Here is a 57,671-nt window from a genome sequence, read left to right as displayed (position 1 = left end):
AACTGTCATAAGTGTCAGTCATTTCATATACAAATGATGTTAATAGAAATTCTTTAATATGCTGATTAGTGCTTTCGTTACTACGACTATCTACAAACAAGAACCACGCAAGGTAGTTGTCAAGATACTTTGTAGCCACACCTTTAAAGCGGTCTATCCATTGTTTCATACGAGAATGGAGACCATTTACATTCTGGATGTGATACAAGCCTTTAATAACGTGCTTACCGTCATTTGATTTAATTCGGTAATGCTCTAAACCTTTTTCTTTTGCATAGGTTTTGTAAGCTCTCCAAGCATCAGTAACGAGTACATTATGCTTGGATTTACCGCCACGTTTGCGAGGTTTACGGTCAGTAATGCCACGTTGCCCCTTTTGAGAGTACAGGAAATAGGTCTCGTCAATTTCAACGATACCTTCAAAATGGTCAAAATCCATTTGTTTCAAGGCGTTTAACAGTTTGTGTCTCCAATAAAAAGTGTAACCCAAGTAACTCCTACGACTTCAGCCGATTTTCGCAGGGAATATCCTTTGAACATACAATCAACAAATGTAATCCATTCGTTGCCTTTTCGGGTACGGTACAAGACGGTATTGGTTGTGTCAGTGAAGGTTTTGCCACAACATTTACAGCGATACCGTTGTCGACCATTATATTTTCCGAACCGAACAACGTGTTCTGATGAACAATGAGGACATTCAAATCCTTCCTTGAAGCGAGTTTCTCTTATTTCATTGATTAAACGACCACCAGCAGAGGAAGAAGGCTCGACATAGCGTTTAACCCATTGATAGACTTGCTCTTTTTGGGTGTGTGGTAATTTGTCGATATATTTTAACAAGTTTCTAAACGCTTTGCTCACCTATAACCCCCCCGAATACTTGTTCCTATGTTAATTATATAAAGATTTGGGCAGGTATCAAATATCAACATGTACCTTTAACAGAGCCTTTGTTTTACAAAAATGAAAAAGGGGTACCCCCGTCACCTCGGTGACTTATGGGACACCCCCTTGCATTTTAATTATTTATCCAAGGAGACGCCTTTCTCACTGTTTCCGTTTTCCGTGTTCTTCGGTTATGGCGTTTGATCAGACTGCTGATCGAAACGCGCGGCGATTTCCGTTTCGTAGAGGCTTTGGACTGCCTGGGAACCGGCTGAGGTCCCGTTTGAGAAACCTCCGCCTTCTCCTCCCGGGATTTTTCCTTATCCCCTTTGGATTGGTCATGGTAACCGTAAGCCTCCTGCCCGCCCCAGTCCTGCCCGCCCCAGGGATAGGGTACATTAAGGGGAGATCCCGGACCGGCCGTGTCCGCGTACGGCGAAATTCCCGGATAAGCGTTGACTGCCGCTAACGGCTCGAATGAAGAATAACCACCGGTTCCGTAAGGCGCTATCGGCACGCCATAAGGATGAATCGGATACGATAAGAACGGATCTCCCGCCGTAGGAATACCGGGATAGCCTGCCGCCAAAGGCAACGCGTAGGGAAGTTGAGGCTGACCCTTGCCGCATCCGCAACCTCCTCCCAAATGCGGTCCTTCCACGTAAGGAAATGAAGGAAGAGGCGCATGGGGAGTATAATACGGGATCTCCGCGCTTGAAGGCAGATTCGGCAGCGCAGGAAGCGATTCGGCCGTCGGCATTGTATGCACGGGCGGCAACGGCAGGTGCTCCGGCTGCTTCCATTCTTCTTCTTTTCCTTTGCTTTTGGACGATTCCGTATCGTGAGCCATGACTTCCGTCGCCGGCACATGATATTGCTGAAACAAATCGGAAGAAGGCGGCAGGTTCCCCGCTCCCGAATGAATCCCCGTCTGCCAATCCGATTGCGGCACCGTGTAATGAGGCAAGACAGCCTCATGTAACCCGAACGGCTCATTGCTCTCCACTGCCGTCAGTGCATGCGCCGTATTCGGCCACTGCGGAACCCCAAAGAGGGCGAGATATTGGAAAGCTCTATGGCTGGCGCTTGCTGGACGCCCAAGTAGGGATTTGCGGAATGGCGTCAAATGGAGAAACATTCGGCTGCTCGTTTGAAGACTCCTGCTGTATGCCTACGTTCGGCCACTGCGGGGCCGACTGGATATACGGCACATTCGGCTGCTCCTTGGAAGACTCCTGCTGTATACCTACGTTCGGCCACTGCGGGGCCGACTGAATGTACGGCACATTCGGCTGCTCCTTGGAAGGCTCCTGCTGTATGCCTACGTTCGGCCACTGCGGGGCCGACTGGATGTACGGCACATTCGGCTGCTCCTTGGAAGACTCCTGCTGTATACCTACGTTCGGCCACTGCGGGGCCGACTGATGTACGGCACATTCGGCTGCTCCTTGGAAGGCTCCTGCTGTATGCCTACGTTCGGCCACTGCGGGGCCGACTGGATGTACGGCACATTCGGCTGCTCCTTGGAAGGCTCCTGCTGTATGCCTACGTTCGGCCACTGCGGGGCCGACTGGATGTACGGCACATTCGGCTGCTCCTTGGAAGGCTCCTGCTGTATGCCTACGTTCGGCCACTGCGGGGCCGACTGGATGTACGGCACATTCGGCTGTTCATACGAGGGCACCTGCTGTATCCCCACATTCGGCCACTGCGGAATCGCCTGGAGGTACGGCACATTCGGCTGCTCATACGAGGGCACCTGCTGTATCCCCACATTCGGCCACTGCGGAATCGCCTGGAGGTACGGCACATTCGGCTGCTCATACGAGGGCACCTGCTGTATACCTACGTTCGGCCACTGCGGAATCGCCTGGAGGTACGGCACATTCGGCTGCTCATACGAGGGCACCTGCTGTATACCTATGTTCGGCCACTGCGGGATCGACTGGATGTGCGGCACATTCGGCTGTTCCTTCGAAGGCTCCTGCTGTATTCCCACGTTAGGCCACTGCGGGACCGACTGGATGTGCTGTATATTCGGCTGCTCTTTCGAAGGCTCTTGCAATATCCCTACGTTCGGCCACTGCGGAACCGACTGGATGTGCGGCACACTCGGCTGTTCTTTCGTAGGCTCCTGCTGTATTCCCACGTTCGGTATCTGCGGGATCGCCTGGATGTGCGGTACATTCGGCTGCTCTTTCGAAGGCTCCTTCTGTTTCTCCACATAAGGCCACTGCGGGGCCGACTGAATGTGCGGCACATTCGGCTGCTCCTTTGAAGGCTGCTGCTGTATCTCTACGTTAGGCTGTTCGGGAGTCTTTTCCGCCTGGAGCACATTCGGCTGCTCCTTGGAAGGCTCCTGCTGAATCTCTATGCTCGGCTTTTCTGCCTCCTGCTCCGCTGCCGGCGGTTCTTCCACCGGAAGCGGAGCTTCGGGAATAATCTGAGACGTGTCCGCTTTCGGTTTGACGCCCGTACTCAGCTTCTGTGACGGGGCCGCACTCAGCTTCGGAATATAAATGGCTTCGCCTGTCATCAAAACATTAGGGTTTTTGAGCTGCGGGTTGGCGGCGATCATATCTGCCAGCGGAATACCCCACGCTTTACCCAACTTCCAGAGCGAATCCCCCTGCACGGCGATGTGTTTATACAAATAATCCGTCGGCGGCGTAATCGATTTCGGCGAAGCAGGGATTTTCACCTTCGTGCCGATGTCAAGCACGTTCGGGTCAGGGATGTGCGGATTGGCCGCAATCAGCTTGTCGAGCTCGACATGGTACTTTTGAGCGATCTCATAGAGAGAGTCGCCTTTTTTTACGATATGAATCTTCACTGCATAAACCTCCTTCAAATTTTGCGGAAGTATGATCGTTCGGGTAACGTCCGCTGTGTCTCGCCGCACGCAAACGATGCGAAACAAAATGATATTACAGTTTATGCAGCAAAGTGGGCATTTGACCATCGAATTCCAGAAAAAATCGCGGCTTTTTCCGGGATAACAAAAAGAACCCGTCTTAGACGGGTCCTCGCTTATCCATTATTCGTAAACCTTCAGGCCGTCAATCTCGACCAGCTTGCGGAATTCCTTCAGCAGGTGGGTGGTGATTGGACCGGCTTTGCCTTCGCCGATGATGCGGGCATCGACTTCGCGAACCGCGATGACCTCCGCCGCTGTACCGGTAAAGAACACCTCGTCCGCCACATAGACGTCATGCAGGGTGAACGGCTCTTCTTTGACCGTATACCCCAATTTGCCGCAAATTTCGATAATGGCGCCACGCGTAATGCCTTCCAGCGCACCGCAATAGCAAGGCGGAGTATATACAACGCCGCGCTTCACGATGAAGATATTGTCCGATGAACCTTCGGCCACATAACCTTGGGAATTGAGCATGATCGCTTCGCCTACGCCAGCCAGGTTCGCCTGGATTTTGACCAAAATGTTGTTCAGATAGTTCAGCGATTTGATCTTCGGGTTGAGCGCATCCGGAACGTTGCGCCGTGTCGAGACGGATACCGTTTTCAGACCGTTCACATAAGCTTCTTCCGGATAAATCGACAGCTGTTCCACAATGATGATTACATTCGCTTTGGGCGAGCGTCTCGGGTCAAGTCCCAGGTCCCCGGGACCCCGGGAAACCACCAGACGAATATATCCGTCCCGCAGCCCGTTGCGGCGAATCGTTTCCGCGAGAACGGCCTGCATCTCGTCCTGCTTCAAAGGAATGTCGAGCATGATCGATTTGGCCGAGTCATACAACCGGTCCAGATGCTCCTTGCATTTAAAAATGTTCCCGTTGTAAATCCGAATCCCTTCAAAAATGCCGTCGCCATACAAAAAACCATGATCGTAAACCGATACTTTCGCGTCTTCTTTGTTGACGTATTCCCCATTTAGGTAGATGACTTGCGCCACGTCTGATTACACCTCCGAAGTTTCGGGCTCATAGGAGTAAGTCGGGTAACAACCCAGGATGCGCACCTGACAGCCGATCGCTTCAATTTCTTGAAGCGCTGCCGGGAGCAATACGGAGTCCATAGAAGCCTCAATGTCGATATAAAAAAATAATTCCCCAGCTTTTTCTTGGTTGGACGCGACTCGATTTTGGACAAGTTGATCCGTCTCCAGGCAAACGCGGACAGCACCTGGTGCAGTGCGCCCGGGTAATCCTCGGGCAGCGTCACGAGGATTGTCGTTTTGCAGCCGGCCGATGTTTTCATGACCGGCTTCTCGCGGCCGATCAGTACGAACCGGGTGTAGTTGTTCTGATGATCCTGTACGCCTGCGGCAAGCGTCTGCAAACGGTACAGCTCGCCCGCGGCCTGAGGAGCCAGCGCCGCTATAGCCGGGTCATTCAGCTCCCTCACCAGCCTGGCGGCTTCGCCGTTGCTGCCGACCTGCTCCAGCTCCACATGCGGCAGATGCTCACGCAAAAACTTTTGACACTGGGCCAGCGTCACACCGTGTGAATAGATTTTGCGGATCCGGCCGCAGCCCTTCTCGAATGCGTCAGGCTCATTCTCCACAGCAAGAATGGAAAGCAGATTAATGGATATCGGGTATACCCATTCCGCTTGAATCGGCAGGTCCACATCATGGACCAGCCAATCCACATGCAGGCTGACCGAGCCCTCGAAGGTATTCTCGATCGGAATGACGCTGAAATCGGTCGTTCCGTCCACGGTCGCGCGGAATACATCGGCGATCAGCTTGCAGTTCACATATTCAAACCCGTCTTTGCCGAGAAAGTAATGGGCGGATTCCTCGGTGAACGTGCCTGGACCCAGGAGGGATACTCGCTTCATGCACGGACCTCTCCTTTTATCTTTTCCAGTAATGTACACCTTTCATCTTCAGGTGTCAACGGGTGCACTTGTACACCGTGCTTGTCCGGGTTCAGCCACATGGTCGTGGCGTCGATCCCCTCCTTCTTCAGCGTGTCCACCATGAACCGCTCCAGCTCCGCTTTGCGGGAGCTTCTCCGATCAACGAGCGCGAGGATCGTCGGACCCGCGCCGCTAAGAGCCACGCCCAAGGCGCCGCGGTCCGTCGCTTCGTCGAGAATTTGACCCAGACCGGGCACAAGAGCCGCCCGGTAAGGCTGATGCAGCGCGTCCTTCATGGCGCATGCGATCATATCGAGCCGCCCGGTGCACAGGGCGGCGACAAGCAGCGACGAATGGCCGACGTTGAAAACGGCATTCTCGAGGCTCTGCTTGCGCGGCAGTACGCCCCGCGCCTTTTCCGTCGACAGTTGGAAGTGAGGGATGGCGACCAGCACTTCCAGCTGTCCGTGCGGTTCCACGCGAATGTGCTCCGCCCGCGTGCCGTCCCAGAAGGCGACGACAAGTCCGCCGAACAGCGACGCCCCGACGTTGTCGGGGTGCTGCTCCAAGCCCGTCGCCATTTGAAACAGCTCGTCATCGGACAGCGGACTGCCGATGAGCGCGTTGGCCGCGGCGAGCGCCCCCACAATGGCCGATGCGCTGCTGCCGAGGCCGCGTGTCAACGGAATTTCGCTGTACATGCCGATGTACAGCTCCGGGTGGCTTACACCGGCCCGCTCGAACACCATCTGCGCCACCTTATAGATAAGGTTGCTCTTATCCGCCGGCACACCCTTGACCTGATCACCGAAGAACTCAATGACGGTTTGTTCGGCAAAGCCCATCTCAATCCATGCATACAAGTCCAGCGCCATGCCCAGCGTATCGAAGCCGGGGCCCAGATTCGCCGTGCTGGCCGGCACCTTAACGAGTACTTTCCTGCTGCTGTTCTCCATTTCTTAATCGCTCCTACCCTTTCGGCTTCCGAATCGCTTCCATCCCGCCGCTTCAAAAGCCTTTGCTGATCATCGGCTCTCCCGCGCTATACTTTCGCAGCAGTCCAACGTATCTTAAAAAATGATTAGCCTTCAACCCGATATACGCTCTTGATCGCTTGAACGACGTCCATCGACTCGAACCGCTTCAGCACTTTAGTCATAGCGGCTTTGTTGGCGTCGTGGGTAATGACAATAATTTCAGCCAGCGAATTCGTGCGATTCGGGTGCTGCAGCACCGACTCCAGGCTGACTTCGTATTCGGCGAACACCTGGGTAATTTGCGCCAATACGCCCGCCTTATCCTCTACATGGAGCAGGATAAAGTTTTTCGAGACGATCTGTTCGTCGGTTTTGAGCTTCTTTTCTTTGTAAGGGACGAATCCGCGGCGACCGTTGATCCCGAGATTCAAATTCCGGACAACCGCCACAAGATCGGCCACCACCGAGGTCGCCGTCGGCATTTCGCCTGCGCCCGGGCCGTAAAACATAGTTTCGCCTACCGCCTCACCGTACACGTATACGGCGTTAAATACGCCATTAACCGATGCGAGCGGATGCGAATGCTTGACCATGGTCGGCTGCACGCTGATGCTGATAGCGTCGTCCTGACGCTCGGCAATGCCGAGCAGCTTCACTTCATAACCGAGACGCTTGCCATAGGAAATATCTTCCTTGCTTACCTTCGAAATGCCTCTTACTTCTACATCGGAGAGCGCCACGTTCGCCCGGAAGCCGAGTGTGCTCAGAATGGTCATTTTCCTTGCGGCATCGAATCCTTCCACGTCGGAGGTCGGGTCAGCCTCGGCATACCCGAGCTGCTGTGCCTCCTTAAGCACATCCTCATAAGCCGCGCCTTCCTGGCTCATTTTCGTCAAAATATAGTTGGTCGTACCGTTGACAATTCCCATGATCTTCGTAATCCGGTCGGACGTAAAGCCCTCGACCAGCGTACGGATAATCGGAATGCCTCCGGCTACGCTCGCTTCATAGAACACGTCGCATCGTTTTTCCGCCGCCCTCGCCAAGATCTCCGGCCCGTGCAGCGCCATCAAATCCTTATTGGCCGTAACGATATGCTTGCCATGATCAAGGGCGGTCAGAATAAGCTTCTTCGACAGCTCAATGCCGCCCATGACTTCAACAATGACGTCGATTTCCGGGTTTTCGACCACATCCCACGGATTTTCCGTCAGTATATCCGAAGACACGCTGATATTGCGGGTCTTGTTTTTATTCTGCACCAATATTTTGGCGATTTCAATCGGAGACCCTGACTGGCTGAGCAGATCGTGCTGATGGTTTTCTACAATGCGAACGACCCCGGTTCCTACGGTACCGAGACCAAGTAATCCTACTTTGATCGGTTTCATACGCTTCCTCCTTATCATTAGCCCTGCCCGACAACCGCGGCGCGGCTGACGCCTTCCTGGCTCCGCAGCTTGTCAAGCAGAAAAGCGACATTCTCGCCCATCATGGACGTTTCCACGGAAATGACCACATTGGCCACTCCTTGAAGCGGAATCGTCTGGTGAATCGTCAGCACATTGCCCTCGAGTCCCGCAATTAGGGCAAGAACCCGGGACAAAATACCCGAACGGTGTTCCAAATCCATGGAGATCGTGACGATCCGCTCACGGTCGAGCTTGCTTAACGGGTAAATGCCATCCTTGTATTTATAGAAGGCGCTCCGGCTCAGCTCGACCTGCTCCACCGCTTCGTGAATCGTCTTCACTTCTCCGCGGGCCAGAAGCTCCTTGGCTTGCACCGTCTTGATCAGCGCCTCCGGCAAAATATCCTCGCGCACCAAGAAATAACGCTCGACGCCATCCGTCTTTTCCTCTGCGACATGTTTGTCCGGCACGGTAACAGTCCTCTCTATAAAGACGATTGTTTTTACCTAGTGGACATTATAACGTAAAAAGCAGTGTTCGGGCAATAGGCTTTCCCATGTAAAATATGATAAATTGGTAAAGAAGCATAAATGCGCCAAAAGGAGAGAGCCGGATTGATTCGAGCCCGCATGATCGCTACTGCACTTCTTTTTCACGATAATGATTTGCTGATGATGAAAAGGTCCCTGACACGCACCCTTTCACCAGGTCTGTGGGCCGCAGTCGGAGGACATTTGGAGCCGGAGGAAATCAATGACCCTCAAGCCGCCATCCTCAGAGAAATTCACGAGGAGACGGGACTGCTTCCCGAAGATATCGCCGACCTCAGGCTGCAGTACATCCTGATTCGGCTGAACCAGAAGGAGGTCCGGCAGCAGTTTATTTATACAGCCAGCGCCCTGCGGCGCGACGTGGGCCTGACGGAAGAAGGGGAACTCCATTGGATCCCCCGCGAACAGGTGCTGAACCGCGAAATCCCTTTTATTTTTCATCGTTTGCTGGAGCATTATTTAGAACGGGGTCCAAGCCGTCATGTGTGGGTTGGAACGGCCGGTTATGACGGAGACGGAAAGGCAACGGTTCACTGGACCGAACTGGCGGACCCGCAGCAGGTGTGAGCAGGCGGCGGCTTGAAAAAGAGCCCGGCCGCGGCTTGAATAAAGTAAAAGTGCTTGAGGGAGAACATCGGACAAGAAGAGAGGAGAAAAACAGTTGTGAATACGGCCTATACGATTGAAGTGAAAAATCTCAGCTACCGCCGGGACGACAAAACGCTGCTGAGCGGCATCGAATGGAAGGTCCGCAAAGGAGAGCATTGGGCTTTGCTCGGGCTCAACGGCTCCGGTAAAACAACGCTGCTGAATATGATTACAGGCTATTTGTGGCCAACCACAGGCGTCATCAGCGTTCTTGGGGAAACGTACGGGTCCGTCGATCTGCGGGAGATGCGCAAATCGATCGGCTGGGTCAGTTCCTCGCTCCAGGAAAAACTATACGCCAGCGATAAAGCGCAGGTCGTTGTACTGAGCGGCAAATACGCCACCATCGGTTTATACGATAAACCCGACGAGAAGGACTATGAACAAGCCTCGGAGCTGATGAAGCGGCTGGGCTGCTCCCATCTGTGGGACCGGACATACCAAACGTGCTCCCAAGGGGAGAAGCAGAAGCTGTTGATCGCCCGTGCATTGATGGCCAATCCACGGCTGCTGATTCTCGACGAACCCTGTAACGGACTCGATCTCTTTGCACGGGAGCAGCTACTGTCGAGCATTGCGGGCCTGGCGGAGCGGCCTGATGCCCCTACCATGCTCTATGTCACGCATCATACGGAGGAAATTCTGCCCGTCTTCACCCACGTCCTCCTGCTGCGCCGCGGTGAGATGTTCGCAGCCGGAGAAACCGGGAAGCTGCTTACCGACGGTACGCTATCCGACTTCTACGAGATGCCGGTGGAGGTGCGCTTCCGAAACGGCCGGGCTTGGCTTGCCGTAGTGTAATCCTCTTGACAAAGCCGGGCCGCAGGCCCGGCAAATCAAGCACTACAGCGTCCGATTCACTTTATTCATCCGTTCGCCTGAAGCCGTCCTCCATAGTCGCTTCGGCTGCTTAAATCGCGCCATTTGTCCAGCAGCTTCTGCGCTTCCTTGCGCTGCAGCAGCGATCGTGCGAGCTGAAAGCCTTCCTCATACGATCCCACCTTATCGAACCAATACAAACGAAGTCCGGCATTAAAGATCACATGATCCCGCTCATTGGCAATTTCCGGGGAATCGTCTCCTTGTACGATTCGGGTCAACAGCTGAAGCTGCCGCTCTTTGCCGCATTTTTCAAGCGGGACCCCGTGAAAGCCGAAGGTGGCCGGATCGATCGTGCTCGCTTCATCGCCCCAAGGCGTTACTTTACGAATGGAGCTGTTCTTGTAGATGGGCAAATCCTCGGATCCCTCCATACCTTGCACAATGTAGGCGGTCTCGAAGCCCGATTTCGGCAGCAGATGGATCAGATGATCAATCGCCGTCTTATGATTGACTCCGATAATGATATTGAGCGAATGCACCGGATTGATCACTTTCTCCACTGTATTGAAAAAGGTTCTGAGCCCCATCTGCTCCCTCACATGCCTTACGCGGCCAAAGGGCGGACAGATCAGGTCGGTCCATATAAATCCGATATTGATGCTCATAAAGATCATTTCCCACTCCTTCGCCTGCAGTCCGACCCGAATCCCCAAGCCTTCAAGAAGCTCTTTCAACGATTGCCCGAGCTTCGGAGGGAGTGAATCGCTGCCGTGCAGCACCTGCGGGAACCCGACGGATGCCAGCAGCAGACTGACAGGGATCGTCACGGGAAAGTACACCCTTCCATCGTAAGGTCCGGCACAGTTCAACGAATGCGAAAAAGAACGGTACGGCAGGGAATATTTGCGAAACACATCGATGAAACCCATCATCTCCTCATCCGCCTCGCCCTTCATCCGCATGGCCATCAGGAAGGCCGCCGTTTGCGCATCCGTAGACTCGCCGCGGGCGATGGCATGAGCGGCGGCTACCGCCTCGTCGTAGGTTAAATGCCTTGAACCCGTTTTTCCGGTGCCTACCGTTTTAATCCATTGCTTCATGATGGTCTCCTCCCCCGGGAAAGTCTAAACAAAAATGGAAAAGAGCGCGTGAAGACGCGCCTACAAATTAACCCGGCATAATGTTTACCGCGCATACTTTGAACTCCGGCATGCGGCAGGCCGGATCAAGCGCCGGATTAGTCAGCCGATTAATGCTCAGATCATCACCCCAATGAAAAGCGACAAACACGGTGTCCTGACGGATTTTGGCGGAATATTTCACTTTGAGCCGGATCTCCCCCCGCTTCGAGGCTACCTTGGCATGGCCGCCATTGATCAGTCCGATCTCCCCCGCCGTTTGGGGATGAATCTCCAGCAGCGGCTCGGGATATCTGGAGTTCAGCTCCGGCGTGCTGCGGGTCTGTACACCGGATAAATAATGCTGCAGCACCCGGCCTGTCGTCAGCAGAAAAGGATATTTCCTGCTGGCTGGTTCTTTCGGGCTCTGATGCGCTATGGGTGCAAGCCGAGCCCGGCCGTCTTCATGTGCAAAGCGCCGTTCGAACAGCCGGGGCGTCCCCGGATGCGCCTTCTCCGGACACGGCCAGAATATCCCACTTTCCTTCTCGATCCGATCGTAGGTCATCCCGTAATAATCCGCTTTTCCTCCTTTGGAGGCCAGTCTCAGCTCGTTAAAAATATCCTCGACACTTGCGTACCGGAAATATGGCCCCTTACCGAGAACCTCCGCGATGTCACAAAGAATTTTCCAATCCAGCCGCGCTTCGCCGGGCAGCGGCCTGATCGCCCGACGCACCATGACCCTGCCCTCCAACTGTGTGATTGTGCCTTCATCCTCCAGATAGGAAGAACCCGGCAGCAGCATATGCGCATGCATTGCCGTTTCCGTTTCGAACAGATCGATAACAAGCAAAAATTTGAGCTTTTTCAGCGCCCGTTCGACCAAATGACTGTTCGGATTCGATACGACCGGATTGGACGCAAGAACAATCAGGCCCTTGATCTCTCCCCGGTCAATCGCCTCCATCATTTCATAGGCGGACACCCCTTGACGGGGCAGCTCTTCTTCCGGGATTCCCCAAACCTTGGCAATGTAAGCCCGGTGTTCGGGATTTTCTATCATGCGGTAGCCCGGAAGCTGGTCCGCCTTCTGACCATGCTCGCGTCCTCCTTGTCCGTTGGCCTGACCTGTAATCGCTCCATACCCGCAGCCGGGCTTTCCGATTTTTCCCGTCAGCAGCACCAGGTTGAGGAAATTTCTGACGTTGGCGACTCCGCTGGCATGCTGCTCTACGCCCCGCGCCGTGAAAACCATCCCCGTCTCCGCCTGCCCGTACATCCGGGCCGCTTCGACAATCAGCCGGGAAGGAATCCCGGTAAGCTCGGCAACCTCGTCCAGGGAAACCTGCATCAAATGATCCGCGAGCTCCGCAAACCCGTTCGTCCGCTCCTTTACAAAAGCATGATCGACATACCCTTCCTCCACAATGACCTTGAGCAGCCCGTTCACAAGGGCCGCATCGTAGCCGGGTTTGATCTTGAGATGAAGATCCGCAATGGAGCAGGTTGCCGTTTCCCGCGGATCGATCACGATGATTTTACAGCCCTCCTGCCTTGCCTTGCGAAAATACGGCATAATCGTCGGTTGGCATTCGGCAATGTTCGTGCCCGCCAGAATAATGCATTTGGCTAACGGCACCTCCGACAGCGGATTCGTCAGCCCGCGATCCACACCAAAGGTGAGGTTCGACGCCCCGGCGGCCGCCGACATGCAGAAGCGGCCGTTGTAATCGATATATTTGGTCTGTAATGCGACCCGCGCGAATTTCCCCAGCAAATAGCTTTCTTCATTTGATAATGAACCGCCGCCATAGACGCCAATGGCATCGTTACCGTACTGCTGTCTTATGCCTTCGATTTCCGCTTTCACCCTCTCCAGCGCCTGATCCCAAGATACAGGACTGAGCGTACCGCCGATCCGGATCATCGGGTATCGCAGCCTCCGGTCGTGGGTCGCATGCACATGCGCGTTCAACCCCTTGACGCAGAGCCTGCCGTCCGTAACCGGATCCTCCTTGTTCGGGGTGACCGAATAGCGGCTTACCATGATCGACTTTTCCTCATGCAGATTCATCGTGCATTGCACACTGCAGTAAGGGCATTCGGTTTTGACCGGTTTTTCTCTGGATGCCAAAGCAGCCTGCCTCTTTTGAAAATGCCTCAGAAATTCGCTCATCGTTCTTTCACGCACCTTATCGTTCACCTAAGTAGCTTTCGATTAAAAATTGACGCCCGAGTCCGTCGTAGCCCAGGACTTCCTCCAGCTGCGGGTCACCGCGTAAAACACAAGCGTAACGACCAGTACGATGGAAGCCACCACGATAAAGCCGGTCACGTGTGTTCCCGTCGCCTGCTTTAACGGACCCAATATGTTGTTGGGCAGCAAGAATCCGCCCAAACCGCCCGCTGCCCCTATGATCCCCGTCACCACTCCGATTTCTTTAGGAAAGCGTTGAGGCACGATCTGGAACAGCGAGCCGTTGCCCATGCCCAGGCATGCCATCATAATACTTGTCAATACCAGCATAACCATAAAGGAGCCCGGCATTGTCGAGATGGCGAAAGCGCAGAGCGCCACGGCCGAATACAACCCCAGCATGAAGCGCATGCCGCCGATACGGTCGGCGATATAGCCTCCGACCGGCCGGAAGAAGCTGCCGGCAATGACCGTAATCGTCACAAGATAGCCGACTTCCACCCGGGTAATTCCGCCCTGTACCGTTTGATCCCCGTACACATCGTAAAAGAAAATGCTGAAATAACTGGAAAATCCGACGAATCCTCCGAACGTAACGGCATAGAATACGCAAAACCACCAGGTATCGGCATATTTGAAGGCGGCTAAATAATCCTTAAGCTTTTTGGGTTCCGGCTGATTCGGACTGTCCTTTGCCATCAGGGTAAATGCGATCAGTACGAGAACAAGCGGAATGATCGCCATTCCGAATACGTTGTGCCAACCGTACGAGGCCGCCAGCTGCGGTCCAAAGAAGGTTGCCAGTGCCGTACCGCTGTTGCCTGCTCCGGCGATTCCCATCGCAAGCCCTTGATACTGCGGCGGATACCAGCGGCTGGCCAGAGAGAGGGATACGGCGAAGCTTGCTCCCGCAATACCCAGAAGAAAGCCCAGAGCTTGCAGCTGGCTGAAGCTTGTGCCGCCAAGCCAACCCCACAGAAGCGGAATGATCGTCAGCACCATCCCGATGATGCCTGCTTTCCGGGAGCCGATCCGATCGGCCAGAATCCCCATCGGAATCCGGAACAGGGAGCCGCCGAGCGTCGGAATGGCGACCATCGTCGCTTTCTGGGCATCCGTCAGGTTAAAATCCTTAGTAATGTACAGCGAAAGCGCCCCGCAAAGAACCCAAATCATAAAACTGACATCAAAATAGAGGAATGATGACAATAAACTTGGGAAATGACCTGCCTTGCGAAAGTTTTTTAGATCCACTCCACTCTACCTCCCATAATTTTACCTTGTTTTCTCTCTTTTTGTCTAGTTTGTGTAAAGATTAATTACATGGTTATACTATACAATCGGAAAACAGAAAGTTCAATAGGTTTCCCGAAAAAAAGTTCATGTTTTTCTTGATGAATATTTTAATGATTCATATTTTACTACTTATTTCTGTTTATTGACGAACATTAGATTCAATTCTAAATATTAATGTACGTGTTTATTCACAATAAAAAACACCAACCTAACATGTTTGTGACATGAAAGATTGGTGTTGGCGGCAAGTTCGCTATCGGTCATCCTATTCCTGCTCCACGAACTCAAATTCATAATCACCGATTCGGATCGTTTGACCATCCTTGGCGCCGCGTTCGCGAAGTGCTGCGTCGATCCCTTTCTTTCTTAAAATACGGGCAAATCGCATAACGGATTCATGAGTGCTGAAGTTGGTCCGTTTGATCAGTTTCTCTATACTTGGACTTTCAATAACAAAAGCCTCGTTATCCCGGCGAATGGTAAAGTCTTCCCCTTCTTCCCTTTCCAGCCGATATACCTTACGCTCCGATAAGTCAGCCAATTCTTCCACCAGAGGCATTTCAGGAATCGTTTCCAGCTGGTCGGCCACTTTATACAGCAATTCCTGCACACCGCTTTTCGCTATAGCCGAGATCGGGCATATCGTCACATCACGGCCCGTTTCGGCAAGCCGCCGCTTAAACTCGGCCAAATGCTCCTCCGCACCGGGCATATCCATTTTATTGGCTGCAATGATCTGAGGGCGTTCTTCCAGCTTGGCGTTATAAAGTTTCAGCTCACCGTTGATTTTTTCCCAATCCTCGAAAGGATCGCGGCCTTCCGTACCCGCCATATCCACGACATGGACGATGATGCGGGTGCGCTCGACATGACGCAAAAATTCGTGCCCCAGGCCGACGCCTTCGTGCGCCCCTTCGATAAGGCCCGGAAGATCGGCCATCACAAAACTGCGTCCGTCCCCGACCTCGACAACGCCCAAATTTGGCGTAAGCGTCGTAAAATGGTACGCCCCGATCTTCGGCTTGGCCCCGGATACAACGGATAACAGGGTCGATTTCCCCACGCTCGGAAAGCCTACCAGGCCCACGTCGGCCATTACCTTGAGCTCCAGCACCACCCAGCGCTCTTCGCCTTCCTCACCGTTCTCAGCGATTTCGGGAGCCGTATTGTTCGCCGTCGCAAAGCGGGTATTCCCACGGCCGCCGCGTCCTCCTTTGGCAACAACGACCTCTTGGCCGTGCCGCGTCAGATCGGCGATGATTTCCTGCGTATCATCATCGATAACAACGGTGCCCGGAGGCACTCGTACAATCAGATCCTCCGCATTCGCTCCGTGCTGGCTTTTGTTGCGGCCTTTTTCGCCGCGCTGCGCTTTAAAATGCTTTTGATAGCGAAAATCAACCAAGGTACGAAGTCCCTCATCAACACGAAAAATGACGTCGCCTCCGTCGCCTCCGTCGCCTCCTGCGGGACCGCCTTCCGGAACGTACTTTTCCCTCCGGAAAGCAACCAATCCGTCGCCTCCGTCGCCGCCCTTCACATAAATCTTGGCCTTATCAACAAACATCACAGTCACCCTCTTTATGTATCACATCCGCGTAGGTCCAATAAAGCTTCCATACGATCTTACGTTCCCCATTTTGCGCCTCGAGCTTTGAACCGCCTTCAGCCAGCCGTTTGGCGTTTAGCTGCGCTTCCTTTTGTGCTATGCGCTCGTTGATGTAAGCTCCTTCATATACAGCCGTCAGCAGCAGCCGCTGCCCTTCGCGGCTTAGACGAAGAACAAGAAAGCTTTCATCTTCCATTGAAGCTGTCGCCTCTTCTTTAAATGCATCAAGCACCGCAATAATCTCTTCGGCGGATGCCTCCGGATGCTCCAACTCCGAAAGGTGAACTTCTTCTTCTAACCGGATGTCAAGCGCAAGCTCCTTCACCTCGGCTTGAAATGTCAGCAGATGCAGGATCAGATGGGGAATTCCCAGCTTGGAAATATAGCTTTCCTGTTGTACTTTCGCTTTTATTTTCTCCATTAACGGTGATAATTTATCATACTTTTTTAACTGCACGTATCCCATGAGAATTTGAATATCGTTCATCCAATCGTGACGGTAGTGGTTAAACAAACGAAGTATACGCTGGTCCGGATCGTCATTCAAGGGATCGGTTATAGAGGTACGGCCTTGAGGTTCCAATGTCATGCCTTTATCTCTCCGTTTCCGGTTCATCCTTCATCCATACAGTATATCATTTCGGCCATCAAAACTCATCCTATTGTCCAAACCGTTCAAACCGGACCTTCATCCGACGACTCAGTCCCCGGCAACAAATCCGTTTCAGAAGCAGAAAAACCCCGGCGAACATCGATCGCCAGGGTTTTGGTCGTTGACGGGTAATTTACACTTCTACCGCGGCGGCTACCGGAGCAGTCGTCACAGGGTAGACGCTCACTTTCTTGCGGTCGCGGCCATAACGCTCGAATTTCACAATGCCTTCAACCTTTGCAAAAAGCGTATCGTCGGAGCCGATACCCACATTGTTGCCCGGGTGAATTTTCGTTCCGCGTTGACGCACCAGGATGCTGCCTGCCGTTACCTTTTGCCCGTCGGCACGCTTCACGCCAAGACGCTTCGCAATACTGTCACGGCCGTTCTTCGTAGAACCTACACCCTTCTTGGATGCGAACAACTGAAGATTTAATTGCAACATGTCTGACTACCTCCTTACTTCAATGATATGTTATTGCTATATATGCGCCATACGATTGTTCTATGGTTTGCAGCATGACTACCATACCTTCCAGCAGTAGCTGCATCTTTGCGTCAATTTCCGCTTCCAGCTCTTTGGGAATGGTCACCAGAAGCAAACCATGCTCCATATCGGTGCCCAGCACGTGTCCCGTTAAAGCTTCAACGGCATTTACCGCCCCGACAGTAACGGCAGAGACACCGGCACAGACAATATCCTTACCGGGTTCGTCATACTCTGCATGACCTTCCACGCTAAAGCGTTCAATCCGTCCGTCCTGTCCACGATAAATCTCGATCCGAATCACGGTTTCTTACGCCTCGATCTTCTCGATGACAACTTTCGTGTAAGGTTGACGATGACCTTGCTTGCGGCGATAGTTTTTCTTCGCTTTATACTTGTAAACGATGATTTTCTCGCCTTTGCCGTGCTTCTCCACTTTCCCGGAAACCGAAGCGCCGGAAACCAGCGGAGCGCCAACCACCAAACCGCTATCTTTGGAAACGGCCAGCACACGGTCAAATTTCACCGCTTCGCCTTCGCCTGCGTTCAGCTTCTCGACGTATACAACATCGCCTTCCTGAACCTTGTACTGCTTTCCACCTGTTTCAATAATTGCGTACATTGTTGCACCTCCCCATGTCTCAGACTCGCCTAAAGCCAGGTAATAAGACCTTTAAGGCCTTATGCTTCATGACCCGCTTCGCGCGGTTACAGCATGCTATAGCAACACACTAAAATATCTTATCACATAACGGTCTTTCAATGCAACGCCTATTTTATGAAATCGGCAAAGCCGCTGCCGCCGCAAGCCGAACACGGCTCCGGCGCTGTCGTTTCCATGCTGTCGCGGACCTTTTTGCGGGTCAGTTCAACAAGACCAAGCCTAGTCCAGCCGACAACCACCGTTTTGGTACGGTCCTTCCTCGTTTCCCGAATGAGCTCTTCAAGCACCGCTTGCCGGTAATCGTCCGTTTCCATATCGATAAAATCAATGATGATCAGTCCCCCGATATCTCTCAGCCGCAGGAGCCGGGCAATTTCCCGCGCCGCCTCCATGTTCGTATCGAACACCGTGCGCTCCAAATCGATCGTTCCGGTATATTTCCCCGTATTCACATCAAATACGGTCAGCGCTTCTGTCCGGTCTATAATCAAATACCCCCCGTTATCCAGCCATACCTTGCGTTTCAACCCGTTCTCCAGCTGCCTGGCAACCGATTCCCCGATGGACCGATCCGTTGCCGACTGCAGCTTCACTCTGTCCGCAAGCCCTGAAGAACCGGCGGGAATCAGTCCGCGAATTTCCTGCAGCGTTCGTTCGGAGGTCACAATGAGCTCCTGAACATCGTCCCGGAACAAATCGCGAATGAGTCTGGGAAGCATCTCCAAATCGCTGTATAGCAAACGCGGCGCCGGCGCATCCAGCTTGGCGGCTTCCTCCAGCTGGCGGTAGCGTCCGCGCAGCTCGATCAGGTCGGCGGCAAGCGCTTCTTCCGATTCCCTGAGAGCCGCCGTCCGTACGACAAAGCCTTCGCCAGGTTGTAAATGCCGCTCCGCTATCCGTTTCAGCCGGTCCCTGTCCGCCGGGTTTTCAATCTTGCGTGAGACGCCGATATAATCGGCATGCGGCATGTACACCCCGTAACGGCCCGGGATGGAATAGTGCGTCGTCACCTTGGCACCTTTATTTCCGACAGGTTCCTTGACGACTTGTACCATAATTTGCTGTCCTTCCTTGACCAAATCATGAATGGACGGCTTTTCCTTCGGCTGCCTGTCCATATGGGCCGGCAATACATCGTCGATATACAGGAATCCGTTCTTCTCAAGGCCGACATCGACAAAGGCCGACTGCATGCCCTGCAGCACCCGGACGACCAGCCCGATATAAATGTTGCCGGCCAGCTGGCCCTGATTCCGCTTTCCTTTATAATATTCCATCAGCTTGCCGCTCTCCAGAACGGCGACCTCGGTATGCTCATCATCGCTATTGACCCATATCCGTTTCATGTCCAGCAACACCTCGGCCTTATTGTACCATATTCCTCAGACGAAAAGCTCGGAAACCGCCCTTCCTCTTTTTGTCTCGTCAAAATAAGATTCGAGCAGCGTACGTTCGGGTAAAACATGGCTGATATACCCGTGATCGTCAAGCACATAAATCAAATGATAGCGATCCCGCATAAACAACCGCACCACGTCCGCCACTTTGCGCTGGCCGTGAACCACAATCGGTCCGGCGGGGGCCCCCTGCACCCATGCTTTTTTGAGCCGCGACTCCCTGTGAACCAAAAAACGCATGAACCGGTAAGGAAGTCCCCGTAACTCGTACCAATTCGAGAAGCATAAAAATAAACCAATCATCAGCCAATTGAGCTGAATGCCGCCCTGCTCCGTCGACAAATGAAAGGCGGATGCGGCGATCAGCAGCACACTGAGCAGCAGGCTGGCTACGGCGGCAACCTGCAGCGTCTTTTGGTAGGGCAGCCATAATCCGACCAGTGTCTGCATGACCTTCCCGCCGTCCAGCGGCAGCACCGGCAGAAGATTAAAAAGCGCAATAAGCAGATTCGCTTTGACAAAATAGGCTCCCCATTCCGCCGGGAGCAGGCCATAAGCCGTAAGCACAACCGCGACCAGCATCATCCAAAGGTTCTGCAGAGGTCCGGCCAAGGCAACAACCAGATCCTGGACGGCGGGTACGCCGCCCGGCTCCTCTACTACCGCCACCCCGCCGAAAGGCAGAAGCTGTACTTCCTTCACACGCCAGCCGAAGCTTTTGGCGGCAACGACATGGCCCATTTCATGAATAAATACGATGCCGAATAAGGTAGCTGTTTCGATAAAATATCCCGTCAGCACGGAGATCAGCAGCATGATGGAAAAGAGCGGGTGAAAACGGTATTTGACCCCGTACCAGACATTCCAGGACAGCCTTTTTCCCCTAATCAAAAGGGACCACGTCCGTCGGATCGACAGGATTGCCGTCTTTTGAAACGGCAAAATAAAGCGATCCGGACGATTGTCCCTGCCGCGGCGGGGATACCGTTCCGATCGTTTCTCCTCCTTTGATCCAATCCCCGACTTTCACTTTCCCCTGCTCCAGCTGCCCATAGACCGATTCCATGCCTGACGAGTGGCGAAGAACGACCGTAAACCCCGTATCCTCCCTCAGCCCCGCAAAGGTAACGAGCCCCGTGTCCAGAGCCGATACCGGGGTTCCCGTCTTTGCCTCTACAAGTACTCCTCCTTGAACGGGAGTAAAGGCAGCGATCAATTTCCCCTGGACAGGAGGGAAATAATGCCTTGAGCCAGCGGACACTTTCTGCGCATCCTGATGCTTTGACGAATCGAATACGGGCAGGAAGGACGGTACGCTGCCGAACGTAACCTCATACCAAGCGGAGAGGAAGGCTGTGTCGATCGACTCCGTCAGCGCGCCCGTTACCACTTCTTTTCCTTTATTAGCCAACGGGTGCTCCACTTGAAACATGCCCCACACCAAAGCAAATAAAACACCGCTCAGCATGATTCGGACGGCCAAACGGTTTGTCCGAGGCTCTGACGGGCCTCCGCCGTTTTCTTCGTAGGAATGCTCATACCGCGACCACTCCCGCTGCAGCTTGCGCTTCCATTCCACCTCGGGATCATGCCGATGTTCTATCGCCCTGCCCCAATCCATTTCCGGCCCATTTAAGCTCCTCTCGGCCGGAAATTCCATATGAGAAGGTTCCGGCCCCCCATACCTGCGGCGCGGACCGCCTTCCTGAAGCTTACGGATTTTTTCCATCCGCCGCTCGCGAACGTTTTTCCTCGTCTCCATCCCAATACTCCCCCTTGCCGCAAGAGCTTGCCTATTCCATCCTATGAGCTTGTACCCGCAAATATACGAGTTCCAACGGCACTCGGCAGCAAGAAGGTTTGCGGTCCTTTTCCGCACCTTATAATGAAAAAGGATGAGGCGCCGTGAACACGGCTCCCCACCCTGCTTTTAGAATTAGCGAAGATGACGGCATGCCAAAAGGACTTGGCGGACCACTTGCCGCAAAGTCCCTTTACTTCCGAATTTGCCGATGCCGCATCATTCCTCATCGAGCAGTTTATCGTCATGCAGACGGACGCTCATCACCAATCCCATCGCGATCATATTAATCAGCAGCGAGGTGCCCCCGTAGCTGATGAAGGGAAGCGTAATTCCCGTGAGCGGCATAATGCCGATCATCATTCCGACATTCTGGAACACTTGATAGACCAGCATGGAGACAATGCCGATAATCATGTATGAGCCGGTATAATTATTACAATAAAGAGAAATCAGAATCATGCGGTAAATCAGGACAAAATACATAAGCAGCAAAATCGAAGAGCCGACAAAACCGAACTCTTCTCCTACCACTACAAAGATGGAATCCGTATAGGCAACGGGAATAAACCCGCTGTGGATGGATGTTCCCTGCAGATAGCTTTCCCCTAGCAAGGATCCGGAGCCAATGGCGCGAATCGCATTGTCCACATGGTATTTCGCATCGTTGGTCGCGGCGGAAGGATCGATTAAGGTAAGAATCCTCGGCATCCAGTGCGTGGATATGCCTTTGGCCACAAGGAATTCCTTCAGGGGATCGTGGTACAGCTTGAATAAATATAAAAACAGATAAGCGAACCCGACAATCAAGCCCCCGCCAATAACACCGTGCGTCCAACGGATGTTGCCGATCCAAATCATGCCGAGCAGGATAACGCCCAATATTATCGCATTACCCAGGTCCGGCTGAATGACGACCAAGCCAATGGGCAGTATGCCGAGCAGGAGGATCGGGAGGACATCCTGAGTCAATCCCAGCGTCTCCCCCTTGTTGCGCGCCATAAAAGCCGCTAAACTAATGATCAAAATGATCTTCACGAGCTCGACCGGCTGAAAATCAAGTCCAAACGGCAGCTTGAACCAGCCTCTTGCTCCGTTAATTCTGGCGCCGAAGAAATAAACGGCAACCAACAGAAAAATTCCGATACCATATAAATAATACCAGATTTTCGCCAACACTCTGTAATCCAAAAGGGTCGTAACGAAAAAAGCGGTAAGCGAAATAATATAGATCACCGTCAGCTTCACAGGGTCGAATACTTCGGAGTGATTATATCTCGTCGCGCTATAAAGCAGAAGCGTACTGATCACCATGAAAGAAATAAGGATAAGCACGATGGTGAAGTCGATTTTTTTTAGTTTGTGCAGCACCTTGCGTCATCCTATCCCAAGAAACTTTTTCATTCGAGTGAAGACACCGGTTTTTTCTTCCATAGGCATCAGCGGAACGGAATCTCCAAGAATACGGCGTGCAATGTTCCGGTAGGCAATAGCGGCGCGCGAGTTCGGGTTCATGACCGTAGGCTCTCCGATATTCGCCGTTTTAATGACATATTCATCGTCAGGCACGATGCCCAACAGGTCGATGGCCAGCACGGAACAGATCTCATCGATATCGAGCATTTCCCCTTTTTTGACCATGTTCGGGCGAATCCGGTTGATGACGAGCTTCGGCGACTCCACATTCGGCTCTTTCTCAAGCAGCCCGATAATCCGGTCTGCGTCCCGTACGGCGGCGTTTTCCGGCGTAGTCACGACGATCGCTTTGTCGGCCCCTGCCACTGCGTTCTTGAAGCCCTGCTCGATACCTGCCGGACAGTCGATAATCACATAATCGAAATCGCGTTTGAGCTCCAGTACAATTTGTCTCACCGCGTCGGGCGATACCGCATGCTTGTCCTTTGTCTGTGCCGCAGGCAGCATATAAAGCTCGTCAAACCGCTTGTCTTTCACCAAAGCTTGCGGCAGACGGCAGCGGCCTTCGGCCACGTCGATCAAATCATAAATGATCCGGTTTTCGAGACCCATGACCACATCGAGGTTGCGGAGACCGATGTCCGTATCCACCATCACGACCTTCTTCCCCTGCAGCGCCAAAGCCGTCCCGATATTGGCGGACGTCGTCGTTTTGCCAACGCCCCCCTTGCCTGAAGTAATGACGATTGCGTCTCCCATAGGTTCCTCTCCTTATCCTTCAAGTGCGCCCAAATAACCCGAACTTGTACAAGTGATGGATTTTGTCGATCTCCATTTTACCGTCTTTTACATAAGCGAACTCCATATAAGTATCGAAGCTGTCGCTAAGATCCCACTCATCCGGGGGACGGCTGATAATTCCTGCAATTCTAAGCTGCGTAGGCCGCATATGAGAAGCTGCGATGACAGCCTTCTCATCCCCGTCCACGCCCGCATGCGCCATACCGCGCAGCGAGCCCATAATATAGATGCTTCCCGAGCTGAGAATGGTTCCGCCCGGGTTCACGTCTCCTAAGAACAAAATATTCCCTTCATGCGAAAGCGTCTGTCCCGATCGTACCATTCCCCTTACCAATTTGACGTTCCCCGGGTCCGGTTCCGTTCTTTCCAGCGACGGGTCCTGCGTTTCGACCGATTGGACCAGCAGGTTGCCTCTGCAGCTGATGATGCTGCGTACCTGTTCTTTCTGCTCTTCCGTTACCGCGCGGCTTCCCAGCTTCACATGCACATGAATGATCGGCCCGGTCAAAATCTGTTGATGCGTTTTTTCCAGCTTGTGTTTTAATTCCGCTAGGACATCAGAGAACTCGCAGGTATCGTCAAGCAAAAATACGAGTCCGTCTTTTACGCCTTTTATCGTCACATGATGCTTATTTGCAGACATAACCGCTCTTACCCCCTAAGCCTATACAATTCGGCTTGGCGACGGCGTTCTCCTGCTCCTCCGCAGAAAATTATTCTTCTTTCCTCTGCTTTAAAGAAAGTCCCTCAAACAGCTTCCGTATCGGAACATAAACAGCAAGCGCAAACAGCAGGTTAATCAGCATGCTCGGCAGCATTTGATAAAAGAATACCCACTGGAACTCCGTATGAATAACGCGAAACAAACGATACAAACCGAATATGACCGAATCGTAAAACAAATTTCCCATACCGATCACAAGCATGCTGATCACGATGCTGGAATACACCCGGCCCTGCAGGAGACCGGCCAAATAACCGGAGAGACCAAGTCCGAACGAAACCGGGCCGAGCATGGGTGAATAATGAATGAAATCCTGCAGCATACCGAAAATAAGTCCGAACATAAGTGCCGTATGACGATGAACATACAGCCCGATATATAGAACAATGACCAGCAGGAGGTGCGGAACGACATATACCTTCGTTTGCCAGGCTGTTGGAATCAACCAAGGCACCAGGCTGCTCTCAAGTAAAAACAGACCGCCCAAAATCAACCAAAGCTTCGTATGATTCATGACGACTCACCCAGCTCGGGCACTTCTACGACGAACACTTCGCGAAGATGGTTAAACGAAGCGAAAGGCTGAATGTTGGCCACGTAGGTGATGCCGAATTCGCCTTGCTTTTTCTCGACCACCTTTCCTACTTCGATGCCGCTCGGGAATACCAGACCTCTTCCCGAAGTAATGACCGTATCGCCGGGCTGAATCGGATCCTTCGGATCAATCTTGGTCATCAGCAGCGTCTGCGAATCAGAATCGAACGTCTCAATGAAGCCGAACGATTCGTTCTCCTTGCCCTTCACCGTTACGGAGATCGCTTTGGACTCCAGCGCCGCTTTGTCGTCAATTCCGGTAAGCAGCTGTACGTCGGAATAAAAAGAAGATACGCCGACCACCCTTCCGATCAGGCCCTCCACCGACATGACGGCCATATTGGGCCGGATTCCGTCCTTTTCGCCCAGATTGACCGTCATCATCTTATTGCCCTGATTGAAATAAACGACCTCGGCTATCCGGAATTTATAATCGTTCATTTGCTTCTGCCGTTCGGTAAAACCCAGAGCATCCTGCAGCCGTTTGTTCTGCTGCTCGAGGTCGTTCAATCGGGTCGTATCGCGGGCATACTTGGTCAACGTCTGACGCAGCACCTGATTTTCTTCATAGATGGTACGCAGCTGTCCGATATTTTGAAAAAACCCGACGATGGCGCCGACAGGCTTGTACACCAGTCCCTGGGTCCAAGAAATGGTATCCTTCAGAAACTTTTCCGGCCATGTATTATAATTTCGCTGCCCGGACGTAAGACCCATCAGCACAATAAAGCAAATCAGGCCCAGCATCAGCAAGAGCAGCCTCTTATTCCCCATTAATCTCAATGCTTACACCTTCCAATACGAGAGGCTGTAATTTTTAACGCCGGGCTTTGACGGCAGGACCGGACCTCGTCTTGAACAAGTGAATGTTGTCAAGCGCCCTCCCTGTGCCGATCGCAACGCAATCGAGCGGATTGTCGGCCACCAGCACAGGCATCCCCGTTTCACGGGAAAGCAGCTTGTCCAGATTGCGAAGCAAGCCTCCGCCGCCCGTGAGCACAATACCCCGATCCATGATGTCGGCCGCAAGCTCCGGAGGACATTTCTCAAGGGTTATCTTTACGGCATCCACAATGCTGTTCACCGTATCTGCAAGAGCTTCGGTAATTTCATCCGAGGTCACGGACATCGTTTTGGGCAGCCCCGTCACCAGATCCCGGCCCCGGATTTCAAATCTCTGCGGCGGGTCCAACGGCAGCGCGGAACCGATCTCCACCTTGATTTGCTCCGACGTCCTCTCACCGATCATCAAATTGTAGGTGCGTTTGATATATTGAATAATCGCCTCGTCCATCTCATCGCCGGCTACACGAATGGAACGGCTTGTGACAATACCTCCGAGGGAAATGACGGCCACCTCGGTCGTACCGCCGCCAATATCGACCACCATGCTGCCGGTCGGCTCCCATACCGGCAAATCGGCGCCGATCGCCGCTGCGAACGGCTCCTCGATCGTATAGGCGTCGCGGGCTCCGGCCTGCCGCGTCGCATCCTCCACCGCGCGTTTTTCCACTGCAGTGATCCCGGACGGAACACACACCATCACGCTGGGGTGACGCTGAAACAAAAAGCGCTGCTTTTGCGCTTGACGTATAAAATATTTGATCATCGTCGCCGTTGTGTCAAAATCGGCAATCACACCGTCTTTCATCGGACGGATGGCCCGAATGTTGCCCGGTGTGCGCCCGATCATTTTCTTTGCGTCGTTGCCTACCGCTTCGATGGTTTTCGTATCGGTGCGAAGTGCAACGACGGAAGGCTCGCGAACGACGATACCTTTGCCTTTGACATAAACCAATGTGTTGGCCGTCCCCAGGTCAATCCCCAGATCTTTTGTAAATCCTCCGAACATGGTTGGTGCTCCCTTCTCTATTAAAAGACGCGCATTCCGCGGAATTAGTTTTCAATTTTGATTAAAAAAACGGATTTTCAGCCGCTTATTTCAGGTACCGCCTTAAGTATGAAGCGTCATTCCCAACATAAGCCCATCCAATTCCGTGATTTGGCATTATAAACCTCTGACCGTCAAAAGAAGATTCGGAGGGATTCGCTTTCTGATGCTTTCAGAAAAGCCCCCGCCGCAACCTCCGTGCAGCTTTGCCGAATCGTCTTTGATCAAGAAGCCTTACTTATTATATTACATCAATCCAAGCTCCTTCAAACTTACGAAGCGTTGATCGCCGATCACGATGTGATCCAGCACATCGATCCCTACGATGTCGCCTGCTTGCACAAGCCGCTTCGTAATTTGGACATCTTCCGGACTCGGAGTCGGATCGCCGCTCGGGTGATTATGAGCGCAAACAATGGAAGCGCTGCTGCGCTTAATGGCTGCGCGGAACACCTCGCGGGGATGAACGATGGACGCATTCAGACTGCCCATCGATACGGTCTCCTGACCGATCACATGATTTTTGGTATTCAGAAACAGACAAACAAAATGCTCTTTTTGCAAATAACGCATATCCTCCATCAAAAGTGACGCCACATCCTGCGGAGATCGAATCGTAACCGTTTCGTTCATGGCGCTTCGGGCAAGCCTGCGGCCCAGCTCGATGCCCGCTTGAATCTGCAGCGCTTTGGCCGCGCCGATCCCTTTGATTTGGGTAAACTGCTCGATGCTCATGTCGGTCAGGCTCCTCAGCCCGCCGCTTTCCTTCAATAACCGATGCGCGACATGGACGGCCGATTCCTGAAACGTGCCCGTTCTGAGCAAAATCGCTAGCAGCTCCGCGTTGCTTAATGCTTGAGCCCCATACTGTATCATGCGTTCTCTAGGTCGTTCTTCGTTTGGGACATCGCGCAATGTATAATTGAGCGATTCCATGCATTCCCCTCTTTCATATAGTCTTTGTTCGAGCATCCATTATATCATGACACCCTCTCAAAAAACAGCCACAGAAAAACGTTCGAGCATATCGGAAAGCAGCGACATCGGAAGACCCACGACGGTAAAATAATCGCCCTCGATTCTCTCCACAAGAGTTGCGCCGAGTCCTTGAATGCCATAGGCTCCGGCTTTGTCCTTTGGCTCTCCCGTTGCGATATAACGACGAATTCGTTCATCCGTGAGTGCCTTCATCCAAACGGACGTCCGCTGATGGTCTACATGCCTCTCCCCGGTCTGCAAATCGATGCAGGCCACGCCGCTGTAGACATGGTGCTCCCTTCCCTGCAGGGACTTCAGCATGCGGAAAGCGTCTTCTTCGTCCTTTGGCTTGCCGAGCGTTTCACCGTTCAAAACGACGATCGTATCCGAACCGATGATAATGCCGTCCCTGACCCCCGAACGATCCGCTTTACAACGTTCGTATACAGCCGACGCTTTGCGACCGGATAGCCGCTCCACAATGTGTTCCGGCGCAAGTCCCGCTTCTATCGTTTCGTCCGCGTCGCTGGCGATGATTTGATAGGGCAGCTGCAAGGAGCTGATCAGCTCCTGCCGCCGCGGGGATGAGGAAGCCAGAATCAGCGTTTTGGTTGTGGTTATCGACATAAAACGTTCCCTCGTTTCGAAATTTTATATGGTGGTTTGTCCCCGAAAATCCCCGGCTGTCCGGACATGACGGATGAAGGAAAAACGAATGAAGCCTGATGAATCCTCTATGTGAAACGCGCATGCCGATCCGCTTCCTTCACCGGAAGCGGACAGCTCCTTGTCTACAGCCTGCGATGCACCCAGAATCCGAGCGCCAAGCCCGCAATGCTGATCAGATTCAGACGGATCTGAAGATCCAGATCGTATTGGATCACAATCAGATCGGCTTTAGGCTGCCAGCTCAGCGGCACCGACTTGGTCAGGAACGACAATCCCGGATATGGGGCAAGAAGCTGGCCGACCAGCGTTCCGGCAACCAATCCGACAATCAGGAAGAGAATGAGCGTAAGCATATTCTTTTTCAAGTGTAGGATACCTCTTTCGGGAAAAAATTACTAATCTGATTTTCTATGTATGCCACTGGCTATTATATCACACTTGTCCGTGGCGACGAACGAGTATTGTCTGGAAAGGAATTATGAGGAATGCTATCTGCTTACGGAAGAAAAGGTGAACTTGGATCATGGTAAGAAAAAAAGGCAAGCCGTTGCGAAAACCGTGGATGCGCACCGCTATTTTGGCGCTGGGCCTTCTGGTGCTGCCCGGCCAGGCGATGGCCGCGAAAATTGTCGTCGATGCCGGTCACGGAGGCCGTGACCCCGGCGCCATTGGCGTAAACGGTCTTCAGGAGAAAACGGTCAATCTGGACATATCCCGCAAGCTGAGAGATCTCCTGATACAGCGGGGATACGAGGTTACGATGACAAGGGATTCCGATGTGTATCTCACCCTGAAGGAACGGGTCGACTTTACGAAGGCGCAGCATGCGGATTTGTTTGTTTCCATCCACGCGAATTCGATCTCCAGTCCCGGAACGCGCGGTGCGATGGTGCTTTATTATGACGATGCGTATCCTCAATCGAGCTATCCTGCAAGTCCCGAGATGAGGGCCCTTACGCCTCAAAGCCGGGAGCTGGCGACCAAGGTGCTGAACTCCCTCGTCCAAACGGCGGGGCTGGAAAACCGGGGCATTGTACCGAGCGCGGTCTATGTCGTACGTATGGGAAACATCCCGAGCATCCTCGTGGAGACGGCGTTCCTGTCGAACCCTGAGGATGCGGCTCTCCTGGCATCGAATCAGATGCGCCAAATCATGGCTCAGGGCATTGCCAGCGGCATTGAAGCTTATTTGCCGCCGAATATACAGTTCCCCGACACCCGGGGACACTGGGCGCGCGAAGCCATCCTGCGTTTGAATGCGCAGGGCGTGGTGGAGGGCGTCGGCAAGAACTTCGAGCCGGACCGCATGCTGACGAGAGCGGAATGGATGACGCTGCTCGGACGCATATTCGACCTGCCGGCGGCGAAGCCGGCAGGGGGCGCTTGCGGCGACGGCGGCAAGGACACGGTCGCCGGCGCCGTCTACCGCGACGGCGGATGCGACGCCGCGCAGGGGGCTGCCGCGTTCCGCGACGTGAACGCGGGGCATTGGGCCTTCGCCGACCTGGACAGGGCGGTGAAGGCCGGCGTGCTGGAGGGCTACCCCGACGGCACGCTGCGGCCCGACCAGCCCGTGACCCGGGCGGAGGTGGCCGCGCTGTTCCAGCGGCTCGCGAAGCTGCCGCTGATTGAGCTTGCGCCGGGCTCGCAGCGGCCGTTCAAAGACATACCAGCAGGTTACTGGGCGGAGGGAGAGGTAGCCGCGTTGAAGCAGGCCGGCTGGATTGACGGTGTAACGGCAGAGCGATTTGAGCCTGAACGCTCCATGACACGGGCTGAATCCGCCGCACTGATCGACCGCTACATAGCAAGCCGCAAGTAACCCTATCAGGGACGCCAGTGCCTTGTATCTGCTTGGGGTTGACGGTAAAACGGACGGTAAATCGGCTCTTCATATCGTACATGCATAAAACAAGCTCACCTTTCATTCGTCACGGCGAATCAGAGGTGAGCTTGCTTTTTTTATTGTACCGAAGCGCTGTTCAGCAGCGCCTTCTCGGCCACGAGATACTGCATTAAAGCGGACTGAGCTTCCCAAAGGAGAGCCTGCGACGGATTCTTATTATATTCCTCAAGCGAAACTACGGCGGTATTGAGCGCGCTGTTCATTTTGGGAAGCGACGCCCGGCCAACCTCCCCTAAACCGTCGCTGACGGCCGAAGCCGTGCCAGCCCAGCTCTGGTGGGTCGCTTTGATGGACTGCAGCGCCTTCGGATCGAGCGCCTCCGGTTTTTCTTTACCCAGCTGGACGACCGTCTGCGATGCAATCTGCTGTACCAGCTCATTTCCCTGGCTCATATAGCTTTCAAACAAATGGATCTGATTGCCTTTCCATTTGATTTTGGCTGCGGCCGGAATGTCAAATGGCTTGATCATCACCTCAAGCTGTCTTTGCTGAAACGTCCGGGTAAGCTCAAGCGCTTCATCCCGGCTCAGAGCCATGCCTACGTATACAGGGAACTTTTCCCCCGCATCGCTGACCGCAGCAAGCCCCTTCCGGCGAAAATCGGTTACAGCCGAATCCGCACTCTGGGAGCTACTGAAGACGCCTCCCTGCAGAAAAGAATATGTTTTGGCTGGAAGGTTGACAGCCAAGTCGGCCACGGCTTCATTCACGGCCGCATTCGGCGCTTTCGCTGCACCGCTGTTGCTATCCTGTACAGCGGCATTATCCTGCTGCTGCGGCGCTGTCGTCCCGCCCACGGGTTGTACCTTCCCGTAGTCGGAGACGTCTCCGGAGAACATAGAGAGCACCAAAAAACCGAAAGCGACGCCCGTCACGACAGCCCCCGTTACCGAGGCGGCGATTTTCATCCATGAGTTTCCGCCGGACGGGTTCGGATAGTAGAATGAGTCTTTGGTCTTATAAGCCCTATACTCCCGCGTCTGCCCCCGTCCCCGATTCCATTCCCGTTCCACGTACCCCGATTCCGGATCGGCCCTCAACTTCTCCGATGGCGGGATACTCTCTTCAATCCGGTAGGTGTCCGTATCGAATGAGCTGTGCCAGCCGCCAAAATCGGTGGTATATTCGTTCAAAGGTCTGACCTCGACAGGTTTGCGTTCCTCATTGCCCATTGCCGGCCCTTGCCCGGGTCGTTCTTCTATAACACGGTATTCCTCTGTACTCATCGGAATCCCCTTTGCCTGTTCCTTATTCTCCCGCTCCGTATGCTGATCGCGCCGACCGCTCTGTTCACTTTGCTCCTGCTTCTCACGCAGCTTTTGGTCATTGAAACGAAACGTCATCCTGGCTTTGTTCACCGGCGTCAACTCTCCCTTGTCCATGATCTTATTACTAGACTATGAGAGTTAAAGAGGAAATAGAACTGTACATAAAGAAGCCTCCGGCACCATACCGTCCTGCACGCGGCAGGATGGACCGAAGGCTTCGCTTTGCAAATTTAGTTTTGCTTTGCACGCTCCATAAGAGATTTGGCCAAACCGTCGGCCGCTTTCCAAATATCGCCTGCCCCCATGGTCAGCACCAGGTCTCCCGGATTTACGGTATCGAACAAATAGCTTTGCACCTGTTCCTTTGTCGGTATATACCGCACGTTCGGGTTGCTGTTCTTACGGATCAGTTCCACCAGATTGGCGGAGCTGATCCCTTCGATCTGCTTTTCCCCCGCCGGGGAATAGATGTCCGTGATGATCACTTCGTCGGCATTCGGAAACGCCCGGCTGAACTGCTCAAACAGGAAATACGTACGAGTGTATCTCTGTGGCTGAAAAACGGCGATAATGCGTTTCCCCGTCGCTTTGGCCGCTTGAATCGTGGCTTCGATTTCAGTTGGATGATGCGCATAATCATCGATGACCAGAATGCCGTCTACTTCCCCAAGCACCTGAAACCGCCGCTTGGCTCCGCGGAATTCCGTAATCGCTTCGGCTACCTGTTCGAACGTCAGACCCGCTTCCATGCAGGTAATGATCGTAGCCATCGCATTATACACATTATGCTTGCCGGGCACGGATAAACGAACCGTACCAAGCACGTTCCCCTCCCGCACCAATTCAAACGTAACCTTCCTGTCGCCAAGACAGATGTTCCGTGCCATCACATCGGCTTCCGTTTCGATCGCATAGGTGATGACCTTGCTCTTGATTTGCGGAATCATATCGCGCAAATAGACATCATCCTTGCAAACAACCGCTTTGCCGTCTTTCTTCACCTGGCTTAAGAACCGGGCATAGGCATATTTCAGATTTTCAAAGTTGCCGTCATAGTTTTCAAGATGGTCCGCCTCGATATTGTTGACCAAAGCGATGGAAGGCTGATACTGCAGGAATGAACCGTCGCTTTCATCGGCTTCCGCGACAACCCATTCACCCTTGCCCGCTTTGGCGTTGCTTCCGACGTTCATGATTTCCCCGCCGATGATGAAGGTCGGGTCCTGTCCGCAACGTTCCAGCACCAGGGCAATCATGGATGACGTCGTTGTCTTTCCGTGCGCTCCCGCTACCGCAATGCCCTTCTTCGCATTCATCAGTCTCGCCAGCATTTGAGCCCGGTGCAAAATCGGGATGTTCAGCTCTTCAGCCGCGACCATTTCTACGTTATCTTTGGACAGCGCCGTAGAGTATACGACGACGTCCGCTCCCTTCACGTTCTGCGCTTCGTGTCCAATGAACACCTGCGCCCCCTTGGCCGCCAGCTTCTCTGTAAGCTCCTGCTGAGCCAAATCGGATCCCGAAACTTGGTAGCCCATTTCCAGCATCACTTTGGCAATGGCGCTCATGCCGTAGCCTCCGATGCCGATAAAATGGATGTGCTCCGATGTATTCACTCGCGTTCTCACCAGCCTTTTTCAGAATCGGATTTATGCTTGATCCAGGAACGAACATCCCCTATCAAATATAACGTGCCCGAGACGACGGTAAGGTCGTCCTCTTCCGCCAAGCCCTTGGCTCGCTCGAGCGCCGCCCTCCAGTCAGGCTCCACGATCACTTCCACGTCACTTCGGCCATGCTCTTGCAGCATAGTTCTAGCCAGTCCGGCAAGCGATTCCGCCGAGGCCTTCTTATGCCAATCCGGCTCGGTAAGGATGAGAGTATCCACTATTGGCAGTATATGCCTAAAATAGCCGGAATGATTCTTGTTATCGAGCATTCCCATGACAAAATGGAGGTTTTTAAAAGAATATGTCTCTTTCAGCGTTTTTACCAGCGATTCGGCTCCCTCCGGATTGTGCGCGCCGTCGATCAAAATCCTCGGTTTCGCAGATATCATTTCAAGACGTCCGGCCCACTGCGTCCGTTTCATAGCGAGATACAGAGCCTCATCGTCTACAATGAAAGCATAATATTGACGCAGGACTTCAATCGTCATCAGAGTGACGGATGCATTCTCGATTTGATGCAACCCGTTCAAAGAGATCTTCACGTCCGGTATGTCCCGGAACAATCCCCGGAAGTGAAACGTCTGTTCATCTTCTTTTGACGAGACCGTATCATAGCGGAATTCCCGCCCCAGCAAATACAGCTTGCTGTTCTTTTCTTTGGCCTTCCGCTCAATGACATCCACAACCTCCGGCTGCTTCACCGCACTTACGACCGGAACGCCGGACTTGATGATGCCCGCTTTCTCCGCTGCGATTTGTTCCAGCGTTTCTCCCAAATAATCCATGTGATCATAACCGATGTTGGTGATCACCGAAACCAGCGGAGTAACGATATTGGTCGAATCCAATCGTCCGCCCAGGCCCGTTTCCCAAACGACGAAGTCGGGATAGGCCATACGCGCAAAATATTCAATCGCCGCAACGGTGGAAATCTCGAACATCGAGGGCTGCCCGTACTCTGCCGCCACTTGGTCGACCACGGGCTTGATTTATTGATGACCTGAAGCAGATCTTCGTCGGATATGTTCTGCCCATTGATTCGGATGCGCTCGTTATAGCTCTCGATATAAGGGGACGTGAAGGTCCCCACATCGTATCCGCACTGGCGAATCACTTCCGACAGATAGGCGCATACCGAGCCTTTGCCGTTCGTTCCGGCCACATGGATAAATTTTAACCGGCGATGCGGATAATCGAGCAGCTCCATGAGCTTCTCCATCCGTTCCAAACCCGGCTTGATGCCCGCCAGCGGAATGTATCTTACGAGCCAGTCCACCGCTTCCTTAGCCGTCTGGAACGATCCTGCCGGAGCAGATTGCCTGTCTTCGCTCATCGCAAGTTCACCCTTTCAGCTCCGCCAGACGGGCATTCACTTTATCCCGTTTATCGGCGTAATCGGCAAGCTTTGCCTTTTCTTCTTCGATCACTTTAGCCGGAGCCTTCGCTATAAAGCCTTGGTTTGACAGCTTTTTCTCGATGCGGGCCACCTCGTTATGAAGCGTCCCGAGTTCTTTTTCCAGCCGCGCGATTTCCTGAGCGATATCGATCAGGCCCGCCAGCGGCAAGTACAGCTCCGCTCCGGTTACAATTCCTGTCATCGCTTTGTCCGGAGACGTTAACTCCAAATTGATTTCCAGAGATGACGTATTGCAGAACCGGCGCACATATTCTTCGTTGCGCTGCAGGATGGCAAGGAATTCGGCGCCGGCCGGCTTCACAAGCAAATCCACCTTCTTGCTCATCGGCACGTTCACTTCGGCGCGGATGTTGCGGACGGTACGGATGATATCCATCAGCAGCTCCATTTCGCGCACAGCCTCCGGAGCCTCAAAGCGCGCTTCGAATGCCGGCCAGGCAGCCAGCGTGATGGTCTCGCCTTCATGCGGCAAATGCTGCCAGATCTCTTCGCTGATGAACGGCATGAACGGGTGGATCAGGCGCTGAGTCCGGTCAAGCACATAAGCGAGTACGGATTTCGTCGTCTTCTTGGCCGCCTCATCGTTTCCGTACAAGGACAGCTTGCTGAATTCGATATACCAGTCGCACAGATCATCCCAAATGAAGTTGTACAGCAGACGTCCCGTTTCGCCGAACTCATACGCATCAATCAGTCTCGTCACATCCCGCACGGTTTCGTTCAAACGGTGCAGTATCCACCGGTCCACCGTACCCAGTTCTCCGCTCAAATCGATATCGGAAACTTTGAAATCTCCGAGATTCATCAGCGCAAAACGCGATGCGTTCCAAATTTTATTCGCAAAGTTACGTGCCTGCTCTACCTTCTCCCAACGGAAGCGAAGATCCTGCCCCGGCGTAGAGCCTGTTGAAATCATAAAGCGCATCGCATCGGCGCCGTATTTCTCAATGACTTCAAGCGGGTCAACGCCGTTGCCGAGCGATTTGGACATTTTACGCCCTTCCGCATCGCGCACCAAACCGTGAATGAGCACATCCTTGAAAGGTATGCTGTCCGTGAACTCCAGTCCGCTGAAAATCATGCGGGCGACCCAGAAATAAATAATATCGTAGCCCGTTACCAGCAGGTCCGTCGGGTAATAACGCTTCATGTCTTCCGTTTGTTCCGGCCAGCCGAGAGTAGAAAACGGCCACAGCGCGGAGCTGAACCAGGTATCAAGCACATCGTCATCCTGCTTTAGGTGTGTGCCGCCGCACTTCGGACACACGGTCGCATCTTCGCGGGAGACGATGATCTCGCTGCAGTCGCCGCAGTACCACGCCGGAATCCGGTGGCCCCACCAAAGTTGGCGCGAAATGCACCAGTCGCGCACGTTCTCGATCCAGTGCAAATAGATTTTTTCAAACCGGTCCGGCACAAAATGGACGCCTTGTGCGGATTTCTGGGCCTCTACGGCACGCTCCGCCAGCGGCTTCATTTTCACAAACCACTGCGTCGACAAATATGGCTCCACGACGGCGCCGCTGCGTTCGCTGTGGCCGACCTGATGCACATGCTCTTCGATTTTGATCAGCACACCCAGCTCTTTCATATCGGCAACGATTTGCTTGCGGCAATCGAAGCGGTCGAGCCCCTGATATTTTCCCGCGTTCGCATTCATGGAGCCGGATTCGTCCATCACGAGCACCTGCGGCAAATCGTGGCGCTTGCCCACCTCAAAATCGTTCGGGTCATGCGCCGGCGTAATCTTGACGGCGCCGCTTCCGAATTCTTTTTCCACATACTCGTCGGCGATAATCGGAATTTCTCTTCCGATGATCGGCAGGACAAGCGTTTTTCCGATCAGGTGCTTGTAACGCTCATCCTCCGGATGCACCGCCACCGCGGTATCGCCCAGCATGGTTTCCGGACGCGTCGTCGCCACGACGATATATTCATCGCTGTCTTTGACCGGATATTTTAAATGGTAGAGCGCACCCTGCACTTCTTTGTACTCCACTTCAATATCCGATAGCGCCGTACGGGCGGCCGGGTCCCAGTTGATGATATATTTGCCGCGATAGATCAGGCCCTTTTCATATAGACGCACGAATACTTCGCGCACCGCCTTGGACAATCCTGCGTCCAGCGTAAACCGTTCTCTGGAATAGTCCAGCGAGAAGCCCATTTTGGCCCACTGCTCACGGATCGTACCGGCATAATGCTCCTTCCATTCCCATACTTTCTCCAGGAATTTCTCCCGGCCGAGATCGTAACGCGTCACGCCTTCCTCGCGAAGCTTTTGTTCCACCTTCGTTTGGGTAGCGATTCCCGCATGATCGGAGCCCGGAAGCCATAACGCGTCATAGCCCTGCATCCGTTTGGTCCGAATCATGATGTCCTGCAGCGTAAAATCCAGCGCATGGCCGATATGCAGCATACCGGTCACGTTCGGCGGCGGAATGACGATCGTGTAAGGCTTCGCGTCCTTACGCTGTCCCGCTTGAAAATAGCCGCCCTTCAGCCAGTAATCATACCATTTTTTCTCGGATTCTTTGGGATCGTACGTTGTCGGCATCGACGTAGCCGGCGCCGCCGCTTGTTTTGTTTCATCCATAACCAGCAATACCTCCATATGCTTTCGAATTCAGTTGGGGCTATATGTCGCAGGGACGCATCTTTCGCATAAACGCATCACCGCAGCACATCAAAAAACCTTTCGCCGCAAAGGACGAAAGGCTCTCGCTTCCGTGGTACCACCTTTATTCCGTACTTAGGCATAAATTCTCGCGGAGTCCTCTCCGGTCAAAATACGGCACTCAAACAGATAACGGCTGTAACCGGCCGAATCTAGGGTTCGCTTTCAATTCGGCAACTCCGGGGCGACTTCAACAGGTACGTCCTGCGGAACCTTCCAGCCTCTTGCCGGCTCCGCTCTCTGAAGGGTTCGCTGTCTACTATTCCCTTTCAACGTTATTACTGCATCTATGCGTACTATGATAAACAATCATCAGGTGAGAGTCAATACAAGAACCGTTTTTACTCCCGCCTATTCTGAGACTGGCCTTAAGACAAGTATAACCAAAAAAATCCCCGTTCAAGCCTGTTTAGGCCGGATCGGGGATTTTTGAGCCTTATTTCGGTATGTAGACAATTTGTCCTTCCGTTAATTCGCCTTCTCCGAGCCGGTTGTAGAGCGCGATTTCTCTCGGATTCAGATCATAGCGTTTGGCAATCGTTTCAAGCGTTTCTTCCTTTTGCACAATGCACATCCGAAGCTTCTTGAATTGCTGCTGCTCGCGATCGGAATGAAGGAGCAAATTTTTCCATTCTGCTTTTTCGGAAGGCGACAGCTCCTGCTGCGTCGGCTGTCCATCCTCCGGCGGCCTTGAATCCGATTTTTTGGAAGCAAAATTCAACAGCGACGCCAGCCCAAAGGATTTGTAGACCGGCTCCGTGGAGGATTCGGGTGCTTCAGACGTTTTTTTGCTGCCCACGGCGACTTTCAATTCTTTTTTCTCATCCGTATCGGTCTCCGCTTCAGCGGCAAAGTCTTCCGTCTTGGCGGCCTCCGCAGCTTTGAGATCCTGCACCGGCTTTTCTTCCGGCTTGGCGGTCTCCGCAGCTTTGGGCTCCTGTACCGGCTTTTCTTCCTTTACCGGTTCACTGGTTTTGGCAACCGGTTCGTGCCGGTTGATTGGCTCATCCGCCTCCTGCCGCACCTCCGATGCCGGAGCTTGTTCCCTTTGAGGGATGGCCTCTGCAGCGGAATTTATGGCCGACGGCCATTCATCCTGTACTCCCGAACGGTGCTCCGAGACCTCGTGAATAAACACGACCTCTTCTTCGGCTTCCCTCCAGAGTTCGGATTCCGATCTCGAAACGATCTCGATGCCTCCAAGCGACAATACTCCCGTCACATTCAAGCTTCGCTCCGACAGCAAATCCACGTCGAAATTTTCGATTTCAACGGCAATGTCCTCGACATGCTGTACACGATTCAGCGGCAGCGTAATTTCTACCGGAATTAAATGCTGCAGCGTCTGTTCCGGCCGATCATGCTCATCGACGTACGTCCCCGTCAAAAGCAAATTGCCGCGAAGCACGGCTTGTTCTCCTTGTGGAAGCACTTGAATGTGAGGAGTCAGCTCTACCCCTTCCAGTTCCTTGATACCCAGCACACCTTCGGATAAATGCACACGCTCGTAAATGTCAAACCTAATCCCGTTATGCTGATTCGTCAAAGTAACTTCCTCCCTTCCCTATTGCACCTTTCCGTAAAAAAGAAAAGATCGTCAGCGCATTGGTCTTTACAATTTATATGGCTGCTGCGGGAGGAGCATGACTACTATTTTTTCAATTGTTCATAAAGAGCCGCAAAGTCTTCGGGCCAAGGCGCGCGCACCTGCACCCTTTCGCCCGTGAGCGGCTCCGGAAACATCAGCACATCCCCGTGCAGCGCTTGCCTGGCCATGCCCGCCGCCCGGCCGCCGTAAAGCAGGTCTCCCAACAGGGGATGTCCCAAATGGCTCATGTGAACGCGGATTTGGTGCGTTCTGCCCGTCTCCAGCCTTAATCGTACAAGCGAGGCAGAACGCAACCTTTCCAAAACCTCGTAACGTGTCACTGCCGCATCCCCCGTTCGGGATACCCGTCTTCTCGTCGCATGGTGCCTGTCGCGTCCGATCGGCGCGTCGATCATGCCGCTGTTGTCGGAAGGATGTCCTTGAACCAGAGCGACGTATATCCGCTCTACGCGTTTGTCCCGCATCGCTTCATCCAACCGATATTGCGCCCATTCGTTCTTGGCCGCCAGCACCGGTCCTGTCGTATCCTCGTCCAGCCGGTGAATAGGTCGCGGACGGCAGCGCTGTCCCGTCGATTCCAGATGCCAACCCAGCGCGTGAAGCAGCGTACCGGACTCCCCCTCCCGCGTAGGATGCACCTTCATACCCGGCGGCTTGTTTACCACAAGGCTGAAATCGTCCTCATACAGCACTTCGATGTCCGCCCATTCCGGCTCATATTGGAGCGTTTCCTCGGGAAACAAGCGGAGCATCACCCTGCGTCCTTTCCATTGAATACCGCCGGAACGGTTCAGCTTTGAAAGAAATCGGCCGCCTATCGTTTCAACCAGTTCCTCGCGGATATCTTCTATGGAATGCACGTCCCGTTTGACAGTCCATTCAAGCCACTCCCCTTTGCGGCGCCGCGCATTCATCTCGGGGAATCCTCCTTGGCACCGTCGGCAGCAAGATGCTTTCGGCGGCGTTTCCGCTCCATCCCCGCCGCCGCCATGATGACCAAAAGCAGGACAAAGAACAGCCCCATGACGATAATCATTTCCAGGGTAATTCCATAAAAACTGTATTTTTTCAAGAGCACGTAACTTCCTCCATCCGTTGACCTATCGTCAATTTTACCAAAACGCAGCTTTTTCTCAAAGCAGTTATACTTCCGGGACTTCCTCTATTTTGCTATATCAAATCTCTATTCATGGTTTCTTTATTATGATAGAATGTGAGAAAAATATATGATTTGACCTATGTTCATTTTCCATTACATCAATAACAGGAGAGACTTCGATTGGTTACTGTCTTGCGGACCATTCGTAACTGGGGCAGGCTGAAGAGAACGCTGTTTGGGGTCGCTCTGTTCGCCTTTGGGGTCTCCAGTTTTTTATTTTTAACCAAGCCGGGAAGCGAAATAAGGGAACGGCTCGCAGAAACGGTCATTACCACGCAGCACCGGAGCTGGGCCTGGATTTTTGTCGGAGCCGAGCGGCGGGACTTACTGGTTCAAAAAATGCAGAACGCGATTGAGGATGCCGCCAGGGAAAAGCAGGATCTGGGCATGGTGAACATCGGAAACCGCCGCTCCGCAGACAAACTGATTAAAGTAGAGGATATTTCGGGACCGTTATGGAAAGGAAAAAGATGTACGTATACGATCCCAAATCGATCCGCGTCATGACCCCATCCAAGCCTGGGGAAGGGGAACGAATCACGTCCATGGTTACCCGTACCGGTGCTGTAGCCGGCGTCAACGGAGGTAGCTTCGATGATCCGGAGGGACTGGGCAACGGCTTTGCGGCCATCGGTGTCATCATTTCGGGCGGCGATATCGTCTTCACGGATCAAGACGGAAGTATTCCGCAGCATATTGTCGGCTTTACCAGGGAAGGGAAGCTAGTCGTCGGCAAATATAATATTTTCGAGCTGAGGGATATGGGGATATCCGAAGCCGTTTCGTTTTATCCAAGGCTGATTGCCAACGGCAAGCCGCTTATTACAAGCGGCGACGGCGGATGGGGCCGTGCACCGCGGACAGCCGTCGGGCAAAGAACCGACGGAACCGTCATCTTCATCGTCATCGACGGCCGCCAGGCGAACAGCGTAGGAGCCACCTTGAAGGAGGTTCAAGATTTGCTTCTCAACGAAGGGGCCGTCAACGCCGGAAATCTGGATGGCGGAGCCTCCTCCGAGATGGTAGTCGGGGGCGAGCTGATTACCCATCCGTCCAGCCGCTATGGCGAGCGCAGACTGCCGTCCGCGTTTCTCGTTTATGACAATCCGTCATCCGTTGTCGCCAACCGTGTCTGGGACGGCATCGATAAAATCGATCCGGGCGGCTCCCATGACCATCCCGAATATTTGCGGGAACAGGCGGAGAAGAAAGCGCGCCAACAACAAACCCGTGCTGCCGTACCTGCCAAATCCCCGGGCGGTGAAAAAGCGAAAAGCGGGTCCGCATCAGCAGAGACCAAGCCCGCAGCGGGCGGAAATCAGCGGGACGACAGCGGCAAAACCCGCACCGCCGCCGGAACGGCGCCGCCAAAGCAAAGCGGTGCCCATGAGGGAGACGCTTCCTCCCCCTCGCCTGCCCCTGCAGGACAGAAAGAAACGGAAAACACGGATGGCAGCGGCGTCCCTGTGGACAAAACCGGGCCTCCCCCGGTTTCCGGTCCGGCTCCGGCGCCTGTTGTTGTCGGGGACTCCAACGGCAAAGTTCCCGCCGGAACCGTGACGGAAACCGTTCCTGCAGCAAAATAACAGCAACCGCCGAACTCTGCAGCCGTTCCAGGCTGACGATAATCAAAGCCGCCCCGTATTCCTCAATGCAGAAAGAATACGGGGCGGCTTCATTGGGTTGCGTCTCTTGACCAAAACGGTTTGAAGGTTCACAAGCGCTTCAAAGCCTGGTAATGCGCTTCAATCGTCGCATCGATATCCGCGTCGGTATGAGCGGCGGACACGAACATCCCTTCGAACTGCGAAGGGGCGATGCTGACTCCTTCATCAAGCAGTGAGGCAAAATAACGGTTAAACCGGTCCAGATCGGAACGTTTCGCCGTCTCATAATTGATCACTTTCGTGTCTGTAAAAAACGGACATACCATGGAGCCCACGCGATTGATGGTAGACGGGATTCCCAGCTCGGCCGCGTTTTTCCTGAAGCCCTGCTCCAATTTGGCGGACTTCCGCTCCAGCTCCTCATAAACGCCCGGCTCTCCCAGCAGCTTGAGCGTCGTGTAGCCGGCTGCCATCGCAAGCGGATTACCCGACAGCGTACCCGCCTGATAAATCGGTCCGGCCGGAGCAATATGCTCCATGATCTCCCGTTTGCCGCCGTACGCGCCTACCGGAAGACCCCCGCCGATGATTTTGCCGAGACAGGTAAGATCCGGCGTAATGCCGTAGAGCCCTTGAGCGCTGTGTAAGCCGACGCGAAAACCGGTCATGACCTCGTCGAAGATCAACAGGCTGCCGTAGGAGGAGGTCGTTTGACGCAGACCTTCAAGAAAGCCCGGCTGCGGCGGAACGACGCCCATGTTACCGGCTACCGGTTCGACGATGACCGCGGCGATTTCTTCACCGAATTTTTCAAACGCGAGCTGCACCGACGCCAGATCGTTATATGGAACCGTTATCGTATTGACCGCTACGGATTCCGGTACGCCCGGACTATCCGGAAGGCTCAGCGTGGCAACTCCTGAACCCGCCTTAATCAGCAGAGAGTCCGCATGCCCGTGGTAGCAGCCCTCGAACTTGAGGATTTTATTGCGGCCTGTGTAGCCTCTCGCCAGCCGAAGCGCGCTCATCGTTGCCTCCGTACCGGAATTCACCATCCGGACAACCTCGATCGAAGGAATCCGTTCAACCACCAGCTTGGCCATTTCCGTCTCCAGCTCTGTTGGCGCTCCGAAGCTCGTTCCGAGCTCCGCCGTGCGTTTTACGGCCTCGATCACTTCCGGATGAGCATGTCCCAGAATAAGCGGACCCCAGGATCCGATGTAATCAATGAACTCGTTGCCGTCCACATCATAGACACGCGAACCGGCTCCTTTAACCACAAACAGCGGTGTGAGACCGACCGATTTGAAGGCGCGGACCGGGCTGTTCACCCCGCCAGGTATGTATTTTTTGGCTTCCGCAAAAGCTTCAGCGGAACGCGTGTCGGAACGTTTGCGCTTTTCGTTCATTTAGGCCCCACCTTTTTCTATAATTGTACTTAAACCCATCTTAAAACCGGTATCCCGGTAACTGGACAATCTCACAGCCATTATACCATTCCCATTGCAGGCCGCCACATCTTTTCTTCCCTTTAATCAAAAAATGTAAAGCCCGATGAGGTCGGGCTTTTTCCAATGCTACTGAAGCTGTGCCGCCATTTGCTGCGCAGCTTCCTTTCCCTGACGAATACAATCCGGCAGCCCTACGCCTTGGAACGCCGCTCCCGTCACCAGCACACCGGGCATGCGCTCGGACAACCCTTGGCGAACGCGGCCGATTAGCTCGAGATGGCCGACAGGGTATTGCGGCATCGAACGCATCAGCTTCGTCATTTCCATAAATAACGGCTCGGCTGTAATGCCCATCGTTTCTCTCAAATCTTTACGTACCTCACGGAAAACTTCGTCCTCCGTCATATGAAGCCAACGGTCGTCTCCGAAACGTCCGACATAGCAGCGCAGAAGCACTTTGCCGCTAGGCGCGGTATGCAGCCATTTCTTGGACGTCCAGGTGCAAGCCGTAATAAACCGCCCTTCCCGCCTTGGCACGACAAATCCCGAACCGTCGAGCTCCCGTACCATGTCCTCGGCATTGAATGCCAGGATAACGTTCGCGACGGAGACATATTCGATCCTGTCCAGCTCCCGTATTTCAGGAACCCCGGAACCGAGCACTTCGCTTATGCCGTAGGCAGGGAGCGCTATAATGACACCAGCCGCATCCTCTATCTCTCCGTCTTCCCGAATGACGCGGTAACCTTCCTCCGCCTTCTCCACCCGCGAAACACCGCAATGCTTTAGAAGACGCACATCATCGAGCGCATCCAGCAGTCCGTCAACCAGTGTCTCCAGTCCATCCCTGTAGGTGAGGAACATCGTATTACGTGCGGCCTCGGGCAGCGTCCGGCTTTCCTCGCCGCCCGCTTTCCGGTTTTGCATCATGCCCAGGATCAGACTGCGGTGCTTCTGCTCAATCGAGTGAAATTGCGGGAAGGTCGCTCTTAAGCTCAAATTGTACGTGTCGCCTGCATAGATGCCGGCAAGCAGGGGTTCGGCGATTTGCGCAAGCACCTCCGCCCCCAGCCGCCGCTCTAAAAAGTGCCCGAGCGACTCGTCTTCCGGCGATGTTCGTTTGGGCAGCGCCAAATCCAGTGCGGCACGCGCCTTGCCGGACAGCGACAGAAGACCCGTCCGCATGAAAGGAACTAGCCGAGTAGGAATTCCCAGCATAAGGCCGTCAGGCATCCGGTGAAGCTTCCCGCCCGATAGAATGTACGTTTTTTTCGCGTTGGGATTCGTACCGGTCAGCTTGTCCTCCAGCCCTAGCTCCCGGGTTAAATCAATGATCGCCTGCTTTCGCGCCAGGAACGAATCCGGGCCTTTCTCTATAACGAAGCCGTCCCGCTTTAATGTGATGATTTTCCCCCCGAACGCCCCGCCTTTTTCCATCACCGTAATCCGCAAGGGGGCGGCCGTACTTTTCTTCAAATAATAAGCGGCGCTAAGCCCCGTTATGCCTCCGCCAACAATAACGACGTGTCTGGCGTTGCCGTCCATACCATCAATTCCTCTCCAACTGCGCGTAAACGACGTCGCTTAACGCATCCATGTACAGCGGGTCGGTATTCAAGGAACGGGTACGTTCCAGATGCAGTCCGAGCTCGCGAGCCGTTAGCTGCGCTTCAATATCGAGGTCGTATAAAATTTCAAGATGATCGGAAACAAATCCGACCGGGCAGATCAGTACATGCTCCGCCTGCTTTTCCTGCTTGATGGTGCGCAGCACGTCCAGGACATCGGGACCAAGCCATGGCTCTCCGGTCTGTCCCGCACTCTGCCAGCCGAACTGCCAATTCGTCAGACCCGTCTTAGCGGCGACCGCTCTGGACGTTTCCAGCAGCTGCTCAGGGTACGGATCTTTCATCTCGAGTATTTTTTCCGGCAGGCTGTGTGCGGTAAAAATCACCTTGATCCGGTCCTTCTCCACCCCTTCGAATCGGTTCAAGGCTTCTTCCACCCGCTCCGCCAAAGCTTCGATCAGCTTGGGATGCAAATGGTAGCTGCGAACGAACCGGATGTTTAAACCAAGCTCATCCGCCTTCGCTTGCGCCCGTTTCATATACCCCCCAACGCTCATCGAGGAATAATGCGGAGCCAGCACCACGCCGACCGCTTCCGTAAGTCCGTCCTGAACGATTTGCTCTACGCCGTCCTCTATAAAAGGGGCCGCGTGCTTTAAGCCTTGATAGCAAATAAACGTGGTGTCCGGATATTTCTCGTTCAACCGGTCCTCCAGAGCCTTCACTTGTTTGTCGGTGTTCTCCCTAAGCGGAAATACGCCTCCCACAATCGCTTCATAGCGATTTTTCAAATCCTGCAGCTGCTCCGGCGTCGGAGGATGCCCTCTCCGGATATGCGTATAATAGGCTTCAATGTCATCGATGCTTTTGGGCGTTCCGTAAGACAAGACAAGAACACCAATCCGTTTGATCTCCGTCGCACTCATGTTATACACCGCTTTCCTGTTTGAAAGTTCCCTGCGCTTTCAGCGCCTGACGGGAGTACGTATGGATAAACGCTGTGAGCTCCCTCAGCTTTTCCAAGGAAGCCTCCGGGAACAAGCCGTGCCCTAGATTGAACACGTACCCCGGCTTTTGAATGCCTTCATCGATAATGGCCTTGGCCTGTGCCTCAATGACGGACATGGGAGCTGTCAGCACATAAGGGTCCAAATTGCCCTGCACCGCAAACCGGCTGCCTACGCGCCGACGTCCTTCTGCAATCGGAACACGCCAATCCAGTCCGATAACGTCAGCCTGGACATCCCGTAGATAAGGCAGCAGCTCCCCGGAGCTGACGCCCGGGAAATAAATTTTCGGCTCCTCATAAGATTCCATCTCGGCAAAAATACGGCGGATCGTCGGCAGCACATAGGTTTGATAATCGGCCGGAGACAGCGCCCCGACCCAGCTGTCGAACAATTGCACCGCTTTGGCGCCGGAAGCGATATGGGCTTTCAGATATGTAATGACCATGTCTCCCAATTTGTCCATCAGCTCAAACCAAATCTTCGGTTCACCGTACATCAGCCCTTTGGTGCGGATGTAGCTCTTGGAGGGCTTGCCTTCGATCAAATAGCTGGCAATGGTAAACGGCGCACCCGCAAACGTAATGAGCGGAACCTGCAGCTCTCCAACCAGAATTTCAATCGTCTTCAGGACGTGTGATAAATCCTGCTCCACCTGAATCGGCTTCAGCCTTTGCACATCCGCAGACGTGCGAATCGGGTTATGGATCACCGGACCGATATTTTTGACAATATCAAAATCGATTCCGATCGAAGCGACGGGATTCATGATATCCGAATACAAAATCGCCGCATCGACGCCAAGCTTTTTCACCGGCATCATGGTCACTTCCGCCGCCAGCTCCGGCTGCCTGCAAATTTCAAGAAGGCTGTATTTTTCCTTGATTTTGCGATAATCCGGGTCATACCGTCCCGCCTGCCGCATATACCACACCGGCAGCGTATCCACTTCCTGCTTTTTACAAGCACGGATAAACAAATCATTATAGCTCATATTGGATTCCTCTTTTCCGCATTCCCGTTGTATACTTTCCATTATGCCCTATTTGAAAGCAGGTAACAACGTATGTCAGCCGCCGTTTTCCGACAAATGTATGACAGCTGATTTCAAGGAAAATATCTCGCTCATCCCGGGAACGGAGAGCCGCCATGGCAGTCATCCCATTGGCCAACGTCCGGCCCCTTCGATGAAGGCAGCAAATCTAATGAAAAAAACGTTTGTCCTGCAGCTGAGCTGGAAGACAAACGTTTGATTACACGATAGACCGATTCGGTTATTCCTCTTTCAGCCAACGGGCAATGTCCTTGGCGAAATAAGTAATGATCAGATCCGCGCCCGCCCGCTTAAAGCCGACCATGGTTTCCATCACGATAGCCTTCTCATCGATCCAGCCCTGTGCGGCCGCGGCTTTGACCATGGAATACTCCGCGCTGACGTTGTAAGCAACAATCGGAAGATCATAACGGTCGCGCAGCATCCGAATCATATCCATATAAGCGAGCGCCGGCTTCACCATGAGAAAATCGGCGCCCTCCGCGACATCGGCATCCGCTTCACGCAGCGCTTCGCGGGAATTGGCGGGATCCATCTGATACGTCTTCCGGTCGCCAAACTGCGGCGCCGAATGGGCTGCATCACGGAACGGTCCGTAGAATGAAGAAGAATATTTGACGGAATAAGACATGATCGGCACGTGCTCATAGCCGGCTTCGTCCAACCCTTGACGGATCGCATACACGAAACCATCCATCATGTTCGACGGTGCAATGATATCCGCACCGGCTTCGGCTTGAGACACCGCCGTTTTGACGAGCAACTCCAGCGTAGGGTCATTCAACACCTCGGCACGCCCTTTGGCTTCATCAAAATGAACGATGCCGCAGTGGCCGTGGTCCGTGAATTGGCACAGACAGGTATCCGCAATGACTAAAAGCTGGGGATTCCATTCTTTGATCCGGCGGGCAGCCTGCTGAACGATGCCGTTTGCGTCATAAGCCGAGCTTCCGTGAGCATCTTTATGCTCCGGTACGCCAAACAAGAGAATGGCTTGAATACCAAGAGCCGTCACTTCACGAATTTCTTCTTCCAACCGGTCTATTGACAGATGGTATACGCCCGGCATTGAGCTGATTTCTTCTTTAATTCCGGAACCATGGGTCACAAATATCGGATAAATCAAATCATACGTGGAAACAGCGTGCTCTCTTACCAGATTACGTATTGCGTGGGACGTACGCAGTCTGCGATTTCGAACGAGCGGGAAACTCATAAGTTCTCCTCCTAGCTGCGGTTAGTCGGCTTTATTCGCCGCTATCCTGTTGATATAAGCTGGCCACAAGCGACGAAACCGTCGCTTCTTTGGCCATATAGTCTACATTCAGTCCTGCATCCAAAGCAGTTTGGGCGGTTAACGGACCGATACAAGCAATGTTGCAGCCCCGGAGCAATTCAACCGGCTCATGCTCGCCAAGCTCCTTTAATGCGCGAAGCAGATTTGTTACTGTAGATGAGCTTGTAAACGTGACAATATGAATTTTACCCTGCTTGAGCAGCTCGATGATTTCATCACCGTGATCGGTTTCCAGCACCGTCTCATACATATCGATTTTGGTTACATGCAAACCGAGTTCCTTGAGCTTATGAGGCAGCGCGTCCCTGGCGATATTCGCTGTAGGAAGAAGCACACGCTGATTCGGCTGCAGCTCGGCAGCCAATGCTTCGGGCAGCGCATCCCCTTGATACCGTGAAGGGATCGTTTCAATCATCAAGCCTCGCTCCTCCAACGCTTCCGCTGTTTTCGGACCGACGGCCGCAATACGCGCCTTCGCAAGAGAGCGTATATCCTTACGCAGCTCCCGCATTCTTTGAAAGAAAAACTCCACACCGTTTACGCTTGTAAACATAATCCAGTCAAACTGTTCCACAGAGCTTATGGCGTCATCCCGCAGCGCTTGAGCAGCGGGATCGGTTGTCTGCTGTGTACGAATCACCGGAAACTCCACCGCTTCTCCGCCCAGTTCATCGATTTGGTTGGCTAAATCACTAGCTTGACTGCGCGCACGGGTGACCAGAATTCGCCGTCCGAAGAGCGGCTTCTTCTCGAACCAGGAGAGCTTGTCTCTTAGCTTCACGACTTCGCCAACGATCGTAACCGCCGGCGATTGAAAATTGGCTGCTCTCACCTTTTCCGCGATATCCATCAATGTTCCCGTCAATGTTTCCTGCTCCATCCAAGTTCCCCATCGAATGAGCGCCACAGGAGTCTCCGGAGATTTGCCGCCATGAATCAGCCGGTTGCATATTTGCTCTAGGTTAGCCACACCCATTAAAAAATAAGTGTGCCGGACGCTTGCGACAAGTTATCCCAATTCACGCTGGAGTATGTTTTATTTTTATATTCATGCCCCGTCACGATGGAAAAGGAAGAAGTAAAATCGCGATGCGTTACCGGGATTCCGGCATAAGCCGGCACGGCGATGGCGGAAGTAATGCCGGGAACAATTTCAAACTTGATCCCGTTGTCCGCGAGCAGCTCCGCTTCCTCTCCCACGCGTCCGAACACGCTCGGATCTCCGCCCTTGAGCCGGGTCACGGTCTTTCCTTGAAGCGCAAGGTCGACCAGCAGCCGGTTAATTTCCTCCTGCTTCATCATATGCTTGTCGGGCAGCTTGCCCACAAAAATTTTCTCCGCACCGGCCTTCATATGCTTCAGTAGACGCGGGCTGGCAAGTCTGTCGTAAACAACCACATCGGCCCGCTGTATTGCCTCCAAGCCTCTCAACGTAATCAGCTTCGGATCCCCTGGTCCGGCACCGACAAGATAAACGACACCCTTATTCACAACCGTTTCTCCCCTATTCCCCAGCTATGGACAGCAGCTCTGCAGCTCCTTTGGCGATTAGTGCCTCGGCTAAAGCTAATCCCAGCTTTTCCGGATCTGTTCCGTTCATCGTTTCTTTTAACATCCGTTTGCCGTCCGGCGATCCCACCATGCCGGTCAGCGTGATTTCCGGTTTACCGTCGGCGTTCACTTCGCCCAATTGGGCATAAGCCCCGATCGGAACCTGGCAGCCGCCGTTCAAGCGGCCCAGGAAGCTTCGTTCCGCGCTTACCGCAATCGCTGTAGGCTCATGGCGGTACCCGGCCAGGAGATCCAGCACGAATTCGTTATCGCCGCGGCACTCGATACATAACGCTCCCTGTCCTACGGCCGGGAGACACAACTCGGGAGGCAGGTATGCGCTGATCCGATCCTCCCAGCCAATACGACGTAAACCGGCCGCGGCTAACACGATGGCGTCGAAGCCTTCTGTCTCCAGCTTGTTCAGCCTTGAATCGATGTTGCCTCTTACCGGTTCGATCCGGAAGTCCGGCCGATAGTTTTGCAATTGGCTTGAGCGGCGCAAGCTGCTTGTCCCGATCTTTGCCCCTTCGGGGAGGTCGTCCAACCCCCGACCCCCGATCGTAATCAACCCGTCGCGAGGGTCTTCCCGTTCAGGTATAGCGCCGATCACCAAGCCTTCCGGAAGCTCGAAGGGCATGTCCTTCATGCTATGTACCGCCAGATCGATTTCGCCATCGAGCAGCGCTTGTTCAATTTCTTTAACGAATAAGCCTTTACCGCCTACCTTGGAAAGCGTTACATCGAGAATCCGATCGCCTTTGGTCACGATTTTTTTCAATTCGAACTCCACTTCGATGCCGTTCCGCTCACACAGCTCCTTAAGATGATCGATCACCTGTCCGGTTTGTGTCAGAGCGAGCGCGCTCTGTCTGGTACCTACAACGATTTTACGCATGCGTTCGGTCAACCCCTTGTCCACTCAATCAGCCTCTATAGCTAATCATCTGATATAAATTAAGAAAGCTTCTGAGCGAAGCCCGCTTGAATAACCCTTTGTGATCAGACAGTATTTTAACCATCCGTCTGGTCTTCTTTTTCTTTTCATTCATGCCCATTCCAAGCGTTTTGTAGACTCAGCAGCCAATCTCCGATGCTGCAGATCCCGTCGATTGTCGGGTCTTCCGCCACGCGGCGCAGCAGCTCCGACCGGAAATGATCATATGGCAGTCTCCCTGATTTAAACAAAGGAAGCAGCTTCCACTCCAGCATAGCCCGAAACAACTCCTGGCGTTCAGACGTATCGGACACGACAGTCTGGACGGTCATGCGCAGTTCATGCATCAGCTCCAGATACGGCGCGTACTCTTCTCCAAACATGTCTTCAAGCTGCCTGCGCACTTTGGCGGCCAGCGAAGGGCTTGCGCCTGCCGTCGATACCGCCAGCGTCAACCGGCCGCGCCTCAGGGTCGCCGGTACAATAAACCCTCCGGCCTCCGCATCATCGGCCGAATTCACAAGCTTACCGAGGGCTTCCGCTTCGGCACATACCTGCGCATTCACCACGGCATCGCCGGTAGCGGCGAACACGAGAAACGCTTGCGCCAGTACGGGAAGACCGGCGGTATATTCCTCACGCTGCGTCCGTATAAGCCCTTGCTCCGCCCACGCTTCCAATTGCGGGGTAAGCCGCGGGCTGACCACTGTCACGCTCGCCCCGGCTTCCATGAGGGTACAAGCCTTACGCTCGGCGACCCTACCGCCGCCGACAACAAGGCACGGCTTGTCCTCAAGATCAAGCAGCACCGGGTACCATATTTTGGCTCCGTCTTTCCGTCCCGCAGCCGGTCCATTGGATTTGGCCGCCATCCGCACTTCCTCCCTTACGACCATTGGTGAAAGCCGGAATAGTAATTCGCCAGCAAGAAATTAAGCAGGGTGATCACGAATGCCGCCAAATTCCAAAGCGCCAGCCTGTTGCCCGGTGCTTTCAACAGCATCCGTTGAAATAAATAAAAAACATAAGCCAAAAGAACAAACCATGAATTCACTACTTTAGAGTCAAAAAAGAGTGTAAAATCACCCTCAAGCGCAATCCATACAATACCAAGGGAAATACTCAGCAGCAGCAGCGGAGCACCGATCACCGCAGCCACAAACGCATAGCGATCCGTCTTCTCCAAGCTTGGAAGCCGCAGCATCTGCTGGGACCACTTCTTTTCCTTCAGCATGCGATGTAAAAACAAGTACATGCCGGAAAATACCGCCGAGACGACGAAGGCTGCATAGCCTCCCACCGCCAACGTAATATGAATGAATAAAAGCTCGTCATTAATATTCCAATGCGACAGTGTAGGAGAAATTCCCGGCCTGCTGAAAAAGTTGGCCGCCAGCACAGCAAATCCCAGCACATTAACCAAAAAGACAAACAATTCGATCCGAAAAAAACGATTGATAAGAATGGACACAGTCACCAGCAGCCAAGAAAAAATAAACAGCGTTTCGAACATCGAAAAGGTCGATAAATTTCTATGTTCTACCAGGCTGTAAACCAAGTATGCCGTTTGCAACACCCATACAAAAGAAAGCAACCCTGTACCCATCCGTTTTGCACTTCGGTTCGAACCGACAAAGTCCGAGAAGTAAAACAGGAGGCTCAGGGCATAGATATAAATAATGGCATCATACAACCAAGTTTGCGTAACCATGGCCTCCCTTTCCGGTTAGGCTTTGGCCAGAACATCAGCATGCGTGGCGGATGCCCTTACCTTGGAAAGAAGCTCCTCTTTCATCCGCTCCTGCGCAGCTTCCTCTTCTTGCTTCTGCGCCGCTTGCTCCATCCGCTTTTGCTCGGCCAACTGCTCTTCCAAGGCAAAAATTTTCGTGAACATTTCGAGCGCATCATCCCCATGACGCTCGGCTGCCATTTCTTTAATACGGACAATGGGATCGCGCAGTATTTGATTGACAATGCTTTTGGTTAATTTGCGAATCACTTTCAATTCGCGTTCATCCAATTCGGGCAGCTTCTTCAGCAAGCTGTCCATGGTTTCCTCATGAATGGAGGCCGCCTTCGTTTGCAGCGCCTGAATGACAGGACTGACACCCAACGTCTTCGTCCACTGTTCAAAAGCCGCGATCTCCATCCCTATCATCTCTTCAATCTGTACCGCCGCTTTCCGGCGTTCTTCCAAATGGGAATTGACGATGGATTGAAGATTGTCAATGTCATATAAGAAAACATTCGGCATTTCACCCAAACGCGGATCCAGGTCGCGCGGAACGGCGATGTCGATCATAAACAGAGGTCTGGAGCGGCGGCGCTGCAATATGGAAGACACCTGCCCGGCAGTTAATACATAACCGGACGCCCCTGTGGAACTGATGACGATGTCCGCCTCTTCGAGATGAGCCATCAAACGGTCCATCGTGCTTGCGACGCCGCTAAACTTATCTGCAAGCTCCCGCGCCCGGCTTAGCGTACGGTTCACAACGATGACTTTATCCGCTCCGTTGGCGTACAGATGCTTTACCGTCAGCTCGCTCATCTTCCCGGCGCCGATAATCAGCACTTTCTTGCGCTCGTAGCTCCCGAAGATGCGTTTGCCGAGTTCCACCGCCGCATAGCTGACAGATACCGGATTTTCCCCGATTCCCGTCTCGGTGTGCGCTCGTTTAGCCATGGTAACAGCCTGCTTGAACAGCGTGTTAAACAAGACACCCGTCGTCTTCTCCTGCTGTGCCAAAAGGAAAGCATCACGAACCTGGCCTAAAATTTGCGTCTCACCGATCACCATCGAATCCAGTCCGCTCGCCACCCGGAACAAATGCTCAATGGCTTTCTCATTCTCCAAAACGTAAAGATGTTTATTGAACTGCTCTTTCGGCACATCGAACCATTTTTCAATAAATCCCCGTAAAAGATGTCCGCACAAATGCTGGCTGTCAACCACAACGTATAATTCCGTCCGGTTGCAGGTGGCCACAATGACGCATTCCATCACGCTTTTGATGTTCTTCAGCTCTTTCAGCGCCAGCGGCAAATCCTTCTCGGCGAATGCAAATTTTTCTCTGATCGATACCGGCGCTGTTCGATAATTTAAACCTGCCACGACGATATGCATCTGGTTCACCTGCCTCCTCCTTTTAAATTGAATTTATTATAGCATAGTTGTCCGAGCTTCTTCGACATAATTTATGAACTTTTTTTCACATTCACGGCTTATTTTCAAAATTTTCTTGTTCAAGACCGCATTTCTATTTTCCTCCGGAATACCGGGACGTATACTTGCCGGCTCCATTTTTTTCTTGGCCTCCGGATGACTGCCTGCATGCAGCCGAATCCCCTCTCAACCAAGCAATTACTTGATATGTATGGGAGGGAATGAAAAGAAATAACCACGGAAACGATTCCGTGGTTATGATATGTTCAATTCATGATTTAATCAATTCCGCTTGCTTCAATACCGGTGTTTCGACTTGCAGTTCACCCACACCGCGAACCAGTTTTTTAGCGTGTGCAACCTCCGGCTTCAGAACGGAGAGCATATGTTCAATCGCTAGCTGAGGATCGACCGTCTCGCCACAGGTATAACAATCGAGCGCTGCGAAGCCTTTCTCAGGATACGTATGAATGGAGAGATGACTTTCTGACAGTAATACAAGAACCGTTGCGCCTTGTGGTTCAAATTGCTTGGACTGCACCGACAAAACGGTCGCCCCGCAAACCTCGGCAGCTTCTACCATTTGTGCTTGTAACCATTCAGCATTATTGAGAAGTTCGAAATCGACTCCCCATGTATCTACAGCTACGTGTCTTCCGAAAGTTGAGTATTCCATCTTCCGGTTCCCCCTTCCTAGGAATAAAATGTTTTGAAAATTTCATCCGCTAGGACCTACGTCATTCACTTCTCGAGGGAATAATCTCTCGCAACATTACATGTCCTGAGTGAATCCTGGTTCCTATTATTTTTTCAACGAAAATAAAAATAACATCTATTGACCAGAAATGCAATACTTTTTTTTGCAAATTCGTTTTTCCCTATCATCCGTGAACACCCAACAACAAAATATGTACATAACATGTCCCATGTGAATTGACGATGGCCTTCATCCCAAGCCCATTGGCGGCTGTAACGGCGATATCCGGAACCGGTATAAACAAAGGTGTATAAAAATGCAAATGGAACCCTTCCCCGGCACAGCAAAGCCGAACCGGAAAGAGTTCCTATGAATAAACGCATTATCTTAAGCTTCAAGTACAAACAAACGATGCGTCAGTTTGCGAAGTCGGACATCGATCTGGTCGCGAACGTAATTTTCCGTGATCTCATTGCGAAGGTCAAGCAGGCTGTTCACTTGCTCCTTGAGCCACCTGATCTCTTGCTCCACCTCATTCTTATGGAACAAATGCTCCAATTGACCGAGCGTATCCTTAAATTCATAAACCACTTTTTCGGCATTCTTCGCCTTCTCCACAATCTTGACGACTGCGCCTTGTTTATATGTGTAGACCATGGTGTAAGCATGATAAATCCGGTGAACGACAGCATCCCCTTTAAAGACGGATACTGCTTTTCGCATGGCGTTAACCAGATTTCTATTTTTCATCCGGCAAGTGCCTTGACATACATACAAATTCATTTGCCGCTCAAACGGCAGGACGATTTCTTCACCAGCGTCGTCTTGCAGCACAACCTCTTGATTTCCATTTTCAAGAACTTTGACTTGCAAAGAAGCCCCCTGGTCGACAAACATTTGAATGAATTGGGTCATCTCGGCTTCCGTTAACTTTAGGCAGGTTTTGACGTATTCAGTCGCTAACCTATTTGCCATAAAAATCCCTCGATTCATTTTTTTCGAACCTAAGCTTGAGCCTATTTTCAGTTGTTCTCTATACATTATACTACATAATTATTTAATATTCCTGCTCCCAAGGTTTTGTATTTCGCCGGAATTTAGAAAAATTCGCTTTTTCCCCTCAGAAGACCGGGGGAACGGGTAAATAACTCTTTCTCCCTCCCTTTGTTTCGCAGTTCCCCGTACCACTGCCGTAAAAAGGCAAAAAGAAGCAGCCCGCAGTCTTTCCTGTGTTCAAGACCAGGGCTCTTCTTTTATCGGCTTTCATTTTCTTTGGCGTTATTTATTGCATCTTCAGGCTCCGATATTGCGCCGTCTCCGATCCGCTGCTCGATGACGGACCACAATTCGTCTTTACCGAGTCCCGTTTCGGAAGAGAACAGCACAAGCGGGTCAGACTTGTCCGCACCCAGCGTCTCTCTAACGATCTTCATGTGCTTCTGCCATTTGCCCTTCGGGATTTTGTCCGCCTTCGTGGCTACGAGGCACACCGGAACCCCGTTATGCTTGAGCCAGGCATACATCGCCTGATCGTCCTTCGAAGGCGGGTGACGAAGATCAATAACCTGCAGCACAAGCTGCAAATATTCCCGCTTCAGCAGGTACTCCTCGATGAACTTCCCCCACTTTTCCCGTTCGGTTTTGGACACCTGCGCATAGCCGTAACCGGGCAAATCGACAAAAAATAAATCGGTATTAATCCGGTAATAGTTAAGCTGCTGCGTTTTGCCGGGCTTCGAGCTGGTGCGGGCCAGATTTTTACGGTTGATCATACGGTTGATTAATGAAGATTTGCCGACATTAGAACGCCCTGCCAGAGCAATTTCCGGCAAGGCATCGGAAGGATATTGGCTTGGACCGACGGCACTGATCACAAATTCAGCCTGATTTACTTTCATGCCATTTCACTCATTTCTAACGGATGCCGATTGATCCGAACGGATCTCCGCGCAGCGGATTCAATCGGCGCATATATATTAGACTCCTACAGGTTTGACTAAAGCATGTTCAAGAACTTCGTCCATGTGGGAAACAGGGATAAAGTTCAAATCGCTGCGCACACTTTCGGGTATTTCTTCAATGTCCTTTTCATTATCTTTGGGCAAGATGACCGTACGGATGCCTGCCCGGTGGGCAGCCATGCACTTTTCCTTCAATCCGCCAATCGGAAGCACGCGGCCGCGAAGCGTAATCTCTCCAGTCATGGCCACATGGCGGGAGACAGGTATACCGGTAAGCGCCGAGACCAACGCCGTGCCCATCGTAATTCCGGCAGAGGGCCCATCCTTCGGGATGGCTCCTTCCGGAATGTGTATATGAATATCAAATTTTTCATGAAAATCGGCTTGGATATGGAACTGCTCAACCCGCGAACGTGTGTAACTGAATGCGGCCTGAGCGGACTCTTTCATCACATCGCCGAGCTTGCCCGTCAAAGTCAGCTTGCCGTTGCCGGGCATGACCGTCACTTCGATCACCAGCGTGTCTCCGCCGACTTCTGTCCAGGCAAGTCCCGTGACGGCTCCGACTTGGTCTTTTTCTTCCGCCATCCCAAAACGGAATTTGGGTTGACCCAGGAACTCTTTAAGATTGTCCTCCTGTACGTGCACGCTTTCTGTTCCGCCGACGACCTGCTTGGCGGCCTTTCGGCAAATCGATGAAATTTGCTGCTCCAGGTTGCGGACGCCGGCTTCCCTTGTGTACTCGCGAACCGTTTTCATCAGCGCCGCTTCATCTACGATCAGCTGCTCATCCGTCAGCCCGTGATCTTTCCGCTGCTTCGGAAGCAAATAATTTTGCGCGATATGCAGCTTCTCGATCTCGGTATAGCCCGGGATATACAGCACTTCCATTCGGTCCAGCAGCGGTCTCGGAATATTGTGCACGCCATTGGCCGTCGTAATGAACATCACCTTGGATAGATCGAAAGGAACTTCCACATAGTGATCGCTGAACGTGCTGTTCTGTTCCGGATCGAGGACCTCCAGCAGCGCCGATGCCGGATCGCCGCGAAAATCCATCGCCATCTTGTCGATTTCATCCAGCAGGAAAACAGGGTTGTTGGTCCCGGCCGTTTTCATCCCCTGAATGATCCGTCCCGGCATGGCGCCGACATAAGTACGGCGGTGTCCCCGAATCTCAGCCTCGTCCCGCACTCCGCCCAAAGAAATTCGAACGAATTCGCGTTCCAAAGAGCGTGCGATGGAGC

General features: G+C 53.0%; 51 protein-coding genes, 4 pseudogenes and 2 other annotated features (2 of these 57 only partly in view). Of the genes and pseudogenes, 5 read left to right on the top strand and 50 right to left on the bottom strand.

Annotated features, from left to right (window positions below; translation table 11 throughout):
- The 9 genes and pseudogenes from EXW96_RS06355 to EXW96_RS06315 all read right to left on the bottom strand — a co-directional run.
- Positions 1-864 (bottom strand): annotated as a pseudogene (locus EXW96_RS06355) (IS1595 family transposase); it reaches 25 nt to the left of the window's first position.
- 157 nt (positions 865-1,021) lie between these two features.
- On the bottom strand, positions 1,022-1,855 hold the full coding sequence (locus EXW96_RS06350; RefSeq protein WP_174350161.1) for a hypothetical protein: 834 nt from the start codon (positions 1,853-1,855) through the stop codon (positions 1,022-1,024).
- Between the two features lie 106 nt (positions 1,856-1,961).
- Complete coding sequence (locus EXW96_RS06345; protein ID WP_174350160.1) at positions 1,962-2,249, bottom strand: hypothetical protein; 288 nt, start codon at positions 2,247-2,249, stop codon at positions 1,962-1,964.
- A 35-nt stretch (positions 2,250-2,284) separates the two neighbouring features.
- Entirely contained in the window at positions 2,285-3,721 is a 1,437-nt protein-coding gene (locus EXW96_RS06340) for a LysM peptidoglycan-binding domain-containing protein (RefSeq protein ID WP_174350159.1), read from the bottom strand.
- 204 nt (positions 3,722-3,925) lie between these two features.
- Entirely contained in the window at positions 3,926-4,804 is an 879-nt protein-coding gene (gene ilvE, locus EXW96_RS06335) for a branched-chain-amino-acid transaminase (protein WP_062409242.1), read from the bottom strand.
- Between the two features lie 6 nt (positions 4,805-4,810).
- Positions 4,811-5,694, bottom strand: a pseudogene (gene pheA, locus EXW96_RS06330) (prephenate dehydratase).
- Positions 5,691-6,671 carry a homoserine kinase gene (thrB, locus tag EXW96_RS06325; RefSeq protein WP_074727160.1) on the bottom strand — a complete coding sequence of 327 codons (981 nt, stop codon included), beginning with the start codon at positions 6,669-6,671 and terminating at the stop codon, positions 5,691-5,693. Before thrB ends, pheA begins: the two are co-directional and overlap by 4 nt.
- A gap of 125 nt (positions 6,672-6,796) precedes the next feature.
- On the bottom strand, positions 6,797-8,083 hold the full coding sequence (locus EXW96_RS06320) for a homoserine dehydrogenase (protein ID WP_174350158.1): 1,287 nt from the start codon (positions 8,081-8,083) through the stop codon (positions 6,797-6,799).
- 17 nt (positions 8,084-8,100) lie between these two features.
- Positions 8,101-8,574 (bottom strand): ACT domain-containing protein, encoded by a 474-nt coding sequence (locus EXW96_RS06315; RefSeq protein WP_054819709.1) that lies wholly within the window; start codon positions 8,572-8,574, stop codon positions 8,101-8,103.
- Positions 8,575-8,718: 144 nt separating this feature from the next.
- Here EXW96_RS06315 and EXW96_RS06310 point away from each other — a divergent pair, with 144 nt between their 5' ends.
- Entirely contained in the window at positions 8,719-9,222 is a 504-nt protein-coding gene (locus EXW96_RS06310; protein WP_054819708.1) for an NUDIX domain-containing protein, read from the top strand.
- Between the two features lie 96 nt (positions 9,223-9,318).
- Positions 9,319-10,104 (top strand): ABC transporter ATP-binding protein, encoded by a 786-nt coding sequence (locus EXW96_RS06305; RefSeq protein ID WP_062409246.1) that lies wholly within the window; start codon positions 9,319-9,321, stop codon positions 10,102-10,104.
- Between the two features lie 65 nt (positions 10,105-10,169).
- Here EXW96_RS06305 and EXW96_RS06300 read toward each other — a convergent pair whose 3' ends face one another.
- From EXW96_RS06300 to EXW96_RS06205, 20 genes are all read right to left on the bottom strand, one after another.
- On the bottom strand, positions 10,170-11,225 hold the full coding sequence (locus EXW96_RS06300; RefSeq protein WP_054819707.1) for an anthranilate phosphoribosyltransferase: 1,056 nt from the start codon (positions 11,223-11,225) through the stop codon (positions 10,170-10,172).
- Between the two features lie 67 nt (positions 11,226-11,292).
- Positions 11,293-13,422 carry an assimilatory nitrate reductase catalytic subunit NasC gene (nasC, locus tag EXW96_RS06295; RefSeq protein ID WP_174350421.1) on the bottom strand — a complete coding sequence of 710 codons (2,130 nt, stop codon included), beginning with the start codon at positions 13,420-13,422 and terminating at the stop codon, positions 11,293-11,295.
- A gap of 42 nt (positions 13,423-13,464) precedes the next feature.
- The gene (locus EXW96_RS06290; RefSeq protein WP_074727157.1) at positions 13,465-14,697 is read right to left on the bottom strand and encodes an MFS transporter; all 1,233 of its coding nucleotides are present in this window, start codon (positions 14,695-14,697) and stop codon (positions 13,465-13,467) included.
- Positions 14,698-15,004: 307 nt separating this feature from the next.
- Entirely contained in the window at positions 15,005-16,306 is a 1,302-nt protein-coding gene (gene obgE / locus EXW96_RS06285; protein ID WP_074727156.1) for a GTPase ObgE, read from the bottom strand.
- Positions 16,296-16,937 carry a Spo0B domain-containing protein gene (locus tag EXW96_RS06280; protein WP_254611266.1) on the bottom strand — a complete coding sequence of 214 codons (642 nt, stop codon included), beginning with the start codon at positions 16,935-16,937 and terminating at the stop codon, positions 16,296-16,298. The genes obgE and EXW96_RS06280 overlap by 11 nt, the downstream gene beginning before the upstream one ends.
- A 196-nt stretch (positions 16,938-17,133) precedes the next feature.
- Positions 17,134-17,445, bottom strand: a complete 312-nt coding sequence (gene rpmA / locus EXW96_RS06275; RefSeq protein WP_054819705.1) for a 50S ribosomal protein L27 — start codon at positions 17,443-17,445, stop codon at positions 17,134-17,136.
- A gap of 19 nt (positions 17,446-17,464) precedes the next feature.
- Positions 17,465-17,791 carry a ribosomal-processing cysteine protease Prp gene (locus EXW96_RS06270; protein WP_054819704.1) on the bottom strand — a complete coding sequence of 109 codons (327 nt, stop codon included), beginning with the start codon at positions 17,789-17,791 and terminating at the stop codon, positions 17,465-17,467.
- Between the two features lie 6 nt (positions 17,792-17,797).
- On the bottom strand, positions 17,798-18,109 hold the full coding sequence (gene rplU, locus EXW96_RS06265; RefSeq protein WP_054819703.1) for a 50S ribosomal protein L21: 312 nt from the start codon (positions 18,107-18,109) through the stop codon (positions 17,798-17,800).
- Positions 18,110-18,120: 11 nt separating this feature from the next.
- Positions 18,121-18,207, bottom strand: a sequence feature (ribosomal protein L21 leader region).
- Between the two features lie 51 nt (positions 18,208-18,258).
- Entirely contained in the window at positions 18,259-19,497 is a 1,239-nt protein-coding gene (locus EXW96_RS06260; protein ID WP_174350156.1) for an Rne/Rng family ribonuclease, read from the bottom strand.
- Between the two features lie 36 nt (positions 19,498-19,533).
- Positions 19,534-20,439, bottom strand: a complete 906-nt coding sequence (locus EXW96_RS06255; RefSeq protein ID WP_174350155.1) for a M50 family metallopeptidase — start codon at positions 20,437-20,439, stop codon at positions 19,534-19,536.
- The gene (locus EXW96_RS06250) at positions 20,432-21,310 is read right to left on the bottom strand and encodes a peptidoglycan DD-metalloendopeptidase family protein (RefSeq protein ID WP_174350154.1); all 879 of its coding nucleotides are present in this window, start codon (positions 21,308-21,310) and stop codon (positions 20,432-20,434) included. Before EXW96_RS06250 ends, EXW96_RS06255 begins: the two co-directional genes overlap by 8 nt.
- Positions 21,311-21,568: 258 nt before the next feature.
- Positions 21,569-22,720, bottom strand: coding sequence for an FtsW/RodA/SpoVE family cell cycle protein (locus EXW96_RS06245; RefSeq protein WP_174350153.1), 1,152 nt, complete (start codon positions 22,718-22,720; stop codon positions 21,569-21,571).
- Between the two features lie 6 nt (positions 22,721-22,726).
- Positions 22,727-23,524 carry a septum site-determining protein MinD gene (minD, locus tag EXW96_RS06240; protein ID WP_062409250.1) on the bottom strand — a complete coding sequence of 266 codons (798 nt, stop codon included), beginning with the start codon at positions 23,522-23,524 and terminating at the stop codon, positions 22,727-22,729.
- Positions 23,525-23,543: 19 nt separating this feature from the next.
- Positions 23,544-24,209 carry a septum site-determining protein MinC gene (gene minC / locus EXW96_RS06235; RefSeq protein ID WP_062409251.1) on the bottom strand — a complete coding sequence of 222 codons (666 nt, stop codon included), beginning with the start codon at positions 24,207-24,209 and terminating at the stop codon, positions 23,544-23,546.
- A gap of 70 nt (positions 24,210-24,279) precedes the next feature.
- Entirely contained in the window at positions 24,280-24,804 is a 525-nt protein-coding gene (gene mreD / locus EXW96_RS06230) for a rod shape-determining protein MreD (RefSeq protein ID WP_074727151.1), read from the bottom strand.
- The gene (mreC, locus tag EXW96_RS06225; protein WP_083351186.1) at positions 24,801-25,658 is read right to left on the bottom strand and encodes a rod shape-determining protein MreC; all 858 of its coding nucleotides are present in this window, start codon (positions 25,656-25,658) and stop codon (positions 24,801-24,803) included. The genes mreD and mreC overlap by 4 nt, the downstream gene beginning before the upstream one ends.
- Before the next feature lie 43 nt (positions 25,659-25,701).
- Complete coding sequence (locus tag EXW96_RS06220) at positions 25,702-26,736, bottom strand: rod shape-determining protein (protein ID WP_054819697.1); 1,035 nt, start codon at positions 26,734-26,736, stop codon at positions 25,702-25,704.
- A gap of 285 nt (positions 26,737-27,021) precedes the next feature.
- On the bottom strand, positions 27,022-27,711 hold the full coding sequence (radC, locus tag EXW96_RS06215; protein ID WP_054819696.1) for a RadC family protein: 690 nt from the start codon (positions 27,709-27,711) through the stop codon (positions 27,022-27,024).
- A gap of 57 nt (positions 27,712-27,768) precedes the next feature.
- Positions 27,769-28,380, bottom strand: coding sequence for a Maf family protein (locus EXW96_RS06210; protein WP_174350152.1), 612 nt, complete (start codon positions 28,378-28,380; stop codon positions 27,769-27,771).
- Positions 28,381-28,544: 164 nt separating this feature from the next.
- A complete protein-coding gene (locus EXW96_RS06205) occupies positions 28,545-28,787 on the bottom strand; it encodes a DUF4321 domain-containing protein (RefSeq protein ID WP_062409252.1) in 243 nt (80 codons plus the stop codon).
- Between the two features lie 248 nt (positions 28,788-29,035).
- Here EXW96_RS06205 and EXW96_RS06200 point away from each other — a divergent pair, with 248 nt between their 5' ends.
- On the top strand, positions 29,036-30,244 hold the full coding sequence (locus EXW96_RS06200) for an N-acetylmuramoyl-L-alanine amidase (protein WP_254611265.1): 1,209 nt from the start codon (positions 29,036-29,038) through the stop codon (positions 30,242-30,244).
- Positions 30,245-30,384: 140 nt separating this feature from the next.
- Here the strand turns inward: EXW96_RS06200 and EXW96_RS06195 are convergent, their stop codons facing one another.
- From EXW96_RS06195 to EXW96_RS06165, 7 genes and pseudogenes are all read right to left on the bottom strand, one after another.
- Positions 30,385-31,686: a hypothetical protein gene (locus EXW96_RS06195; RefSeq protein ID WP_174350151.1), complete on the bottom strand. Its 1,302-nt coding sequence runs from the start codon at positions 31,684-31,686 to the stop codon at positions 30,385-30,387.
- A gap of 140 nt (positions 31,687-31,826) precedes the next feature.
- Positions 31,827-33,212: a UDP-N-acetylmuramate--L-alanine ligase gene (gene murC, locus EXW96_RS06190; protein WP_054819255.1), complete on the bottom strand. Its 1,386-nt coding sequence runs from the start codon at positions 33,210-33,212 to the stop codon at positions 31,827-31,829.
- An 8-nt stretch (positions 33,213-33,220) separates the two neighbouring features.
- Positions 33,221-34,599: pseudogene (locus EXW96_RS06185) on the bottom strand (bifunctional folylpolyglutamate synthase/dihydrofolate synthase).
- A gap of 7 nt (positions 34,600-34,606) precedes the next feature.
- On the bottom strand, positions 34,607-37,279 hold the full coding sequence (locus EXW96_RS06180) for a valine--tRNA ligase (RefSeq protein ID WP_174350150.1): 2,673 nt from the start codon (positions 37,277-37,279) through the stop codon (positions 34,607-34,609).
- Positions 37,280-37,386: 107 nt separating this feature from the next.
- Positions 37,387-37,642: a binding site (T-box leader), on the bottom strand.
- A 154-nt stretch (positions 37,643-37,796) separates the two neighbouring features.
- Positions 37,797-38,906, bottom strand: a complete 1,110-nt coding sequence (locus EXW96_RS06175) for a LysM peptidoglycan-binding domain-containing protein (RefSeq protein WP_174350149.1) — start codon at positions 38,904-38,906, stop codon at positions 37,797-37,799.
- A 104-nt stretch (positions 38,907-39,010) separates the two neighbouring features.
- Complete coding sequence (locus tag EXW96_RS06170; protein ID WP_062409256.1) at positions 39,011-39,883, bottom strand: RluA family pseudouridine synthase; 873 nt, start codon at positions 39,881-39,883, stop codon at positions 39,011-39,013.
- On the bottom strand, positions 39,880-40,047 hold the full coding sequence (locus tag EXW96_RS06165; RefSeq protein WP_160327385.1) for a hypothetical protein: 168 nt from the start codon (positions 40,045-40,047) through the stop codon (positions 39,880-39,882). The genes EXW96_RS06170 and EXW96_RS06165 overlap by 4 nt, the downstream gene beginning before the upstream one ends.
- A 201-nt stretch (positions 40,048-40,248) precedes the next feature.
- On the opposite strand from EXW96_RS06165, the gene EXW96_RS27330 reads away from it, so the two are divergent.
- The gene (locus tag EXW96_RS27330; protein ID WP_254611264.1) at positions 40,249-40,635 is read left to right on the top strand and encodes a hypothetical protein; all 387 of its coding nucleotides are present in this window, start codon (positions 40,249-40,251) and stop codon (positions 40,633-40,635) included.
- Positions 40,599-41,714 (top strand): phosphodiester glycosidase family protein, encoded by a 1,116-nt coding sequence (locus tag EXW96_RS06160; RefSeq protein ID WP_254611263.1) that lies wholly within the window; start codon positions 40,599-40,601, stop codon positions 41,712-41,714. Before EXW96_RS27330 ends, EXW96_RS06160 begins: the two co-directional genes overlap by 37 nt.
- 128 nt (positions 41,715-41,842) lie before the next feature.
- Here the strand turns inward: EXW96_RS06160 and hemL are convergent, their stop codons facing one another.
- From hemL to lon, 14 genes and pseudogenes are all read right to left on the bottom strand, one after another.
- On the bottom strand, positions 41,843-43,144 hold the full coding sequence (hemL, locus tag EXW96_RS06155) for a glutamate-1-semialdehyde 2,1-aminomutase (RefSeq protein ID WP_074727141.1): 1,302 nt from the start codon (positions 43,142-43,144) through the stop codon (positions 41,843-41,845).
- Positions 43,145-43,312: 168 nt separating this feature from the next.
- Positions 43,313-44,731: a protoporphyrinogen oxidase gene (gene hemG, locus EXW96_RS06150; RefSeq protein WP_174350148.1), complete on the bottom strand. Its 1,419-nt coding sequence runs from the start codon at positions 44,729-44,731 to the stop codon at positions 43,313-43,315.
- Positions 44,732-44,735: 4 nt separating this feature from the next.
- The gene (gene hemH / locus EXW96_RS06145; protein ID WP_054819249.1) at positions 44,736-45,680 is read right to left on the bottom strand and encodes a ferrochelatase; all 945 of its coding nucleotides are present in this window, start codon (positions 45,678-45,680) and stop codon (positions 44,736-44,738) included.
- A 1-nt stretch (position 45,681) separates the two neighbouring features.
- Positions 45,682-46,755 (bottom strand): uroporphyrinogen decarboxylase, encoded by a 1,074-nt coding sequence (gene hemE, locus EXW96_RS06140; protein WP_062409260.1) that lies wholly within the window; start codon positions 46,753-46,755, stop codon positions 45,682-45,684.
- A 280-nt stretch (positions 46,756-47,035) separates the two neighbouring features.
- Positions 47,036-48,031: a porphobilinogen synthase gene (hemB, locus tag EXW96_RS06135; protein ID WP_054819247.1), complete on the bottom strand. Its 996-nt coding sequence runs from the start codon at positions 48,029-48,031 to the stop codon at positions 47,036-47,038.
- Positions 48,032-48,062: 31 nt separating this feature from the next.
- Positions 48,063-49,603 (bottom strand): annotated as a pseudogene (cobA, locus tag EXW96_RS06130) (uroporphyrinogen-III C-methyltransferase).
- A 13-nt stretch (positions 49,604-49,616) separates the two neighbouring features.
- On the bottom strand, positions 49,617-50,561 hold the full coding sequence (hemC, locus tag EXW96_RS06125) for a hydroxymethylbilane synthase (RefSeq protein WP_174350420.1): 945 nt from the start codon (positions 50,559-50,561) through the stop codon (positions 49,617-49,619).
- A gap of 146 nt (positions 50,562-50,707) precedes the next feature.
- Complete coding sequence (locus EXW96_RS06120; protein WP_174350147.1) at positions 50,708-51,472, bottom strand: precorrin-2 dehydrogenase/sirohydrochlorin ferrochelatase family protein; 765 nt, start codon at positions 51,470-51,472, stop codon at positions 50,708-50,710.
- A gap of 14 nt (positions 51,473-51,486) precedes the next feature.
- Entirely contained in the window at positions 51,487-52,311 is an 825-nt protein-coding gene (gene ccsA / locus EXW96_RS06115) for a cytochrome c biogenesis protein CcsA (protein ID WP_062409264.1), read from the bottom strand.
- Positions 52,312-52,326: 15 nt separating this feature from the next.
- Positions 52,327-53,727, bottom strand: a complete 1,401-nt coding sequence (hemA, locus tag EXW96_RS06110) for a glutamyl-tRNA reductase (protein WP_174350419.1) — start codon at positions 53,725-53,727, stop codon at positions 52,327-52,329.
- A 310-nt stretch (positions 53,728-54,037) separates the two neighbouring features.
- Positions 54,038-54,442 (bottom strand): adenosylmethionine decarboxylase, encoded by a 405-nt coding sequence (gene speD, locus EXW96_RS06105; RefSeq protein WP_062409266.1) that lies wholly within the window; start codon positions 54,440-54,442, stop codon positions 54,038-54,040.
- A gap of 408 nt (positions 54,443-54,850) precedes the next feature.
- On the bottom strand, positions 54,851-55,438 hold the full coding sequence (locus EXW96_RS06100) for a hypothetical protein (RefSeq protein WP_054819245.1): 588 nt from the start codon (positions 55,436-55,438) through the stop codon (positions 54,851-54,853).
- A 278-nt stretch (positions 55,439-55,716) separates the two neighbouring features.
- Positions 55,717-56,361: a ribosome biogenesis GTP-binding protein YihA/YsxC gene (yihA, locus tag EXW96_RS06095; protein WP_137670549.1), complete on the bottom strand. Its 645-nt coding sequence runs from the start codon at positions 56,359-56,361 to the stop codon at positions 55,717-55,719.
- 78 nt (positions 56,362-56,439) lie between these two features.
- Positions 56,440-57,671, bottom strand: the 3' portion of a protein-coding gene (gene lon / locus EXW96_RS06090) for an endopeptidase La (RefSeq protein ID WP_074727133.1). 1,099 nt of this gene lie beyond the right edge of the window; the window shows 1,232 of its 2,331 coding nt (coding positions 1,100-2,331); its start codon lies off the right edge, out of view; the stop codon is at positions 56,440-56,442.

The sequence above is a fragment of the Paenibacillus sp. JMULE4 genome (assembly GCF_013337105.1).
GTDB classification, from domain to species: Bacteria; Bacillota; Bacilli; order Paenibacillales; family NBRC-103111; genus Paenibacillus_G; species Paenibacillus_G naphthalenovorans.
This window is presented reverse-complemented; position numbering and strand designations above follow the sequence as displayed.

Bases quoted from the DNA above. Each gene is read 5' to 3' on its own strand.
- thrB (WP_074727160.1), bottom strand. From the start codon at position 6,671: ATGGAGAACAGCAGCAGGAAAGTACTCGTTAAGGTGCCGGCCAGCACG.
- EXW96_RS06320 (WP_174350158.1), bottom strand. From the start codon at position 8,083: ATGAAACCGATCAAAGTAGGATTACTTGGTCTCGGTACCGTAGGAACC.
- EXW96_RS06300 (WP_054819707.1), bottom strand. From the start codon at position 11,225: ATGAAGCAATGGATTAAAACGGTAGGCACCGGAAAAACGGGTTCAAGG.
- nasC (WP_174350421.1), bottom strand. From the start codon at position 13,422: ATGAGCGAATTTCTGAGGCATTTTCAAAAGAGGCAGGCTGCTTTGGCA.
- obgE (WP_074727156.1), bottom strand. From the start codon at position 16,306: ATGTTTGTTGATAAGGCCAAGATTTATGTGAAGGGCGGCGACGGAGGC.
- EXW96_RS06280 (WP_254611266.1), bottom strand. From the start codon at position 16,937: ATGACATTGGAACCTCAAGGCCGTACCTCTATAACCGATCCCTTGAAT.
- rpmA (WP_054819705.1), bottom strand. From the start codon at position 17,445: ATGTTGCAATTAAATCTTCAGTTGTTCGCATCCAAGAAGGGTGTAGGT.
- rplU (WP_054819703.1), bottom strand. From the start codon at position 18,109: ATGTACGCAATTATTGAAACAGGTGGAAAGCAGTACAAGGTTCAGGAA.
- EXW96_RS06260 (WP_174350156.1), bottom strand. From the start codon at position 19,497: ATGAAACGGATATGGGTCAATAGCGATGATGAGCATACCGAGGTCGCC.
- EXW96_RS06250 (WP_174350154.1), bottom strand. From the start codon at position 21,310: ATGGAGACGAGGAAAAACGTTCGCGAGCGGCGGATGGAAAAAATCCGT.
- minD (WP_062409250.1), bottom strand. From the start codon at position 23,524: ATGGGAGACGCAATCGTCATTACTTCAGGCAAGGGGGGCGTTGGCAAA.
- minC (WP_062409251.1), bottom strand. From the start codon at position 24,209: ATGTCTGCAAATAAGCATCATGTGACGATAAAAGGCGTAAAAGACGGA.
- mreD (WP_074727151.1), bottom strand. From the start codon at position 24,804: ATGAATCATACGAAGCTTTGGTTGATTTTGGGCGGTCTGTTTTTACTT.
- mreC (WP_083351186.1), bottom strand. From the start codon at position 25,658: ATGGGGAATAAGAGGCTGCTCTTGCTGATGCTGGGCCTGATTTGCTTT.
- EXW96_RS06220 (WP_054819697.1), bottom strand. From the start codon at position 26,736: ATGTTCGGAGGATTTACAAAAGATCTGGGGATTGACCTGGGGACGGCC.
- radC (WP_054819696.1), bottom strand. From the start codon at position 27,711: ATGGAATCGCTCAATTATACATTGCGCGATGTCCCAAACGAAGAACGA.
- EXW96_RS06210 (WP_174350152.1), bottom strand. From the start codon at position 28,380: ATGTCGATAACCACAACCAAAACGCTGATTCTGGCTTCCTCATCCCCG.
- EXW96_RS06200 (WP_254611265.1), top strand. From the start codon at position 29,036: ATGGCCGCGAAAATTGTCGTCGATGCCGGTCACGGAGGCCGTGACCCC.
- EXW96_RS06180 (WP_174350150.1), bottom strand. From the start codon at position 37,279: ATGGATGAAACAAAACAAGCGGCGGCGCCGGCTACGTCGATGCCGACA.
- EXW96_RS06170 (WP_062409256.1), bottom strand. From the start codon at position 39,883: ATGAATGCGCGGCGCCGCAAAGGGGAGTGGCTTGAATGGACTGTCAAA.
- EXW96_RS06160 (WP_254611263.1), top strand. From the start codon at position 40,599: ATGTACGTATACGATCCCAAATCGATCCGCGTCATGACCCCATCCAAG.
- hemL (WP_074727141.1), bottom strand. From the start codon at position 43,144: ATGAACGAAAAGCGCAAACGTTCCGACACGCGTTCCGCTGAAGCTTTT.
- hemG (WP_174350148.1), bottom strand. From the start codon at position 44,731: ATGGACGGCAACGCCAGACACGTCGTTATTGTTGGCGGAGGCATAACG.
- hemH (WP_054819249.1), bottom strand. From the start codon at position 45,680: ATGAGTGCGACGGAGATCAAACGGATTGGTGTTCTTGTCTTGTCTTAC.
- hemE (WP_062409260.1), bottom strand. From the start codon at position 46,755: ATGAGCTATAATGATTTGTTTATCCGTGCTTGTAAAAAGCAGGAAGTG.
- hemB (WP_054819247.1), bottom strand. From the start codon at position 48,031: ATGAGTTTCCCGCTCGTTCGAAATCGCAGACTGCGTACGTCCCACGCA.
- hemC (WP_174350420.1), bottom strand. From the start codon at position 50,561: ATGCGTAAAATCGTTGTAGGTACCAGACAGAGCGCGCTCGCTCTGACA.
- EXW96_RS06120 (WP_174350147.1), bottom strand. From the start codon at position 51,472: ATGGCGGCCAAATCCAATGGACCGGCTGCGGGACGGAAAGACGGAGCC.
- ccsA (WP_062409264.1), bottom strand. From the start codon at position 52,311: ATGGTTACGCAAACTTGGTTGTATGATGCCATTATTTATATCTATGCC.
- hemA (WP_174350419.1), bottom strand. From the start codon at position 53,727: ATGCATATCGTCGTGGCAGGTTTAAATTATCGAACAGCGCCGGTATCG.
- speD (WP_062409266.1), bottom strand. From the start codon at position 54,442: ATGGAATACTCAACTTTCGGAAGACACGTAGCTGTAGATACATGGGGA.
- EXW96_RS06100 (WP_054819245.1), bottom strand. From the start codon at position 55,438: ATGGCAAATAGGTTAGCGACTGAATACGTCAAAACCTGCCTAAAGTTA.
- yihA (WP_137670549.1), bottom strand. From the start codon at position 56,361: ATGAAAGTAAATCAGGCTGAATTTGTGATCAGTGCCGTCGGTCCAAGC.